General features: G+C 67.6%; 64 protein-coding genes, 1 tRNA gene and 2 pseudogenes (1 of these 67 running past the window's edge). 36 read left to right on the top strand and 31 right to left on the bottom strand.

Going from position 1 to position 53,615, the window contains the following annotated elements:
* From UUA_RS09060 to UUA_RS08990, 16 genes are all read right to left on the bottom strand, one after another.
* On the bottom strand, positions 1-267 hold the 5' portion of the coding sequence (locus UUA_RS09060; protein ID WP_008436144.1) for a head-tail joining protein. It extends 54 nt beyond the left edge of the window; the window shows 267 of its 321 coding nt (coding positions 1-267); the start codon lies at positions 265-267; the stop codon falls past the left edge of the window.
* A gap of 9 nt (positions 268-276) precedes the next feature.
* Positions 277-639: a DUF2190 family protein gene (locus UUA_RS09055; protein WP_008436142.1), complete on the bottom strand. Its 363-nt coding sequence runs from the start codon at positions 637-639 to the stop codon at positions 277-279.
* Positions 640-705: 66 nt separating this feature from the next.
* Positions 706-3,051 (bottom strand): ClpP-like prohead protease/major capsid protein fusion protein, encoded by a 2,346-nt coding sequence (locus UUA_RS18540; RefSeq protein WP_162098686.1) that lies wholly within the window; start codon positions 3,049-3,051, stop codon positions 706-708.
* Positions 3,044-4,855 (bottom strand): phage portal protein, encoded by a 1,812-nt coding sequence (locus UUA_RS09045; RefSeq protein ID WP_008436138.1) that lies wholly within the window; start codon positions 4,853-4,855, stop codon positions 3,044-3,046. Before UUA_RS09045 ends, UUA_RS18540 begins: the two co-directional genes overlap by 8 nt.
* A gap of 20 nt (positions 4,856-4,875) precedes the next feature.
* Positions 4,876-5,136 (bottom strand): hypothetical protein, encoded by a 261-nt coding sequence (locus UUA_RS09040; protein ID WP_008436136.1) that lies wholly within the window; start codon positions 5,134-5,136, stop codon positions 4,876-4,878.
* A gap of 65 nt (positions 5,137-5,201) precedes the next feature.
* A complete protein-coding gene (locus UUA_RS09035; RefSeq protein ID WP_008436135.1) occupies positions 5,202-5,486 on the bottom strand; it encodes a helix-turn-helix domain-containing protein in 285 nt (94 codons plus the stop codon).
* On the bottom strand, positions 5,479-7,464 hold the full coding sequence (locus UUA_RS09030) for a phage terminase large subunit family protein (RefSeq protein WP_008436134.1): 1,986 nt from the start codon (positions 7,462-7,464) through the stop codon (positions 5,479-5,481). Before UUA_RS09030 ends, UUA_RS09035 begins: the two co-directional genes overlap by 8 nt.
* Entirely contained in the window at positions 7,464-8,030 is a 567-nt protein-coding gene (locus UUA_RS09025; RefSeq protein WP_008436133.1) for a hypothetical protein, read from the bottom strand. Before UUA_RS09025 ends, UUA_RS09030 begins: the two co-directional genes overlap by 1 nt.
* A 468-nt stretch (positions 8,031-8,498) precedes the next feature.
* Positions 8,499-9,893: a virulence-associated E family protein gene (locus tag UUA_RS09020; RefSeq protein WP_162098685.1), complete on the bottom strand. Its 1,395-nt coding sequence runs from the start codon at positions 9,891-9,893 to the stop codon at positions 8,499-8,501.
* Positions 9,886-10,053 (bottom strand): hypothetical protein, encoded by a 168-nt coding sequence (locus UUA_RS19600; protein WP_162098684.1) that lies wholly within the window; start codon positions 10,051-10,053, stop codon positions 9,886-9,888. The genes UUA_RS09020 and UUA_RS19600 overlap by 8 nt, the downstream gene beginning before the upstream one ends.
* A 59-nt stretch (positions 10,054-10,112) precedes the next feature.
* Positions 10,113-11,153 (bottom strand): CHC2 zinc finger domain-containing protein, encoded by a 1,041-nt coding sequence (locus tag UUA_RS09015; protein ID WP_008436128.1) that lies wholly within the window; start codon positions 11,151-11,153, stop codon positions 10,113-10,115.
* Entirely contained in the window at positions 11,150-11,479 is a 330-nt protein-coding gene (locus UUA_RS09010; RefSeq protein WP_008436127.1) for a hypothetical protein, read from the bottom strand. The genes UUA_RS09015 and UUA_RS09010 overlap by 4 nt, the downstream gene beginning before the upstream one ends.
* Positions 11,476-11,670, bottom strand: coding sequence for a hypothetical protein (locus UUA_RS09005; RefSeq protein WP_008436126.1), 195 nt, complete (start codon positions 11,668-11,670; stop codon positions 11,476-11,478). The genes UUA_RS09010 and UUA_RS09005 overlap by 4 nt, the downstream gene beginning before the upstream one ends.
* Positions 11,649-11,867 carry a TraR/DksA C4-type zinc finger protein gene (locus UUA_RS09000; protein WP_008436125.1) on the bottom strand — a complete coding sequence of 73 codons (219 nt, stop codon included), beginning with the start codon at positions 11,865-11,867 and terminating at the stop codon, positions 11,649-11,651. Before UUA_RS09000 ends, UUA_RS09005 begins: the two co-directional genes overlap by 22 nt.
* A gap of 2 nt (positions 11,868-11,869) precedes the next feature.
* The gene (locus tag UUA_RS08995; protein ID WP_008436124.1) at positions 11,870-12,250 is read right to left on the bottom strand and encodes a hypothetical protein; all 381 of its coding nucleotides are present in this window, start codon (positions 12,248-12,250) and stop codon (positions 11,870-11,872) included.
* A 104-nt stretch (positions 12,251-12,354) separates the two neighbouring features.
* On the bottom strand, positions 12,355-12,588 hold the full coding sequence (locus UUA_RS08990) for a transcriptional regulator (RefSeq protein ID WP_008436123.1): 234 nt from the start codon (positions 12,586-12,588) through the stop codon (positions 12,355-12,357).
* 108 nt (positions 12,589-12,696) lie between these two features.
* Here UUA_RS08990 and UUA_RS08985 point away from each other — a divergent pair, with 108 nt between their 5' ends.
* The 21 genes from UUA_RS08985 to UUA_RS08890 all read left to right on the top strand — a co-directional run bounded on the left by UUA_RS08985 (position 12,697) and on the right by UUA_RS08890 (position 22,829).
* Positions 12,697-13,074: a helix-turn-helix domain-containing protein gene (locus tag UUA_RS08985; RefSeq protein ID WP_008436122.1), complete on the top strand. Its 378-nt coding sequence runs from the start codon at positions 12,697-12,699 to the stop codon at positions 13,072-13,074.
* A gap of 66 nt (positions 13,075-13,140) precedes the next feature.
* Positions 13,141-13,332, top strand: a complete 192-nt coding sequence (locus UUA_RS08980; RefSeq protein ID WP_008436120.1) for a hypothetical protein — start codon at positions 13,141-13,143, stop codon at positions 13,330-13,332.
* A 474-nt stretch (positions 13,333-13,806) separates the two neighbouring features.
* Positions 13,807-14,076 (top strand): hypothetical protein, encoded by a 270-nt coding sequence (locus UUA_RS08975; protein WP_008436116.1) that lies wholly within the window; start codon positions 13,807-13,809, stop codon positions 14,074-14,076.
* The gene (locus UUA_RS08970; RefSeq protein WP_008436114.1) at positions 14,076-14,288 is read left to right on the top strand and encodes a hypothetical protein; all 213 of its coding nucleotides are present in this window, start codon (positions 14,076-14,078) and stop codon (positions 14,286-14,288) included. The genes UUA_RS08975 and UUA_RS08970 overlap by 1 nt, the downstream gene beginning before the upstream one ends.
* Positions 14,285-14,455 (top strand): hypothetical protein, encoded by a 171-nt coding sequence (locus tag UUA_RS19325; RefSeq protein WP_155943254.1) that lies wholly within the window; start codon positions 14,285-14,287, stop codon positions 14,453-14,455. Before UUA_RS08970 ends, UUA_RS19325 begins: the two co-directional genes overlap by 4 nt.
* On the top strand, positions 14,452-14,646 hold the full coding sequence (locus UUA_RS08965) for a hypothetical protein (protein ID WP_008436113.1): 195 nt from the start codon (positions 14,452-14,454) through the stop codon (positions 14,644-14,646). The genes UUA_RS19325 and UUA_RS08965 overlap by 4 nt, the downstream gene beginning before the upstream one ends.
* Positions 14,643-14,885, top strand: coding sequence for a hypothetical protein (locus tag UUA_RS08960; RefSeq protein WP_008436112.1), 243 nt, complete (start codon positions 14,643-14,645; stop codon positions 14,883-14,885). The genes UUA_RS08965 and UUA_RS08960 overlap by 4 nt, the downstream gene beginning before the upstream one ends.
* A complete protein-coding gene (locus UUA_RS08955) occupies positions 14,882-15,061 on the top strand; it encodes a hypothetical protein (RefSeq protein WP_039953745.1) in 180 nt (59 codons plus the stop codon). Before UUA_RS08960 ends, UUA_RS08955 begins: the two co-directional genes overlap by 4 nt.
* Positions 15,058-15,498 (top strand): Lcl C-terminal domain-containing protein, encoded by a 441-nt coding sequence (locus UUA_RS18535; protein WP_008436111.1) that lies wholly within the window; start codon positions 15,058-15,060, stop codon positions 15,496-15,498. Before UUA_RS08955 ends, UUA_RS18535 begins: the two co-directional genes overlap by 4 nt.
* A gap of 172 nt (positions 15,499-15,670) precedes the next feature.
* Positions 15,671-16,021, top strand: a complete 351-nt coding sequence (locus UUA_RS08945; protein ID WP_008436110.1) for a hypothetical protein — start codon at positions 15,671-15,673, stop codon at positions 16,019-16,021.
* A gap of 184 nt (positions 16,022-16,205) precedes the next feature.
* Positions 16,206-17,045, top strand: coding sequence for a DUF2303 family protein (locus UUA_RS08940; RefSeq protein ID WP_008436109.1), 840 nt, complete (start codon positions 16,206-16,208; stop codon positions 17,043-17,045).
* 57 nt (positions 17,046-17,102) lie between these two features.
* Positions 17,103-17,354 (top strand): hypothetical protein, encoded by a 252-nt coding sequence (locus UUA_RS08935; RefSeq protein WP_008436108.1) that lies wholly within the window; start codon positions 17,103-17,105, stop codon positions 17,352-17,354.
* A gap of 10 nt (positions 17,355-17,364) precedes the next feature.
* Positions 17,365-17,697 (top strand): GTP 3',8-cyclase MoaA family protein, encoded by a 333-nt coding sequence (locus tag UUA_RS08930; protein WP_008436107.1) that lies wholly within the window; start codon positions 17,365-17,367, stop codon positions 17,695-17,697.
* The gene (locus tag UUA_RS08925; protein WP_008436106.1) at positions 17,694-17,981 is read left to right on the top strand and encodes a hypothetical protein; all 288 of its coding nucleotides are present in this window, start codon (positions 17,694-17,696) and stop codon (positions 17,979-17,981) included. Before UUA_RS08930 ends, UUA_RS08925 begins: the two co-directional genes overlap by 4 nt.
* Positions 17,978-18,175, top strand: a complete 198-nt coding sequence (locus UUA_RS08920) for a hypothetical protein (RefSeq protein WP_008436104.1) — start codon at positions 17,978-17,980, stop codon at positions 18,173-18,175. Before UUA_RS08925 ends, UUA_RS08920 begins: the two co-directional genes overlap by 4 nt.
* Positions 18,172-18,420 (top strand): hypothetical protein, encoded by a 249-nt coding sequence (locus tag UUA_RS08915; protein ID WP_008436103.1) that lies wholly within the window; start codon positions 18,172-18,174, stop codon positions 18,418-18,420. The genes UUA_RS08920 and UUA_RS08915 overlap by 4 nt, the downstream gene beginning before the upstream one ends.
* Entirely contained in the window at positions 18,417-18,920 is a 504-nt protein-coding gene (locus tag UUA_RS08910) for an Lcl C-terminal domain-containing protein (RefSeq protein ID WP_008436102.1), read from the top strand. The genes UUA_RS08915 and UUA_RS08910 overlap by 4 nt, the downstream gene beginning before the upstream one ends.
* Before the next feature lie 26 nt (positions 18,921-18,946).
* Entirely contained in the window at positions 18,947-19,378 is a 432-nt protein-coding gene (locus tag UUA_RS08905; protein ID WP_008436101.1) for a four helix bundle protein, read from the top strand.
* Positions 19,375-20,751 carry a reverse transcriptase domain-containing protein gene (locus tag UUA_RS08900; protein WP_155943253.1) on the top strand — a complete coding sequence of 459 codons (1,377 nt, stop codon included), beginning with the start codon at positions 19,375-19,377 and terminating at the stop codon, positions 20,749-20,751. Before UUA_RS08905 ends, UUA_RS08900 begins: the two co-directional genes overlap by 4 nt.
* The gene (locus UUA_RS08895) at positions 20,744-21,076 is read left to right on the top strand and encodes a hypothetical protein (RefSeq protein ID WP_008436099.1); all 333 of its coding nucleotides are present in this window, start codon (positions 20,744-20,746) and stop codon (positions 21,074-21,076) included. The genes UUA_RS08900 and UUA_RS08895 overlap by 8 nt, the downstream gene beginning before the upstream one ends.
* Positions 21,069-22,829: a DNA cytosine methyltransferase gene (locus UUA_RS08890; protein ID WP_008436098.1), complete on the top strand. Its 1,761-nt coding sequence runs from the start codon at positions 21,069-21,071 to the stop codon at positions 22,827-22,829. The genes UUA_RS08895 and UUA_RS08890 overlap by 8 nt, the downstream gene beginning before the upstream one ends.
* A gap of 14 nt (positions 22,830-22,843) precedes the next feature.
* On the opposite strand, the gene UUA_RS08885 is transcribed toward UUA_RS08890, so the two are convergent.
* Entirely contained in the window at positions 22,844-23,068 is a 225-nt protein-coding gene (locus tag UUA_RS08885) for a hypothetical protein (RefSeq protein ID WP_008436097.1), read from the bottom strand.
* On the opposite strand from UUA_RS08885, the gene UUA_RS18825 reads away from it, so the two are divergent.
* Together UUA_RS18825 and UUA_RS08875 are read left to right on the top strand one after the other, a co-directional pair.
* Complete coding sequence (locus tag UUA_RS18825) at positions 23,067-23,693, top strand: hypothetical protein (protein WP_008436095.1); 627 nt, start codon at positions 23,067-23,069, stop codon at positions 23,691-23,693. The two genes, UUA_RS08885 and UUA_RS18825, sit on opposite strands and share 2 nt — an antisense overlap.
* Positions 23,690-23,944, top strand: coding sequence for a helix-turn-helix transcriptional regulator (locus UUA_RS08875; RefSeq protein ID WP_008436094.1), 255 nt, complete (start codon positions 23,690-23,692; stop codon positions 23,942-23,944). Before UUA_RS18825 ends, UUA_RS08875 begins: the two co-directional genes overlap by 4 nt.
* Here UUA_RS08875 and UUA_RS08870 read toward each other — a convergent pair.
* The 4 genes from UUA_RS08870 to tpiA all read right to left on the bottom strand — a co-directional run bounded on the left by UUA_RS08870 (position 23,928) and on the right by tpiA (position 26,388).
* Positions 23,928-24,899 carry a tyrosine-type recombinase/integrase gene (locus UUA_RS08870; RefSeq protein WP_008436093.1) on the bottom strand — a complete coding sequence of 324 codons (972 nt, stop codon included), beginning with the start codon at positions 24,897-24,899 and terminating at the stop codon, positions 23,928-23,930. The genes UUA_RS08875 and UUA_RS08870 overlap by 17 nt on opposite strands.
* Before the next feature lie 156 nt (positions 24,900-25,055).
* A tRNA-Leu gene (locus UUA_RS08865) sits at positions 25,056-25,140 on the bottom strand.
* Between the two features lie 11 nt (positions 25,141-25,151).
* Positions 25,152-25,613, bottom strand: a complete 462-nt coding sequence (secG, locus tag UUA_RS08860; RefSeq protein ID WP_008436092.1) for a preprotein translocase subunit SecG — start codon at positions 25,611-25,613, stop codon at positions 25,152-25,154.
* A gap of 7 nt (positions 25,614-25,620) precedes the next feature.
* Positions 25,621-26,388: a triose-phosphate isomerase gene (tpiA, locus tag UUA_RS08855; protein ID WP_008436091.1), complete on the bottom strand. Its 768-nt coding sequence runs from the start codon at positions 26,386-26,388 to the stop codon at positions 25,621-25,623.
* Between the two features lie 125 nt (positions 26,389-26,513).
* Between tpiA and UUA_RS08850 the strand changes: the two genes are divergently transcribed.
* Positions 26,514-27,323 (top strand): SDR family NAD(P)-dependent oxidoreductase, encoded by an 810-nt coding sequence (locus tag UUA_RS08850; protein WP_008436090.1) that lies wholly within the window; start codon positions 26,514-26,516, stop codon positions 27,321-27,323.
* Between the two features lie 58 nt (positions 27,324-27,381).
* Positions 27,382-28,056: a DUF6445 family protein gene (locus UUA_RS08845; protein ID WP_008436088.1), complete on the top strand. Its 675-nt coding sequence runs from the start codon at positions 27,382-27,384 to the stop codon at positions 28,054-28,056.
* Between the two features lie 39 nt (positions 28,057-28,095).
* Here UUA_RS08845 and UUA_RS08840 read toward each other — a convergent pair whose 3' ends face one another.
* The 4 genes from UUA_RS08840 to orn all read right to left on the bottom strand — a co-directional run bounded on the left by UUA_RS08840 (position 28,096) and on the right by orn (position 32,040).
* The gene (locus UUA_RS08840; protein ID WP_008436086.1) at positions 28,096-29,031 is read right to left on the bottom strand and encodes an isopenicillin N synthase family dioxygenase; all 936 of its coding nucleotides are present in this window, start codon (positions 29,029-29,031) and stop codon (positions 28,096-28,098) included.
* 98 nt (positions 29,032-29,129) lie between these two features.
* Positions 29,130-30,482: a phosphoglucosamine mutase gene (glmM, locus tag UUA_RS08835; protein ID WP_008436084.1), complete on the bottom strand. Its 1,353-nt coding sequence runs from the start codon at positions 30,480-30,482 to the stop codon at positions 29,130-29,132.
* A gap of 44 nt (positions 30,483-30,526) precedes the next feature.
* Complete coding sequence (gene folP / locus UUA_RS08830; RefSeq protein ID WP_008436082.1) at positions 30,527-31,441, bottom strand: dihydropteroate synthase; 915 nt, start codon at positions 31,439-31,441, stop codon at positions 30,527-30,529.
* Between the two features lie 32 nt (positions 31,442-31,473).
* A complete protein-coding gene (gene orn, locus UUA_RS08825) occupies positions 31,474-32,040 on the bottom strand; it encodes an oligoribonuclease (RefSeq protein ID WP_008436081.1) in 567 nt (188 codons plus the stop codon).
* A 71-nt stretch (positions 32,041-32,111) separates the two neighbouring features.
* Here orn and sbcB point away from each other — a divergent pair, with 71 nt between their 5' ends.
* Together sbcB and UUA_RS08815 are read left to right on the top strand one after the other, a co-directional pair.
* On the top strand, positions 32,112-33,566 hold the full coding sequence (gene sbcB / locus UUA_RS08820) for an exodeoxyribonuclease I (protein WP_008436079.1): 1,455 nt from the start codon (positions 32,112-32,114) through the stop codon (positions 33,564-33,566).
* An 81-nt stretch (positions 33,567-33,647) separates the two neighbouring features.
* Entirely contained in the window at positions 33,648-34,334 is a 687-nt protein-coding gene (locus UUA_RS08815) for a DUF2461 domain-containing protein (protein WP_008436078.1), read from the top strand.
* Here UUA_RS08815 and UUA_RS08810 read toward each other — a convergent pair.
* Positions 34,331-35,656, bottom strand: coding sequence for an MFS transporter (locus UUA_RS08810; protein ID WP_008436077.1), 1,326 nt, complete (start codon positions 35,654-35,656; stop codon positions 34,331-34,333). The genes UUA_RS08815 and UUA_RS08810 overlap by 4 nt on opposite strands.
* A 259-nt stretch (positions 35,657-35,915) precedes the next feature.
* On the opposite strand from UUA_RS08810, the gene aqpZ reads away from it, so the two are divergent.
* Complete coding sequence (gene aqpZ / locus UUA_RS08805; RefSeq protein ID WP_008436074.1) at positions 35,916-36,647, top strand: aquaporin Z; 732 nt, start codon at positions 35,916-35,918, stop codon at positions 36,645-36,647.
* Positions 36,648-36,693: 46 nt separating this feature from the next.
* Here aqpZ and UUA_RS19980 read toward each other — a convergent pair.
* Positions 36,694-37,025 (bottom strand): annotated as a pseudogene (locus tag UUA_RS19980) (VOC family protein).
* A gap of 306 nt (positions 37,026-37,331) precedes the next feature.
* Here UUA_RS19980 and UUA_RS08795 point away from each other — a divergent pair.
* On the top strand, positions 37,332-38,189 hold the full coding sequence (locus UUA_RS08795; RefSeq protein ID WP_039953742.1) for a hypothetical protein: 858 nt from the start codon (positions 37,332-37,334) through the stop codon (positions 38,187-38,189).
* A gap of 5 nt (positions 38,190-38,194) precedes the next feature.
* Complete coding sequence (locus UUA_RS08790) at positions 38,195-39,451, top strand: DUF4785 domain-containing protein (protein WP_235605847.1); 1,257 nt, start codon at positions 38,195-38,197, stop codon at positions 39,449-39,451.
* 75 nt (positions 39,452-39,526) lie between these two features.
* Here UUA_RS08790 and epmA read toward each other — a convergent pair whose 3' ends face one another.
* Genes epmA through rnk form a run of 3 tightly spaced genes read right to left on the bottom strand, consistent with a single transcriptional unit; the run spans position 39,527 to position 43,335 of the window.
* A complete protein-coding gene (epmA, locus tag UUA_RS08785) occupies positions 39,527-40,483 on the bottom strand; it encodes an EF-P lysine aminoacylase EpmA (protein WP_008436068.1) in 957 nt (318 codons plus the stop codon).
* Positions 40,483-42,873, bottom strand: coding sequence for an NAD-dependent DNA ligase LigA (ligA, locus tag UUA_RS08780; protein ID WP_008436051.1), 2,391 nt, complete (start codon positions 42,871-42,873; stop codon positions 40,483-40,485). The genes epmA and ligA overlap by 1 nt, the downstream gene beginning before the upstream one ends.
* 54 nt (positions 42,874-42,927) lie before the next feature.
* Positions 42,928-43,335, bottom strand: coding sequence for a nucleoside diphosphate kinase regulator (gene rnk / locus UUA_RS08775; RefSeq protein WP_008436049.1), 408 nt, complete (start codon positions 43,333-43,335; stop codon positions 42,928-42,930).
* A gap of 258 nt (positions 43,336-43,593) precedes the next feature.
* On the opposite strand from rnk, the gene UUA_RS08770 reads away from it, so the two are divergent.
* From UUA_RS08770 to UUA_RS08755, 4 genes are all read left to right on the top strand, one after another.
* Entirely contained in the window at positions 43,594-45,006 is a 1,413-nt protein-coding gene (locus tag UUA_RS08770) for an MFS transporter (protein ID WP_008436048.1), read from the top strand.
* Between the two features lie 54 nt (positions 45,007-45,060).
* Complete coding sequence (locus tag UUA_RS08765; protein ID WP_008436046.1) at positions 45,061-46,266, top strand: cation:proton antiporter; 1,206 nt, start codon at positions 45,061-45,063, stop codon at positions 46,264-46,266.
* 86 nt (positions 46,267-46,352) lie between these two features.
* Positions 46,353-47,768 carry a bifunctional enoyl-CoA hydratase/phosphate acetyltransferase gene (locus UUA_RS08760; protein ID WP_008436045.1) on the top strand — a complete coding sequence of 472 codons (1,416 nt, stop codon included), beginning with the start codon at positions 46,353-46,355 and terminating at the stop codon, positions 47,766-47,768.
* Complete coding sequence (locus tag UUA_RS08755; protein WP_008436043.1) at positions 47,765-48,958, top strand: acetate/propionate family kinase; 1,194 nt, start codon at positions 47,765-47,767, stop codon at positions 48,956-48,958. Before UUA_RS08760 ends, UUA_RS08755 begins: the two co-directional genes overlap by 4 nt.
* 119 nt (positions 48,959-49,077) lie before the next feature.
* Here the strand turns inward: UUA_RS08755 and UUA_RS08750 are convergent, their stop codons facing one another.
* The gene (locus tag UUA_RS08750) at positions 49,078-51,480 is read right to left on the bottom strand and encodes a phosphoketolase family protein (protein ID WP_008436042.1); all 2,403 of its coding nucleotides are present in this window, start codon (positions 51,478-51,480) and stop codon (positions 49,078-49,080) included.
* A gap of 158 nt (positions 51,481-51,638) precedes the next feature.
* On the opposite strand from UUA_RS08750, the gene UUA_RS08745 reads away from it, so the two are divergent.
* Together UUA_RS08745 and UUA_RS08740 are read left to right on the top strand one after the other, a co-directional pair.
* On the top strand, positions 51,639-52,925 hold the full coding sequence (locus UUA_RS08745) for an NRAMP family divalent metal transporter (protein WP_008436040.1): 1,287 nt from the start codon (positions 51,639-51,641) through the stop codon (positions 52,923-52,925).
* Positions 52,926-53,260: 335 nt separating this feature from the next.
* A pseudogene (locus UUA_RS08740) lies at positions 53,261-53,615 on the top strand (glutamine--fructose-6-phosphate transaminase (isomerizing)); the annotation flags it as partial.

Genomic DNA, 53,615 nt, shown 5'->3' with positions numbered 1-53,615 from the left:
GATGACCTGCCAGCTGCTGACGACGGCGCCGGTGTCGGGGTCGGTGAAGTTGACCAGGTCGCCCTGCTCCGGCCGCGCCACGTCGGCACACAGCACGGAGACGGACGGCCGGTAGGCCACCGTTTGCCCGTACTCGCCCAGCTCGGCGGTGTTGCGGTCGAGCACGGCCAGCAGCGGGATGCTGCCGCCTGCCGCCGGCACGTACGTGGCCGGATCGCCCATGGTGGCGATCAGGTCACGGTGCATACCGGCGAAGGCGGCGCGCATCGACACGGCTTAGACCTTGCTACCCATGCCGGTGTCGATCAGCACACGGGCGGTGAGGTCGGCGCTGGCAGCGTCGACTTCCACGACCACGCCGCAACCGAACACGTCGCCGGTCACGCCGGCGCCGACGATGACGGCCTTGTCGGCTACCGACCAGGTGACCTTGGTACCGGCCGGCATGGCGGTGCCGGCTTTCTTGGGCAGGGTGAAGACGCCATCGCCGAGGATGCTGCCGGTGGCGCCGATGGCGATGTTTGTGGCGGCGACGGCGATGTAGCTGCCCACGACGACGATGTCGTTGACGGCGATCGCGGCACCGCTGGCGTTGGTGTAGTTGAGGGCGTCGCCCGGCTTGATGTAACGCGTGGTCATGGCACTGCTCCGAAGCTGAGAAAAGGTGCTGCAGTGGCGCGGGCGACCCGCGCCACCACTGGACGATTACGCGCCCGCGTTCTTGATCGCGCCGCGCCAGCCGACCGCGCCGGCGCCGTAGCGGTGGGCGGCCTTCCACGCGATGCCGTCGGTGCGGAAGTTGAGTTCCTGTTCCAGCGTCGGGGTCTGCACGCCGTCCATGAACGCGACCTCGAACACCGGCTCGGTGGCGGCGTCGGCCAGGGCGTACCAGCCGGTACCGGACAGGCGCGGGGTGTCGATGATGTCCTTGAACACGTCGCGCACGATGTTCGGGCGCTGTAGCTTGTTGCTGGCGTCCGGGTCGAACTCGGAGCGGTTGGTGACGCGCGCGGCGCCGCCCAGCGACAGCGGGCCAAGCCAGATGGCCGGCATGATGTCGAGGAAGTCATTGCCGCCCGGGTCCATCTGGTTGGCCATCTGCACGCGGGCGGCATCGAAGCTGGCCACGCCGGGGGCCGCCGCGGTGCCGGCGATGTTGCCGTGATTGGCATGGAACAGCGGCAGCATGTCGCTCATGACCGGGCCGGCGCCACCGTTCATGGCGAACAGGGCGTAGACGTCTTTTTCGATGGTGCGGCCGGCCGCCTGGCCAAGGGCGCCGGCCACGCGCACCAGCGCACCGAGGTCGTCGTTGATGAGCACTTCCGGGGTGATCTCCAGGATGCGGCCCTTGCGCTTGCCGGTGATCGTTTCCTTGGCGCCGTCGCCGAGCACGCCGTTTTCGTACTCGCCATGCTCATTGGTTTCCTTCAAATCACTGAAGGAACTCAGGTGGTAGCGGCCGTGCGGGCGGTAGTCCATCAGGGTGCCGGTGGCGCAGAAGCGCGTCCAGGTGAACGGCGTGGCGTTGTAGCCGCCGATGAGCACCTTGTGCAGCACGTTTTCCAGCAGCACCGGGAAGTCGCTGGTGGTCTGCGCGGCGAGCACGCGGCGGGCCAACTCTTCGCGGCCCATGCTGCGGGTGTTCATGCCGGCCGCCATGGCGCAGTGTTCGGCGATACCCATCAGGGTGGCGCGGGCGAACGGGTTGCCCTGACGCGCGGCGGCGGCTTCCGGGCCGGTGATGACGTTGTGGCGGGCCAGCAGGATCTGCTCGGCGGCGGCGCGCATCTTTTCGCGCTCGCTGGTACCCATCTCGATGTGCATGCCGGAGCCGGCCGGCTCGCTGCCGGCGCCGAGGATAGGCAGCAGCTTGGCGCGCACGCTGTCGGCGGTGGCGGACGGATCGGCCAGCGCTTCGACGTACAACGCGCTGACGCCGTCGCGCTTCATGTACGGCTCCAGCACGGCCTTGATTTCATCGTTGCGGGTGCGCAGCGCGGCATGAACGTCGGCGACGGTGGATGCGGCAACACCGCCACCACCTTCGCCGCCGTCGGCGCCGAGCTTGTTGCGGAAGCCCGCGGCAAACAGCTTGCGAAGTTTCATATCGGTATCTCCGTTGTCGGCCGTGGTGGCCGTGGTAAGTGCGGCCATGAGGGCCTGTTGACCGCTGGCGGATGCCAGTGCCTGTTCGAGGGTCTTGGCGTCGAAGCCGGCCGGCATGCGCATGCGCGGCTTGGCCTGTTCGGGCAGCGCCACCGGATGCCGCGCAGCAGCGGCGATGGCGAGCTGTCGGACGTGGTCGGGGGCACCGGCCAGCAGGCGGCTGACGCCGGCCGCGCGGGCGTTGGCGTTGTCGTCGGCGGTGGTGTCGCCCTGGTCGGCGGTGGCGTCGATGAGCGCGTCGGCGAAGCCTTCGGCCACGGCCTGCTCGCCGGTGTAGTAGTGGTCGACGCCGTCGCTGAGCAGGGCCAGCATGTCGGCGTTCGGCTTGCCGGTCTTGTTGGCGTAGGCGCCAGCCATGGCGCTGGCGTAGGTGTCCAGCACGTCGGCCATGATGCGCATGTCCTGGGCGTTGCCCTGCGCCATGCCCCACGGCGCGTGGATCATCAGCAGGCTGGTGGCCGGCATCTGGATTTCATCGCCGGACATGGCGATCAGCGAGGCGGACGACATGGCGACGCCGTCAACCGTGACCACTTTCTTGGCGCTGTGCCGCTTGAGCGCGTTGTAGATGGCGATGCCATCGCTCACGCTGCCGCCGTAGCTGTTGATGCGCACGTTGATCTGGGTGACGCCGGCATCCAGCGCCTGCAGCTGCTGCACCACGCTGAGCGCGGTGACGGATTCGCCCCACCAGCTGTCGCCGATGTCGCCGTACACCAGCAGCTCGTATTCGGTGGTGCTGGCCGCCAGCGGCCGCAGCACCATCAGCGGGCGAATGGCCGGCAGGTTGCCGCCATCGGCCGGCGCGGCGAACGCGGCGAAGCGCGGCCCGCCGGCGGCGATGGACGCGAGCATGGCGACGGCGAGCATGGATTTACGCATGGGTGGCTGCCTCGGTGGTGACGCGCGGGCCGGCCCCGGCCGCAGGTGCATCTGCGGCCGGGGCATCACTGCCACTGCTCTGCGCGGGGTTATCGGGGGTGACCGCACCGTCTTCCGGTGCAGTCAAGGTGATGGGCCGGCGCACAGGCTCCTTGCTCCACGCCTTGCGCACATCCGCACCGGCTGCAGGTATGCCCGCGGCCTCGCGGAAGAAATCCTCATCCTCGACCTGCGGCGTGATGACGCCGGAGCGCACACCGATGCCGTACGAGTCGACGGCCTTGCGGAAATCGTTGGTGCCGGTATCGGCATTGCCGTCGGCGCTATCACCGCCATCCGCTGGCGGCGGGTTGCTCGAAGCGCCCGTGGGGGCTTGCTGGGTCTTGACTCCGGCGGCGGCCAGGTCGGCCTGCCACTTCGCCTGGCTGCGGATGACGTCGGCCGGGTTGCGGCCCTGGCGACGCACGATCTCGGCGCCGCTGATGTAGCAGCGGTCTTCCTGCGCCTGCCAGCCGGTGACTTCCTTCACCGGATCAATCCACGGCATGACCGGCGGCATGTAGATGGCGTGGCTGAGCTGGGCGAAGGTGACGCCCTTGACCGGCTTGATGAGCCCACCGGCCAGGCACGCGGCGACGTAGCGCGTGTAGACCTCGCTAGTGAACTGGTCGATGAAGGCCTGCTGCAGCAGCGCGTACGCGCCCCACTGTTCGACTAGTTCCTGCCGCTGGGCGGAATAGGTGCCGTTGTAGTTCTTGCTGGCGCTGCTCTTGCTGACGTCGGCGCCGGACGATATGGCGGCCAGCTGCCCGTCGCGCCAGTTGACGGCGTTGGGGTTGGGCCGGTTGCTGTCGATCATGCTGACGTCTTCGCCCGGCAGTAGATCGTCGAAGACCATGCCGGGGGCGAAGTGCATCTGGCGCGGCGCGCTGGGCTTGTCTACGTCGTAGCTCTGCGCGTCGCCCTTCTTGATGACGGCGGCCATGGACGCGGCGATGCGCGCGGCGATGCGCTCGCTTTCCTCGTAGTCTTTCAGGTCATCCAGACGCGACAGCACGCTCGCGAACATGCTGACGCCGCGGCGCTGGCCGAGGCGGTCGACTAGCTTGATGTGGCCGACGGCGCTGGTGGGCAGGCGCTTGAGCGTGGGCAGCGCGACGAAGGGATCGCCCGGGTGCTGTTTGTAGACCCAGTAGCCTTGCGGCCGGCCCCAGGCATCAATCTCGATACCCTGGCTGATGTTGCGCTGCGGATCGTTGTAGTCGATCGGCAGCAGGTCCGGCTCGAGCAGCTCCAGCGAAAACGGCACGGTGGTGTTGTGGCTGAGCTTGGCAACGGAGCCTTCCAGGTACTGCCACAGGCCCTCGCCGTCGCGGAACCACGTGCGCGCCATGAGCTGCTCGGCGCGCGCGCGGTTCAGCTCGCCGGTGACTTCGGGCTGGCGGCTCCACAGTTCCCAGCCTTCGCTGAGTTGCTGGGCGAGCGCCGGGATGATTTCGCCGTTGGCGTCGCGCGGCTGCGGCTCGACGCCGATGCCGTTGGCGCCGACCACGTTGCGCACCAGGATGTTGAGGATGCCGCGGCTCAGGTCGTGGTTGCGGTCGAGGTTGCGCGCAAGGTCGCGCAGCTCGCGATGCGCCAGGCCGGCGACGGTGTTGCCGCTGCCGAAGTCGCGCTGGCGCTTGCGCAGGCGGGAATGGTTCACCGCCTCATACGCGTTGTTGTAGGCCTGGACGCGCAGCCGCGATTGCGCGCGGGAGGCGGCCCAGCCCGGCGACACAGCCAGAATGGCGCGGTCGAACATGCCGGATTTCTTCGGCCCGCTCATCCGCGGTACCACTGGTAATCGAACTCGCCGCCTTCCGGCGCCTGCGGCTGGCCGGTGAGGTTGGCCAGGCTGACGCCGACCGGGCCGCAGCCGCGGTTTTCGGCGTTGACTTTGCGTTCCCACTCGCGCCGGCCGGTCTGCACCATCGACAGGTCCGCGCGGGTGAGCTGGCGGTCACCCCACTTGTAAACCTGCCCGCCGAGGATGGCGGTCTCGGCGGCGAGGTAGCGGGCAAGCATGTCGGTGGCGGTGGACATGCGGCCAGAATCGCCGCCTTGTTGTGCCACGTTTACCGGACGGATGGCACACCCGCGCGGATGGATCAGGCCTGGCTGAGCAGCCGGTAGTAGGTGCGGCGGCTGATGTTGAAGTCGCGCAGGATCTGCTTGAGCGGCATGCCGCCGTTGCGCGCTGCGATGATTTCGGACACGTCGCGGCGCACGTAAGGCTGCGGGATATACAGCTCATCACCGCCGTATTGCTGCTGCAGGTGGCGCACGATGGGCTCGACGTAGGTGACGGCGGTGTCGAACGAAATGCCCTTGGCCTCCTTGAGCGCCAGGGACAGTTCATCGACCAGTTCTTGCGCGGGTACGAAATCAGTCACGGCGGGATAGCCAGTCGGGGGAGGCGAAGGGGTTGGCGCCGGCAGGTGGGGTTCCACGTGCAACAACAGCAGCGGACGTCTGGACGGCTGTTTGCTCGGTGGTCGATGTTGCTTCCGGCCGAGGCTGCGCGGCGATGGCCAGCGGCGCGCGCGTAGTGAACAGGTCGTCGTTAGCGGGTTCGAGCTTGGCTTCCATGGCTGCCCAGTCCGCCTCGCGCTTGACGTGGATGCGGATGCTGGGGCTGAGCGCGGCGGCGTAGGCGTAGACCAACGTGTCCAACGCTTCGTTGCGGGCGCCTTTTTTCTTGAGCCACCGCTTGGCGGCCAGGTCGAACCGTTCGGCGGTGAGCATCGCGTAGTAGTCGTCCGGCAAGTCTTTCGGGAAGTGGATGAGGCGGCTTTCTTCGTCGCGATCGGTGTCGCCGAGCAGACGCTGCATGAGCGTGCTTTTGGCGGAGTTCACGCCGATGATCCACAGGTTGACGCCCTTTCGCTGGGTGCGGCCTTTGGTGTCGACCTCTTGCTTGCTGGCCCGGCCGATGATGGGTTTGGTGGCATCCTTGCTGCCCTTGATCGCCATGACGCCCTGCGACTGGCGTGGCCGCACGGCGTTGTAGACCTCCTGTGTCCAGTTGCCGGAGTCGACCGCCGCCGCGCTGATGTGCAGGGTGATGCCGGCGGCGTTGGCCACGGGCTGGGCGAGGAAGTCCCACAGGATGTCCCAATCCTCTTTGCGCGTGGGGTCGGCGGGCAGCTCGACGTAGTCGACGATCCAGGCCTGTTCGTTCCGGCCCCAGGCGACGATCTGCACGGCGAAGCGGTTGACCTGCACGTCGACCCCGGCGGTGACGATGAAGCCGCCGCGCGGGATGGTGCGCCGCACCCACTTGCCGGCGCGCAGCTGCAGGTCGTTGGCCTCGACCTTCTGGCTGGCACCTTCGTAGGCCTCGCCGAGGATCGTGTTGACGAACACGACTTCCTTGGCGGAATCCTTGCGCGCTTCGGCGCGCATGTCGGCGATCTCGCGCCAGGTGTAACCGAGGCCGATGGCGGCCATGGCCGACCAGATGTGAAAGCTGCGATGGCTGGCGCTGCGTTCCGGGAATAGTGCGATCCATTCGCCAGCCTCGAGCATGCGCGTCTTGTGATGCTCGTCGATGAGCCGTCCGCAAGCAACGCAGAGGTACTGCCCGTCGTCGGTGACCTGGTCAATCATCAGCACTTGCTTGCGCGCGCAGTGCGGGCACGGCACGTAGTAACGGCTCTGGTCGCCGGCGTCGTAGGCCGCGCTGATGGCACAGGCATCTTTAATCGTCGCCGAGCTGATGCGCAGGACTTTCCGGCGCACGTAGGACGATGTGCGGCGCAAGGCCTGTTGTTCGGCGCCGCCCTGGTCGTCGAGGTCGGTGGGGTACTTCGACAGCTCATCCAGGATCAGGTACATGATCGGCATCGACGCGAGCGACGCCGAGCTGTTGGCCCCGCTGAGCACCAGCACGCCGCCGGGGAACTTCTTCATCAGCGTGGTGTTGCCGCTGTCGCGGCTGCGCGCGGGCGGGATGCGTTCCTGCAGCACCGGCATGAGGTTGATGGCCGGGGTGAGGCGCTGCTCGCTGAACTTGCGTGCGGTGTCGATGGTGGGCAAGACGTACATCACCGACGCCGGGGCGTGCTCGATGATGTAGCCCAGCCAGTTGATGCCGACTTCGGTGCCGCCGACCTGCGTGGATTTCTTGATCGTGATCTCGCGCACCGTGGATTCCCGGTGCAGGCAATCCATGATTTCGCGCAAAAACGGCATGCGGCTGGTGTACCAGTCGCCCGCCTCGCTGCTGCCTTCCTTCGGCAGCTTGCGGTATTTGTCTGCCCAGGCGCTCAGCGTGATGGGCTCGGGGATGGTCCAGCCGCGGCGCCAGCTGTCCAGCACGGCATCGGTGCCGGAGGCCAGGTCGACGTCGATGGTGTCGAGGTCGAGCATCAGGCGGCTTTCTCCAGCGCGTCCGCCAGCCCCGGCAAGGCGCCCACCATCGCCACGCGGATCTTGCGGGCGTGTTCGGTCAGCAACGCATGCACGCGCGCCACGTCTGACTCGGCGGCCAGCTGCGAGGCCAGACGATCGGCCAGTGCGTCGAGCGATTCCATCGCCTGCCGCGACAGCCCGAAGATCGCCGCAGCCACTTCCTCTTTTCGGACCAGCTGGCCCGTCTTCTCGGCGAGCTCCAGCTCGGCGATGCGGGCCTTCGCAATACGCTCGCGCCGTGCGGCTTCCTTGTACGTCTGGAGCCCGCCACCACCTGGCCGCTGTGCGCCCGGCGCAGCCGCTGTTCGCGCGTCCGTGGCGGCGCCAGCCTCTTCCCCTGCCCCAGGCCGGCGATCACCACCACGGGCCGGATCGCGTGTAGATTCGATCAGGCGGTCGGTGGCCTCGACATTGACCTTGCCGCCAGGCGTCAGCACCAGCCGGCCCTGCCGTTTGAGCTTGGTGACGTAGGCCGGCGATACGCCGCGAGCCGTTGCATACTCGGACTGACTCAGTTCCTTCACGCCGGCACCCCACTGAACCGCGCGACTGAACCGGGCAAGGGTGCACTGAACCAAAGTTCAAACCCTGCAACTAGCGGCAGATTGCGCGCCATATGACCCGTATCGGCCGAGCCCCGGGAGTACCTTTTAACATTTGGTTCAGGTTCGCGTTCAGGTTCGGGCAGGCCATCGAAAACCGCATCACACGGCCATTTGCCCGACCTGCCCGACCTCAATGTATGGAGGTTGGGCAGCGGGAACCCGCGTCGTTGCTTGTGTTGCCCGACCTGCCCAACCTGCCCAACCTGTTTACGCACATATAGAAAATGAACCGGGCAAGCCAGTTGCACGTCTATACACGCGAGACACGCGAAAAGGTTGGGTAGGTTGGGCAACGCCATAGGGCGTGCCGCCTCGGAGGTTGGGCAGAGGTTGGGCAGAGGTTGGGCAGGTTGGGCAATCATGGGCGGACTGCCGCGCCATCGGGCGTTAGAACGGCACATCGGCATCTCCCCCACTCCCCGCCTGCGGCAGCGGCAGCCACCGACGCTCGCGGTAGCCGTTGACCATGACGCGGGCGTGCTCCCATCGGAGTCGCCGCATGATCGCCGCCACGCGCATCTGCTCGGGCTTGCCGTGCTTGCCCACGTCGATGCTGAGCGCCCAGCTGAGCAGGTCGGCGGTAGTCGCCCAGGGCACAGGCCGGCCATCACCCGCTGGCGCGATGCGCTGGGGGTAAGCGCTGTCCATCATCTTGCCGGCCAACCAGCGCTGAATGATGCCCTGCCAGCTGTCCTCGGCGAACCGGTCTTCCTGCTGCTCCACTGCATCGGACGGAAGCTGCCACCAGGGGTAGCCTTGCCGGAATAGCTCCACCGCTTCGGCCCACAACTGATCGCGCTGCGCCGTGATGCCGGCAATGTCGACATGATCGACCACCACCGGCAGGAAGCGCCGGCCGCCGCTGGCGTCGCGCAGGTACTCGTGTTCGTTGGTCGTGCCGACGAACACACACTCGCGCCGGAACGATCGCGCCACGCGCCCGTAGCTGGGTCGGTACGTGTCGAACCGCGACGTGATGGCCTGCTTGACCTTGGTCACGTCGGCCTTGGTGAAGCTGTCCATCTCGCCAATCTCGACACACCAGCGCCCGCGCAGGGACTGATAGAAGTCCTTGCCGCTGGGCGATTCCATCGACTCGGCATACCACTCGGCGCCGAACAGCTCACGCACCGCCGACGTCTTGCCGCGGCCCTGTTCGCCCTCCAGCACCAGCATGAAGTCGACCTGCGCGCCGTTGTGCCGCACCTTCGGATCCACCCACAGGATGCGAGCCACCGCGCTCACCAGAAAGCAGCGCGCGGCCTGGCGCGTATATGGCGTGTCCACCGTCGAGAACAGCGTGGGGAACATCGCGTCGATACGCGCCACGCCATCCCATTTCAGCGCGGTCAGATACTCGCGCACCGGGTGCACCTTGCTGCGCCGGGCCATCGCCTCGACGCAATCCATCACCATGTCGCGCTTCACGCTCAGCGTGTAGCGCATCGGGCTACCCAGCCAGCCGGCCAGCTCGGTGCCGTCCTGGTCGGTGAATTCGTCGCGCTCACCACCCGCCCATACCGGGTCGCGGGTAAGCCGCACGATGTTGTTGAATTCGTCTAGGCTGAATAGCCCCTCGAGCGCCGGGTCGTGCTCCATCACCAGCAGCGTGTTGTGCGTGGTGGATTCCGGCTTGCCCGTCTGCGTGCGCGTCAGGTCATTCGACCAATCGCCCGGTGCACTGTGCCCACCGCCACCGGATCCACCACGACCACGCCCGCCACCACCGCGTTTCTGCTGGCGCTGCCCGATCGGCACTACGACTTTTTGCGGGTCAGTCATGCCGTTCAACCCGCACGATGGCATCACGCAACCACATGCAACTCGCGTCATGCACCGCGGCCTGCGCGAACGAACTGTTCGGCGAAATCAAGCAGCCGGTGAAGCACTCCGGGTCATCCGACTCGCACGGCCAGATGTCGATCCGGTCGCCGCCGCGCATCACCGCGATACACCCCACCGGCGGGTATTCACTCGGCCCGGCCCACGCTACAGGCTCACTCATGCCATCACCCGCCGCGTCTCCGCCATTTCCACCGCCTTCACCCGCGACTTCGCCCACAGCGCAATCTGTTTGGCCGTCCAGCCGTCCGCTACCGCATCGGCAATATCCCAGCCCTTCGGCATGCCATTGGTGTCGATGACCCGTAAGCTGCGCACACCGGCGGCATAGGCCAGCTGCGCCACGCCCTCGTGCAGCAGGCCGCTTCCGTCGATATAGCCGAGCATCGCGCCCACGCCATCCAGCGCATCCGGCCACAGCACCACGTCGCGCCCTTCCAGCGGGCTGAAATCCGCGTGTTTCACGCCGTGGCTACCGCCCATCCATGTCGTCACGGCATACATGGGCAGTGCGCCAGCACCGACCGTCGCGCACTTTTCGCCCTCCACCATCAGCACCGGCGCGTCCGGCTTCGCCGCCAGTGCGTCCAGGCCGAACAGCGGTCGCGGGTCGGGGAACGGCTGCAGGCACCAGCGCGCTTCACCGCGCGGGCCGATGCACCAGGTGACCGCCGGCGTGATCTTGCCGTCCGGCATGTCCACCCGCAGCACGTAGCCCAGCAACGCGCCGTCCGGGTCGCGGTAGGCATCGGCGCGCGTGGGCGCCAGGCCTTCCCACCAGCGGCCCCGCTTGAGGTTCCACACCGTGCCCTTCACGCCGGGAATCCAGCGCGGTGCATCGTCCGGCACCGGGCAGATCGGTATCCACAACTCATCGCGCGGGCGGTCCAGCCGCCGCGGTGCGCTCTGCACCGCGCGTTTCGCCGCCGCGCCCATGTCGTGCCCGCCCAGCTGGTGGCACGCGGTGATGAAATCCACGTCGTCCATCGCCATCACGAAGCCGATCGCGTCGTAGTGCGCGCCGCAGCCGAAGCAATGCACGAAGCCTTTCGCGGGCACCACGTTGAACGACGGCGATCGCTCCGAATGGAACGGGCACAAGCCCACCAACTCCTTACCCGACTTCGCCAGCTGCACGCCGTGGCGCTCCACCAGCTCGGCCAGGTCGACGCGCGCGAGGATCTGCTCGACGTTGATCATGCAGCCGTCGCCCTCGCCCAGTTGAGGTCGTGCAGCACATCGACCAGCATCGGCCCATCGCCAAGCGCGCCGCCGCCAAACAACCGGTGACGCGCATAGGTCACCAGCAGATGCGGCTCGCACTCGCGCAACAACACGTCGTCGCCGTACGACCCCACGCGCACCACGGCTACCGTGCCGCACGGCCAGCGGAATACCCGCACGCCCGGTCCTTTCCAAGCGCGCTCGCAGATGACGTCCGCCACGTGTCGCACATCGCGTCCCGGGCGGAACACCCGCGCCGCGGCGCCTACCCCGGCCGGCACCGGCGAAACCCAATGCGTCATCGCGTCACCTTCAATACCAGTTGCGGCTGGCGCGGGCGATTCAGCGCGTCCAGGTTGGCCCGTGCCTGCGCCAATTCCTCGGGCGTGCAGCCCTGCTCCAACACCCGATGCACGGCGGCGATGGCTTCGCGCGCCGTGCGCGACGGCGTTTGCTTGCGATGCGTGCATGTCAGACCGCCCCGCGCGCGCATGACTGCGCCCCACGTTCCACAGCGCGCTGGCAGTCGATGCACAGCTGCGCGCCCATCTGCTGGCGCACCTGGACGATCGGCTCACCGCATTCCGCGTTGGCGCAGTGCGTGCGCCCGGTGGCCTGCATCGGCCGCGCCGCCAATGCGTGCTCTATCTCTTCCTGTTGCCGGCGCTGTGCCACCTCGATCATGTCCATGATCAGCGCCCGCGTTTCGGTGCACTGCCAAGCCCGGCGGCGGCCATCAGCGCCGGCAGCGCGTCGGCGATCTGGGCCAGCTTCGCCATCGCTTCCTGCTGCGTTACGGCGGGGTCACGCAGGTACTTGTCGGCCAGGTAATGCACCGGCGTGATGTCGCCGGTTTTCTCGATATACGTTTCCAGCTCATCCAGCGTCATGCCCCGCGATTTGCCGCCGCTGTCCACCCCGGCTAGTTTCTCGGTGAGCCGCGTCGGTGACAGGTCCATCTTGCCGGCCACATTCACCAGCCCGCGGTTATGCACCTGTCCGGTAAGGTGGTCGCGGAGACAGCGCGACCGTTGCGCCAATCCCGGTTCGAACGTCAAGTTCATCTGCTGCATGTCCCGCCGCCCCTTCCTGGGTTTTTCTTGGGAACACGCGTTCCCAAGAAACACCCTGCACGTCTGAAAAAATGCGGCGCATGAGCACCGCACCGAAAATCCTGTCATCCAGCCATTTGCAGACCTGCCACGGCCAGCCCCGGGAAAACGTCCGGTCGCAGGTCGTGACAAGTCACCTTCCCCACCGTCAACTGCTCGATCGCCAAGCACCGTTCGGCGGGAACACGCCCGCGCGTGCGCCACTCGGAAATCGAGGGCGATTTGATGCCGAGCGCGGCCGCCAATCGGTCCTGACTGCCCAACAGGTCACACGCTTTGTCGAGATGAGGGATATCCATGGTGTGGACAATGTTAGGTCACGCCTAAAACTATTGCAACAGGGCGAGCCTGAATGGATATCAGGGACAATTTAGGCAATGGCTAAGCAACCACCCGACCACGACCCGATGGATTTCGCCACGCGCTTGAAAGAGGCGATGACGGACGCCGGGCACAACACCGGATACGGCGCCGGATCTGAGCTGTCGCGTCGGTTCAAGGTAAGCGTGCCTAGCGCCACCGCCTGGTTGAACGGCGCCAACCTGCCCGAGCCGCCGCGTGCCCGCGCGCTGGCCAAGTTCTATGGCGTCCGATTCGAGTGGCTCTATTTCGGCGAAGGCCCGAAGCGCGGCGTGGCCGACAGCCCAGCCGGCTACGGCGCCGGCATCACACTCTCAGCCGATGAGCAAACCATGCTGCGTGGCTACCGTGCAGCCGACGATGCCTTGCGCGCCATCGTAGACACCGCCCTTGGCGTCAAGCCTGTCCCCCGGAAAAAACGCTAGTCGCGAGCTGATTTGTACGTTTCACGATCGCTGGCATGATGATGTCTCTACAGGGGACGGAACATCATGCGCATGGACAACACGACTATCACCACCACGACGGCCAGCGAAATTGCTACCGAGCCCGTGGCCGGTGACCCGCACAAGCACCTGCTATCCGCGCACGAACTCCGCGTGATCCTGCATTACCGCGCCGCGTCGGATGAAGCGCGGGACAGCGTCCGCCGCATGCTCGCAACGCATTCAATGACTGATTGATCGGGCAGTCCCCGAGGGCTTTCGCGGCTCGCCTCGCACCCATACGACACGGCGGTTGCAGTGCGCGCATTCCGGCTGCCCGATAGGCAACAGACCGAGACAATGCGGGCACCGTTTCGCGCGTCGCTGTGCCTCGTCCGGGCCAATCGCAACGATCAGCCAACCGACAGGCCCAAGGATCGCGCCCCAAACCGCACCGGCAAGCAAGCGGTGCTTCGACAAGCCGACCAGGGCGCCGATCAAGGCGCCCACGCCGATGCTGGCCGTAAACCACAACGTCACGTCATCCATATCGCTCCCCTTGCACGTTGATCCCAGTGTGCAATATGCCGCCGCAAAATCGAAGCCGCGCGCCATGCGCCTCGGGCTCGCCTTACGGTCAGCCTGAAAAGAATTAGGTCCGACCTATTGCAATAGATTTAGGCTTGACCTAAAGTCACCTCCCGAGCCGATCACACGGCACAGGAGGGCACCATGATCGAACGCGTCGTTTCCCACCCCGCCGGCCGCTTCACGCGCTGCCGGCAGTGCGGCGCCGAGCCGCGCCACATCCGCACCAGCGGTCGCAGTAGTCGCGAGCCGGTGTTGTTCACCGTCATCAGCCACCGCCACAGCCTGAACTGCGGCTGCGGCGCGCGCACCGCCAAGCACGACACCATCACCGCCGCCGAAGCCGAGTGGGGCATGGACTATGCCCAACTGGCCCTGCCGCTGCGCGTCTCGCGGCGCCGGAAGGTAGCGTGATGGGCGCCGCCCGCAAAGCCAGCCGGCGCGAAATCTACCGCTCCGTGATCGCCCATGCCGGTCACGAGTGCGAGGACTGCATGCGCCTCGCGCAGTTCGCCGACGACAACGAAATCAACCCATCCGGTATCGCCGCCGGCCTGCGCAAATTCGCCGCCTACCACAGCGAGAACGCCTTCGCCGCCGCACGCCAGCTGCAGATGACGCCATGAACAACATGACCTTCAGCGCCATGCGCCGCCTCGCCGAAGATGCGGAGATCGCCGCGGTGCTCGCCACCATCCCCACGCCCGACAAGCTGGAACTGGAGCCCATCACCGACACGCCCGCGGTACCGCAGAGCCGGGTAACGCTGAACGCCGTCGAGGCGCTGTCATGACCGTCATCATCGCCCAGGCCAAACACGAAGCCGGCGGTTGGCGCGGGCTGATCGTCGCCGCCGATGGCTCGATACTCACCCGCACCGTCAACCTCTACCCCGACAGCGACAAGGCGATCACGAGTGCCGAGCGGTTGTGGGCATTCAAGCAGCAGCAGAAGGCACCGATGTCGCCGGATGGTGCGGCATGAGCGTCCACACCTTCCGCCAGCGCTCCGCCCTACAACGCGCCCAGGCGCGCTGGCGCCCACGCGCCAACCACCTGCGCCTGGTGCAGATCACTCCGGCCACGCCCACCTGGCTGGATCACCTTTGCACCCGCTTGTGGCGCATCCACGACGGCCGCTGGTTGTGGGTGATCGCCGCCGTGATCGTCGGCGCGTACGACCTTCACCTGGTCGCCCAACTACTCGGCTGGTGGCACCCATGACCAGCTGGATGCCCGACATCGACGGCAGCCAGGCCTTGCTGGCCGAGCTGCACGGCGACCCGCGTTTCACTGAACCCGATGTGCCGGCACCGCGCTGCGCGGAACGCTGGCGTGACTCCACCGCGTCACTGCTGCGCAACAGCGCCATCGACGCCACCGAACAGGATCCGTCATGACCCACTTCACCAAGATCACCGCCGCCGGCAAACCCGCCCGCGTCAACGCGAAAGCGCATGCCGCCGTCATCGACCAGCGCACCGGCCTGATGTGGACGGCCAAAGACGTCGGCACCGCCACGTTCGCCAACGCGCCGACGCTCATCGACGACCTCAACGCGAAAGCCTTCGCCGGCTTCACCGACTGGCGCCTGCCGACGCTGCAGGAACTGTTCGGCATCGCCGATCACAGCCGCATTTCGCCGGCGATCGACACGGCGGCGTTTCCCTCATGCAAGGGCGGCTGGTACTGGTCCAGCACCGTTTATGCGTCGTCCCCCTCGGACTACGCGTGGCTCGTCTCCTTCTACCTCGGCAGCGCCCACTGCGACCTCCAGGGCAGCGTCGGGCGGGTGCGGGCGGTGCGGTCGGTGTCGTCGCCGGCGTCCGGTCAGTAATCGGCCTTTTGGCCATGTCACCTCCGCCGCTGCGTCGGCCCTCACGCAGCACAGATCAGCGCCCGGCCGTGCAACCCCTGACACGTCCAAGCCGTCTCCCCCGCGGCCCCGCCGGGCGCTGTTCTGTCCCCTCTCGTCCCGCGGCCTTGCCGCACAACACGGAGTACACGCAGTGAGCAAGACCACCGATATCACCGCCCTGTTCAACGACCTCGACGCCGGCGTATTCGTCGAGCGCCTCAGCGCCGCGCTGCGCGACACCGCCCTCGGCGTGGTCACCACCGGCAAGAAAGGCAAGGTCACCATCACGCTCGACATCGAGCGCCAGGGCGACAGCAGCCAGGTGCTGTGCAAGCACCAGATCAAGTACGCCCGCCCGACCGCGAAGGGCAAGGCGATGGAAGAGGCCACCACCAGCACGCCGCTGCATGTCGGTGTGGGCGGCGTGCTGAGCCTGTTCCCCGAAACGCAGACCGAGCTGTTCACGGCCGGCGCGGATGCTGCCACCGGTTCCGCCGCGTAAACCCTACGGCAGTGCGGCCGGGATGAACCGGCGTGCCGAGAGGGTCGACCCTGTTGCGGGTTGCTTATGGCCTACCCGCGCGCGGACAACGCCAGCGACACAGGAACCGCCTCTCGCCTTCCTCACGGATGCAGGTAGCCAGCCCTGCCACTGCCACCCATTCACCACCACCGAGACCCACACCATGGACAGTTCCGCCATTCACTCCATCGGCCAGCTTGCGATCGAAGCCGCGGCCGCCAACCGCATCGACGCCAACACCCCCGCCATCATCCTCACGTCCGACGACGGCGGCCAGAAGCTGATCAGCATCGAACACCTGCAGGAAGGCCGCAGCCGCTACCGCGGCAAGTTCGCCACCCAGAACCTCACCGCCTTCGCCGATTACGTCGTGTCCACGGTGGACGGCAATGCGCCGCGCACCCCGGCCGCCAGCTTCGTCGACCCGGACAACGTCACCGCCACCGCGTACTTCAACCTCGGCGACCACGAACACCCCGGCCACGGCGACAACACGGCCGCGCTCAAGCTCAAGCCCACCGCCGCGTACGCCGCACTTCTGGCCGCTACCAACCAGCGCACGTTGGACCAGCGCACCCTGCACGACTTCATCGAGGATTGGCGCGACAACATCACCGTGCTGATCGACGGCCAGCCGAAAGATAACGCCATCGCCGCCGCCCTGGCCGCCGTGCGCGACATCACCGTCGAACAGGCGCGCAAGGTCCAGCACGTCGAGCGCGACTTCGGCGCCACCCGCAGCGCCATGGAAAGCGTCGACGCCCGCAGCACGCTCACCCTGCCCAGCGGCTTCGAGTTCAAGGCCGTGCCCTACGAGGGCCTGCAGGAGCGCACGTTCCGCCTGCGCCTGGGCGTCAACACCGGCGGCGACAAGCTCAGCCTCACCCTGCGCATCCAGCAGGCCGAGCAGCTCAGCGAAGACATCGCCCGCGACTTCCTCGCCCGCCTCGAAGCCCGGCTCGGCACGGCCAGCTCGCTGACTCTCGGCACCTTCACCCCGTAACCACCACCGGCGCCGCTTCGGCGGCGTCGGCTAATCCAACCCGCGTAGGACAACACCATGATCAAGCTCGGCAACAAAGTCCGCTGCATCGTCAGCGGTTTCGAAGGCATCACCGTGGCCCGCGTCGAATACCTCAACGGCTGCGTGCAGTACTGCGTTGTGCCGCCCGTACGCGACAACAAGAAAGAGGACGGCGTTTATTTCGACCATCAGCAGTTGGAAGTGATCGAGGGCGGCATCGAAGTCAGCGCGCACAACACCGGCGGCCCACAGCGCGACACGCCTTCCAGCACATACCGCGGCTGCTGAGATCGCCAAGATGGCACCCCTCCGCCCCATCGGCCACATCGCCGGCAACCTGCAGATCCTCGCCGTCAGCGCGTGCTATCGCCTGCGCCTGGCATCCGATGGCCAGCGTTACCTGTGCTGGCTCGATGACGACGGTTGCGTGTACCTGGCACTCACCCACCACCCACGCGCCGCCGCCGTGCGGCGCCACTTCCGCGACAACATCGTGCGCCTCTACGGCAAGCCGAAGGGCGCGCCGTTCCCGCTCGCCACCGGCGACATCGTCAACGACCTGCAGGAAGCGCGCACCGCGCAGGCCAGCCGTCACATGCGCGAAGCACAGATGGAGGCCATGTCCGCATGAGCACCCCCGCACCCTTCGCCAACCGCCCCAGCAAGCCGCAGGTGACGCGCCTGCCCGACGGCCGCATCGGCATCTTCATCGGCGGCGCCTACGAGTTCACCGACGACGCGGGGCTCCGCAGCCTGTGCGACCAGGCCGCCGAACTGCTGCCCGCGCCGACGGCCCGGGAGGACTACGAGCAAGCCGAGCGCGACTTCCTCGCCGTGCTCAACCGCGAACTGGAAAGCGTCGACGCCGGCGGCTGCGCTCCGCCCGTCATCGCCATGCGCCAGGCCGACGCATGAGCAAGCAGCCCAACGCCACCACGCTCGAAGCGCGCCGCCAGGCCGAAGCCCTGCAACGCGTCACCGGCGAGTGGTTCTGCCAAAGCGGCGCCCACTACACCAAGGCCGAACAGGTCCGCTGGCGCGGCCGGCGCATCTGCGTGCCTTGCCGCGACCGCCTGGTCGCCCTCACCAAAAAGCAGCGTGCCCGATGACCACCCACACACCCGAACAGATCCAGCGCCGACTGACCTTGCTGGGCAAGGCCGCCACCGACGCCACCACCAGCCTCACCCAGCTGAATGTCGCACTCATCAATGCCCGCGCCGCCCGCGCCGACCTCGGTGTGCTGCACGAACTCGAGGCGGCCAGCGCCGCCATCACCCGCGCCACGCAGCGCACCGAAATCCAGCGCCGGCGTCTGCTGCGCAAAGCCAACCGACAGGGAGTAACCCCGTGAATCCAGTCACCGTCATCCACATCGACACCGTGCACATGCATGTGCCGTCGCCTGGTGTTTTGTTGAGTAGCGTCGAACAGTTCGCGAGCGCCCGTTGTGCCGGCCATGCAACGCCAATCGAAGCGCCTGCAGGCACCATCATCGACCAGTCCACCGGCCTCATGTGGTCCAAAGCCACCACCGCGAAAGGCAAGACGTGGGCCGAAGCCAAGGCGGCGGCCGAAGCCGTGCGCCTGGGCGGCTACACCGACTGGCGCCTGCCTACCCGCGCCGAACTGCTCACGCTGGTCGACGACACCCGCAGCAACCCCGCCATCGACACCACCCAGTTCGACTGCGAAAGCGACTGGTACTGGACGTCCACGCCGCTAGCGTCGTCCCCCTCGGTCTGCGCGTGGGGCGTCGACTTCAGCAGCGGCGGCGCCGACTACGACCGCCAGCCCGACGACGGGCGGGTGCGGGCGGTGCGGTCGGTGTCGTCGCCGGCGTCCGGTCAGTAATCGGCCTTTTGGCTGAGTAACCCACCATGTCCTTTTCCCTCCCGCCCATCGTGAAACTCGCCGAACGCCTGCTTGTGGATATCGAGCAGGCCGTGCGGCGGTTCGCGCGCTTCCACAAGTACAGCTTCGGCGCCGATCTGCGCGCCCTGGCCATGAAAGTGGCACGCCTCGCGCACCGCGCTTGGCGCGATCGAGCACGTCAGGCGGAATGGGTCGGGCAACTGGTGTGGGCGGTGGACGATCTCAAGCTGTCCATGCAACTCGGCAGCCGCATCCGCGCCTTCGCCAGCTTCCGCCAGTTCGAACAGCTCGCCCGACTCGCCGCCGACCTTGGCCGGCAGACGGGCGGCTGGCATCGCCAGTTGCATCCCAATGTCCAGAATGGCCCGCATCGAATCGCCGGCCAGCGTGACCAGATACTGAGTTCCCGTGCCACCCCAGCCGGGGTCAAGCCATGACGAAACCGTGCCAACCCACCATGGGCCGTGCGGAAGGGTCGCAAGCGCGCGGGATAGCGTCGTCCCCCTCGGACTACGCGTGGAACGTCAACTTCAACAACGGCAACGCCAACTACAACCACCAGAACAACAACGGGCGGGTGCGGGCGGTGCGGTCGGTGTCGTCGCCGGCGTCCGGTGAGTATCAGGGTGCACCACAAAGCGAGGTCAGCTTCCGCGACCTCCACCGCGCCTGGCAACGCGCCCGGCGCCAGAAGGTGCCCAGCCAGAACCAGCTGCAGTTCGAGTCGCAGTGGATCGACGGCCTACTCGACCTGCAACAGCAGATCAACGCCGGCCAGTGGCAGCCCCGCGCCACCACCTGTTTCATCGCGACCAAACCCAAGGCGCGGCAGATCCACGCGCCCGACTTCGCCGACCGCATCGTGCACCACTGGTTGGTGCCGCAGCTCGAAGCCATCTTTGAACCGGGCTTCATCGACCACAGCTACGCCAACCGCACCGGCAAAGGCACCCATGCGGCTGTCACCGCGCTGCGCACCATGGTGCGCCAGGTGCATAGCGGCCAAGGCGGCGGCTGGTACCTGCAGCTCGACATCCGCAACTTCTTCAACAGCGTGCACCGCCCCACCCTCTACCGCATGCTCAAGCAGCGCATGCAGCGCCGCGGCGTGTCGCTCACCGTCCAGCGGGTCACCCATGCCCTGCTGCGCCAGTCCGTCGAACACCAGGGCGTGGTGCACCGCTCCACAGCCGCCGAGCGCGCCCGCGTACCAGCCCACAAGCGGCTGGAGAACGCCGCCCCGGGCTGCGGCCTTCCCGTCGGCAACCTGTCGTCGCAGTTCTTCGCCAACGTCTACCTCGACGCGCTCGACCAGTTCGTTAAACACACCCTGCGCGCGCCGCGCTACCTGCGCTACGTCGATGACTTCGTGCTCGTTCACCACAGCCGCGAGCAACTGCAGCAGTGGCTGGGCCAGATCACCACGTTCCTGCGCGACACACTCAAGCTGGAACTGAAAGCCGATATCCGTCTGCGCCCGCTCACCGACGGCATCGACTTCCTCGGCTACGTCACCTACCCCACGCACACCCGCGTGCGCCGCCGCGTCGTGCAGCACGCCGGCACCGCGCTGGCCACCTGGCACCGCACCCACCACACGCCCACCGGCGTGCGTTGCACCCCGGCCGACTTCCGCCAGCTCAGCTCCACCTGGGCCAGCTACTGCGGCCACTTCGCCCGCGCCGACAGCCACCGCCTGCAGCAGATGTTCCGCGATCGCCATCCCTGCATCGCGCTCACCGATATCAAGCGTCGCTTCGACCACCGCATCGAAGGCCGGCGTATCACCTTGAGGGTTTCCCATGGATGACATCAAGCAACAGGTGGCAATTACCGCGCTCAACAAGATGATGAGCCAGGGGCATTTCAGCATCTGCACTATCGACCAGATCGCCAAGATGCTGGACATCACGCCGGACCCCGAAGCCTATGCCGTGCTGCGTCCGCTTCATTGCATCGACTACGCGACCATGCCGCGCGACCTGTATGCGCGCCTACCTGACCTCATTCAAGCCGCGCTGAGCGGCCAGAAGGTGTTCCAGTTCGAACTGCGTTCGCCGCCGGCCACACAGCTCGTGCTCATCCAGGGCCCCGCGAAACCCAAGCTGCTGCAGAGGCTTTTTCATCATGGCTGATGGCGCGCAGCAATCCGGCTTCAACTTCCCCCGCAAGGCATTGGTGAGCGCGCTTCGCCCAGGCGAAATCGTGGTGGATCTGTTCGCCGGCGGCGGCGGTGCCAGCGAAGCGCTCAAGCAGGCGCTGGGCCGTGACCCCGATCTCGCCTACAACCACGACGAGCTCGCCGTGGGCCTGCATGCGGCAAACCACCCGTTCACCGTCCACAAGCGCGAAGACACCTGGATCGCGGATCCACGCCGCGAAGTCGGGCTGCGCCCGGTCGGCTGGTTCCATGCCTCTCCGGACTGCACACACTTCAGCCAGGCCAAGGGCGGCCAGCCGCGCTCGCGCGCCACGCGATCGCTGAGCTGGGTGGTGCTCAAGTGGGCCGGCTCGCTGGCCCGCACCGGCAACGCGCCGCGCATCATCAGCCTGGAGAACGTCGAGCAGATCCTGTCGTGGGGTCCGCTGATCGCCAAGCGCTGCAAGACCACCGGCCGCGTGATCAAACTGGACGGAAGCGTGGCCGAGCCAGGCGAGCAGGTGAGCGTGTGGCAGCAGGCGCTGGTGCCCGACAAGCGCCACGCCGGCCGCACGTGGGGCCAGTTTGTCGCTGCGCTGCGCGGGCTGGGCTACGTGGTGGAGTGGCGCAAGCTGATCGCCAGCGACTACGGCGCCGGCACCAGCCGCAAGCGCCTGTTCCTGATCGCCCGCCGCGACGGTGACCCCATCGTGTGGCCCGCACCCACGCACGGCAAAGCACCCGGCCTGCTGCCCCTGGTAACCGCCGCCGACTGCATCGACTTCACCATCCCATGCCCGTCTATCTTCACCCGCAAGAAACCGCTAGCCGACGCCACCATGCGCCGCATCGCCAAGGGCGTGAAGCGGTACGTGATCGACGCCGCCGAGCCGTTCATTGTCGGCTGCGGCGGGCGCATGGGGCAGACCGCCGAGCGGCCGGTATCCCAGCCGATGCAGACGATCACCAGCAAGGCCGATGCCTGCCTCGCCACCGCAACCATCGCGCCACTGGTCACCGAGCACGCCAACGCATCCAACCAGCGCACCATGCCCGCCGGCGAGCCGCTGCGCACCATCTGCGCACAGGTGAAGGGCGAACACTTCGCATTGGCTGCCGCGCACCTGATCAAGTTTCGCGGGGACAGCCAAGGCTCAGCTGTCGACCAGCCCATGCCAACCATCACCAGTGGCGCCGGTGCCGCTCGCCCCGCTGGCGCGGCCCACGCCATGGGCGTCATCACCGCGTTCCTCGAACAGGCCAACGGCGGCTACTACAACGGCGACGGCCACGACCTACGCAAGCCAGCGCCGACCATCTGCGGCACCGGCAGTCAGCAGCGTCTGGTGACCGCTGACCTTGCTTCGCTGTCGCCCGAGCACGAAGCCGGCGCGCTGCGCGTGGCGGCATTCCTGGTCAACTACTACGGCAACGGTCAGGCGCTGGATCTGCGCGAACCCGTCGACACCATCACCACCCGCGACCGCCTGGCGCTGGTGACCGTGCTGGTGCAGGGCACGCCCTACGTGATCGTGGACATCGGCCTGCGCATGCTGCGCCGTGAGGAACTGTTCCGCGCCCAGGGCTTCCCGCCCGACTACATCATCGACACCACCGCCGACGGCCGCAAGCTGTCCATCAGCGCCAGCGTCCGCATGGTCGGCAACAGCGTCAGCCCGCCGCCCCTCTGCGCGATCGCCCGCGCCAACCTCGACCCGGTGCAGATGCCGGAACGGATCGCCGCATGATCCGCCAGGCACTGCTAATCAATGACCGATCGCGCCTGATTGTGGCCCGCAGCGAATGCGTCGTCGGCGGAATCGTAGATAGCCCCAGCAGTGATCTTCATCTTCGGCAAGCCCGCAATGGCGACCTCTTCCAGGCTGAATTTGGCACCGTCCGCGCGGACCCAGACGGTTATCACGTATTCGACGCCACGGTGGCGCCCGTCGCGCACCAGCACCCTTATATCCCGGTAATCAGCCATGCGTGAGCTCCCTATTCTGTTCTCCGCGCCGATGGTGCGCGCCATCCTCGAGGGCCGCAAGACGGTGACGCGGCGGATCGCCAAAGGCGTGCATTTCGTCCATGCGGTGGCCGGCGAAGCGCTGAAGAGCGCCGATAGCGCGGGAGGGCGAATCCCTTGCCCATACGGCCAGCCAGGCGATCGGCTGTGGGTGCGTGAGGCATTTGGGTATGAGTTCGACACACCGCTCGGCACAAATGCGCCACCGGATCGTGTGATTTATCGAGCTGACGCAAAGCATGCTGGCAAAGTTGGCTGGTCCCCATCCATCCATATGCCACGTACGGCCAGCCGCATCACGCTGGAAGTGACCGGCGTGCGCGTGGAGCGGTTGCAGGCGATCAGCGAGGACGATGCGATCGCCGAAGGTATCCACACAGTGCAAATAGGCTCCGGCTACCGCGACTCTTACAGCGCAACCCCGGTGACTTGGGCTGATGCTGTCGAGCAGGCGGCGGTGACACACGAAGATCCTCGACTCGCTTTCCGCGACCTGTGGGAGTCAATCAATGGCTCCGGCAGCTGGAACGTCAACCCGTGGGTGTGGGTGGTCGAGTTCAAGCGCGTGGAGGCGCAGAAAGCATGAACACTGAACAGCCGACCGGCCCCGACGCCGTTGCCCTCATCGCCGCGCTGGTTGCCGGCGATCGCTGGTTATCCGCCGATGCCTGCGCCGCCTACCTCGGTGGCATCACGCGCCGCACGTTTCTCGAAACCATCGCCTGCAAGCCGAACTTCCCAAAGGCACTGCCACTGGGCAAGGTCAAGGCCTGGAAAAAATCCGAAGTCGAGCAGTGGGCCGACAACTACCGCCACGCCGCTACGCGAGCCGCTTAGCCAGCTCGCTGGCGCTTTCGTCGTAGTAGATCATCAAGCTTTTCAGGTCGCGATGCCCGATCATCCGCGCCAGCTGCAGCACATCCAGCTTCTTCGACAGCCGCCAGATCGCCTCTGCGCGGCTGTCGTGGAAGTGCAGATCAGCCAGCGCGGCACGGTCGCGGATCTTGCGGAACAGTGCATCGCGTGACTGTTCATCCAGGTCGAACACTGGCCCATCGCCCACCGGCAGCAATCGCAGTATCTCCACAGCCATCGGCGACAGCGCCACCTCCCGCGCGTCGCCGTTCTTCGTACGCGGAAGCCGCACGTAGCGCGCTTCCAGCTCCACGTCCCGCCAGTGCAGGCCCAGCATCTCTCCGGCCCGCATCGCGGTCTCCAAACCCAGTAGGAACGCCAAGCCGACCCGCTGCGTCGCCGTCTCCGCGGCAAGTTGGTCGCCCAGTCCGAACGCCAGCCGAAGTCGCTCGACCTCGTTGGCGGTAATCCGCCGCTTGCGGCTGGCCGGCGCCGTCGGCCTGGTTACATCCTTCATCGGGTTATCGCGCAGCCAGCCGAAGTCGCGCCGGCAGCTCTCGAACACCGACCGCATCAGCTTCATTTCGCGCAGCACCGAGGCAGGGGACACCGATTTCAGGCGGTCATCCCGCCAGCTCGCGATGTCGGCGCCCAGGATCAGTGCAAGGCGCTTGTCAGCCAGCTTGTGCCGGCCCATGGCGGTCAGCCGGCGGACCTCCCATGTCTCGCCCTTGTGCAACGGCGCCACCTCGTCAGCGTACCGTTCCAGGGCTTGGCCGAACGTCTTGTCCGGCAGCCTGTCGCCGGCCAGCTCGGCCTGCTGCTCCAGCGCCCAGGCCGACGCCTGCGCCTTCGTGTCATGGATCTTCGATGCCCGAACCCCACGAACGAACACCTGCGCCCGCCACCGCTTGCCGATCCTGCTGATACTGGCCATAAACTCCCCACGCTGCGTAATTCGTGGGGAAACAGACTAGGGCAATGCGTCATGACTTGTCGAATCATGCCCAAAAGAAAAGCCCCTGAAACCGCACAACCGTGCGACTTCAAGGGCCATTTGTACCGCAGGCGTATCCACCCGCTTTTACTGTATTGGTGCCCAAGAGGGGACTCGAACCCCTACGACTTGCGTCGCTACCACCTCAAGGTAGTGCGTCTACCAGTTCCGCCACCTGGGCAGGTGTGTTGCTCAGTGCTTCGCCGGCGGCTCGGTGGCTGCCGGTACCTCGCCCTGACTCTTGGGCGGGGCAGGAGTTGCCGCCGGCTGTGCGGCCGGAACGGCATTGTTGGTTGCCGCGGGAACCGCCGACGGCACTTCCGTGCCAGCTGCCGGCTTGGCCGGCGTCGTCTTGCCGGCGGCAGGCTTGTCGGCGAGTGACCCCATCACACCCAGGTCTTGCGTGTTGGTGTGCGGCGCACCGTTGCCGTGCAGGTAGATGCCCATGCCGAGGCTGAGCAGAAAAAACAGGCCAGCCAGAACGCCGGTGGCACGGGTCAGGAACGTGGACGAGCCGCGCGCGCCAAACACCGTGGCCGAAGCGCCGCCGCCGAAACCCGAGCCGGCATCCGCACCGGCACCGTTCTGCAGCAGGATCAGCACGATCATCGCCGCGGCGATCAGGATGTAGAACACGCTGAAAATGACGAACATAAGGTTTCTATTGAGCCTGTGGCGCCTGATGCGCCGCAGCGCAGATTCCAAGGAAATCCGATGCAGCCAGGGAGGCCCCGCCGATCAGTCCTCCATCCACGTCCGCCTGCGCGAACAATTCCGCGGCATTGGCCGCCTTGACGCTGCCGCCGTAAATCAGTCGGGTCAGACGGGCAATCATAACATCTTCTTTTTCCAGTTGGCTACGAATGAAGGCGTGCACCTGCTGCGCCTGTTGCGGGCTGGCGGTACATCCGGTGCCGATCGCCCACACGGGTTCATAGGCGATTACCGCAGTGTCGAAGCTGGCCACGCCGTTGAGTGCCAGCACCGCCTGCAGTTGCCGCGTGATGACCGCCTCGGTTTCGCTGGCCTCGCGCTGCGCCAGGGTTTCGCCCACGCAAAGGATCGGCGTCAGGCCGCCGGCGCGGGCCGCGGCGAACTTGCGCGCCACCAGCTCGTCGCTCTCGCCGTGGTACTGGCGCCGCTCGGAATGGCCGACCAGCACCCATTGCACGCCGACGTCCGCCAGCATGGCGGCGGAGACTTCGCCGGTATACGCACCCTGCCCTTCGTGCTCGCTGACGTCCTGCGCGCCGATACCCACGCGGGAGCCGGCGTGCTGCCTTGCCAGTTCAGCCACATAGGGAAACGGCGGAAGCACCACCACGTCGATGCCGTCGGGCGCGCAGGCGGCAATGTCGTCCACCAGCGGCTTGGCCATCGAACGGCTGCAATGCATTTTCCAGTTGCCGGCGATGAGTTTCTTGCGCATGGGCTGCTTCCGCTGCGGTCAAACGGCAAGCTTACCGAGGGTCCCCGGGATCGGCAAATCGGCGGACCACTGGCGCCGATTCGCCGGTGTGGTCAAGAATGACGGCCCACCCGAAGGAACCGCGCATGACTGTCGCTCGCCCGCTCAGCCTGATCACCGGCGCTTCCTCCGGCATCGGCGCCGCGTTTGCCCGGCAACTCGCCGCACTCGGCCATCAGCTGGTGCTGACCGCGCGCCGCGTCGACCGGCTGGAGACCCTCGCTGCCGAGCTTCGCGAGCGGCATGCGATCCAGGTCACCGTGCTGCCGCATGACCTGGCCGATCCAGCTGCGCCACGGACGCTGTGCGATGAACTCGACCAGCGTGGCCTGCCGGTGGACTGGCTGGTCAACAATGCCGGCTACGGTGTGCCCGGTACCTTCGTCGCGAATGACTGGGCCACCCATGCAGATTTCCTGCAGGTGCTGCTAACCGCGCCGACCGAACTGGCCTGGCGGTTGCTGCCCGGCATGCGCCAGCGTGGCCACGGCCGCATCATCAATGTCGCCTCGCTGGCCGGACACGTACCCGGCCCGGCCGGCCACACTTTGTATGCAGCCAGCAAGGCTTACCTGATCAAACTCTCGCAGTCGCTGGCGCTGGAGAACCACGCGGCCGGAGTGCACGTGTGCGCGCTGTGCCCGGGTTTCACCTGGTCGGAATTCCACGACGTCACCGGTACCCGCGACAAGATGAACCGGCTACCCGGCTTCATGTGGCTGAGTGCGGAAGACGTGGTGCGCCAGGGCATCGCGGCGGTCGAGCGCGGCGACGCCGTGTATATCCCGGGCAGGGTCAACCGCGCCATCAAGACGCTGGTGCAGCTGCTGCCGGACCGGCTGGCCCTGCGGCTTTCGGCGCGCGAATCGAAGCGCTACCGGAACACCCAGGTCTAGGCGCACCGCAAAAAACCTCCCGCCACCAGCCACGACCTCGCCACGGCCACCGATTCCCATGTCCTTGTTTCCGACCCAGATGCGCCCATTGCCCTACCGCAAGCCGGTCGAGGGTCGCGACTACTGGGTGGCAGACGACGTGCTGCCGAATGTCGGCGACGTGCGCGCGCGTTGCCTGGCCCGGTCCGACTGGGAAATGGGTTATCCGTACACCGGCGAAGTCTGGCCGGGAATGCGCGCCATGCCTGCGTTGCTGGATGAGGAACTGGCGGCGCTGGAAGCAAGGGTATGCCAGCTCACCGGCACGAAGAAGCTGTGGGTCGAGCAGGCCGAAGCGGGAACCCGACTCAGCCACAACTGCGTGCAGGTGGTCGGCGCGGTGGAGGGAGCGGTCAAGCCGCACACCGATTCATCGAATCTGTGCCGTTACGCCGCCGTGCTGTACCTCAACCCCGACGTGCCCGAACACTGCGGCACCAGCTTCTTCCGCCAGCGCATGCCCGGCGGCCAGCTCGGCGGCAACATCGTGCTGCCGCCGCACCGCAACCTGGCCGAGGCGCTGGGCAACCGCTTCGTGCAGCCCAACGCCTTCGTCGAGGACGTGCGCGTGGGGCACCGCTGCAACCGCCTGCTGGTCTACAAGGCCAACCTGATTCACAGCGCCAGCGCGTACTGGGGTCTGGACGGGATCGACAGCAAGCGCATGACCGCGGTGTTCTTCTGGATGGCCTGACTGCCGGCCCAGTCTCGCCCGCCCCTCCTGTATCCCGGCTCAGATCAGCTTGATCTCGCGCAAGCGTTCCAGCAGGTATTCGTGCGAGGTGATCGAGCTGTCGTAGCGGCGCGGGTTGTCCGCCGTGATGCATGAATCGAGCGGGTCCAGCACCACGTCCGGATTCGGGTGCAGGAAGAACGGCACCGAATAGCGCGGCTTGCGCGCGTTCTCATTCTTCGGGTTGACCACGCGATGCGTGGTGGACGGGAACACGTGGTTGGAGAGCCGCTGCAGCATGTCGCCGATGTTCACCACGATGGCGTCGCCCTCGGTGGTGATCGGCAGCCACTCGCCCTCGCGGGTGAGCACTTCCAGCCCTTCGGCGCTGGCGCCGACCAGCAGGGTGATGAAGTTGATGTCCTCGTGCGCGCCAGCGCGTACGTTCGGCACGTTCTCGTCGGTGATCGGCGGGTAGTGGATCGGCCGCAGGATCGAGTTGCCGACGTCGGTCTTGTCCTCGAAGAAATTCTCCGGCTCGCCGATGTGCAGGGCCAACGCGCGCAGCACGCGGGTGCCTAGCTGGTCCAGCGCCTGGTACAGGCCGTAGCCGTATTGCCTGAAGTCGGGCACCTCGACGGGCCAGAGGTTCGGCGGCATCACGTCGGCGAATGTCGAGTCGCGCGGGATCTCGCGGCCGATGTGCCAGAACTCCTTGAGGTCGGCGTGCTGGCTGTCCTTGGCGGTCTCCACCTTGAACGGGGTGTAGCCGCGCGCACCGCCGGCACCAGCGACGTGGTACCTCATCTTGGTTTCGGTGGGCAGTGCGAAGAAGCGCCGGAACGCGTCGTACGAGCCGTCGATCAGCTCGCGCGCGATGCCGTGGCCGCTGATGCAGCAGAAACCGAATTCGCGGTAGGCCGCGCCGATCTCGGCGACGAAGGCATCGCGGTCGGTGTCATAGCGGCGGATGTCGAGGGTGGGAACTTTCTTCATGGCTGTAGTCACCAAGTTGGCGTGCGGTCGGTCGATCCGCCACCGCGGGAGGCGGGGCACGTCGGGCCAATCCATGGCGACCCGGTACAACTACAGGTTCACGAGCGTTCGGCGGCGGATTTTACCGTTCCGGCGAGCTGTTCCGCCAACTGCTGCACTTCCGCCGGGTCAGCGCCCTCGATGGTGACGCGCACCAGCGGCTCGGTGCCGGAGGCCCTCAGCACCACCCGGCCGCGGCCGCGCAGCACCTGTTCCACTTCGGCCAGGGCCTGTTGCACCTGGTCGCTGGCCAGCGCTTCGCGGGCGCCGGCGGCGCGCACGTTCAGCATCACCTGCGGCATCTTCTGCAGGCCCTGCCGCGCGGTGGCCAGATCCTCGCCGGATCGCGCCAGCGCTTCGAACACGGCCAGCGCGGCGATGATCCCGTCGCCGGTGGTGGCGCGGTCCAGGCACAGGATGTGGCCGGAAGTTTCGCCGCCGAGCACGCCGCCCTGCTCCTTCAACTGCTGCAGCACGTAGCGGTCACCCACGTTGGCACGCAGCAGCGGTACGCCGAGTCCGGTCAGCGCCAGTTGCAGGCCATAGTTGCTCATCAGGGTACCGACCACCGGCCCGTGGAGTTTCCCCTGCCCATGCCAGCTGCGCGCCAGCAGGTAGAGGATGTCGTCGCCATCGGCGAGCACGCCGTTCCGGTCGACCAGCTGCACGCGGTCGCCGTCGCCATCGAACGCAATGCCGATGTCGGCGCCATGCGCCAACACCGCCTGTTGCAGCGCCTGCGGATGGGTCGAGCCGACCTCGCGGTTGATGTTGAAGCCGTCCGGCCGGTCGCCGATGGCAATCACCTCGGCGCCCAGTTCGCTGAACACCTTGGGCGCCACCTGATAGGTCGCGCCGTGGGCGCAGTCCACTACCAGCCGCCACCCGTGCAGGCTGAAATCCTCAGCCACGGTGGACTTGCAGTACTCCGCGTAACGGGCCACCGCGTCGTCGATCCGGCGCGCCTTGCCGAGCCGCTCCGACGCCACCGTGGCGAACGCGGCGTCGACCTCCTGCTCGATTGCCAGCTCGACCTCGTCGGACAGCTTCTCCCCGTCGGCGGAGAAGAACTTGATGCCGTTGTCGTGGTGCGGGTTGTGCGAGGCGCTGATCACGATGCCGGTCTGTGCGCGCATCGAGCGGGTCAAGTAGGCCACCGCCGGGGTCGGCATCGGTCCGAGCAGGCCCACGTCGGCACCGGCCGCGACCAGGCCCGCCTCCAGCGCGGCCTCGAACATGTAGCCGGAGATGCGGGTGTCCTTGCCGATCAGCACCTTCGGCCGCTTGCTGCCGTCACGCGCCAGCACGCTGCCGACGGCGCGCCCCAGCTTGAGCATGAAATCCGCGCTGATCGGCCACTGCCCGACCAGCCCGCGGATACCGTCGGTGCCGAAATACTTGCGTTGGGTCATGGGCTGCCTGATGGGGTGGTCGATGGGGAAAGGGAAACGGCAGCTCAGTCGTCGTCCGGCCAGCGCGGCATGGCGGGTTTGTCGGCACGCCGCGGCACGGCATCGACCGCATGCACCGCCTGCCACACCGCCAGCGCGTCGACGGTTGCGGCCACGTCATGCACCCGCACCATGCGCGCACCGCGCTGAACGGCTACCAGCGCGGCTGCCACGGAACCGGCGGTGCGCTCGGCAGGCACCGCCCTGCCGGTCATCTCGCCGATCATCGTCTTGCGCGACAGCCCGATGTACGCACCGCTGCCGAGATCGGCGAAACGTTCCAGCGCGCACAGCAGCGCCAGGTTGTGCTGCAGCGTCTTGCCGAAGCCGAAGCCCGGGTCGACCATCACCTTGCGCCGGTCGATGCCGGCCAGCTCGCAGGCGAACAGCCGATCGGTGAGGAAGCGGTGAACCTCACCCACCACGTCGTCGTAATGCGGCTCGGCCTGCATGCTGCGCGGCTCGCCCTGCATGTGCATCAGGCACACCGGGACGCCCAGCTCGGCCGCCGCGGCCATCGCGCCGTCGCGGCGCAGCGCGTACACGTCATTGATCATGCCGGCACCGGCGGCTACCGCCGCGCGCATCACCTCGGGCTTGGAGGTGTCGATCGCGATCGGCAGCGTGGTGCGCGCAATCAGCTGCTCGATCACCGGCAGCACCCGGCGCAGTTCTTCCTCGACCGGCACGTCGGCCGAGCCGGGACGGGTCGATTCGCCGCCGACGTCGATCATGTCGGCGCCCTGCTCCGCCAGCGCCAGGCCATGCGCCACGGCCGCTTCCAAGCTGTCGTGCATGCCGCCGTCGGAAAACGAATCGGGGGTGACGTTGAGGATGCCGACCACCCGCGCGCGGTCGAGCCTCAACAGGCGCCCGGCGCAATCCAGCACCGGCGCCAACAAATCGTTCGACATGCTCATGACCTCGTCAATATCCGGAAGCGGTGCCGCGCTCAGGCTTCGACCTGGCCGCCCAACTCGCCCATGTAGCGGCGATAATGGCGCAGCTCGGCGATCGAGTCGCGGATATCCGACAGCGCCGTATGGGCCGATTCCTTGCCGACGCTCTTGGCGATCTCCGGCGCCCAGCGTCGGGCCAGCTCCTTGAGCGTGGAGACGTCCAGGTTGCGGTAGTGGAAATAGCGCTCCAGCCGCGGCATCTGCCGATGCAGGAAGCGACGGTCCTGGCAGATCGAGTTGCCGCACATCGGCGACTTGCCCGGCGGCACCCACGTGCGCAGGAAATCCACCGTAGCCTGCTCGGCCATCGCGTGATCGGTTTCCGAGATCAGCACCTGCCGCCACAGGCCCGACTTGTGGTGCTGGTTGCAGTTCCAGTTGTCCATCGACTCCAGCCGGTCGATTTCGTGGCGTATCGCGAAGGCCGGCCCTTCGGCCAGCACGTTCAGCTCCTTGTCGGTGACGATCGTGGCGATCTCCAGGATGGAGTCGTTGTCGGTGTCGAGGCCGGTCATCTCCAGATCGATCCAGATCAGGTTGTCTTCGTGCGCTTGGCTCATGGGCTCTCCTTGTGGGAGGAAGTTTATCAGCCCCATGCCGGCGCAGCTTTCGGCCATGCGATCATGGCCCGATGCAGACCTTTTTCTGGCATGACTACGAGACCTCCGGCGCCGACCCGCGGCGCGACCGCCCGCTGCAGTTCGCCGGCATCCGCACCACGCCGGAGCTGGAGATCGTCGGCGAGCCGGTGATGTTCTACGGCCAGCCGTCGCGGGAGATGCCGCCGCATCCCGACGCCTGCCTGATTACCGGCATCACGCCGCAACAGGCCGAACGCGAAGGGCTCGGCGAGGCGGAGTTCGCCGCCCGCGTGCATGAACAGCTGGCGGCGCCAGGCACCTGCGGCGTGGGCTACAACTCGCTGCGCTTTGACGACGAATTCACCCGACAGATGCTGTACCGCAATTTCCACGAGCCGTACGGCCGCGAGTGGGAGAACGGCAATTCGCGCTGGGACCTGATCGACCTGGTGCGCATGTGCCAGGCGCTGCGGCCCGAAGGCATCGTCTGGCCGACCCGCGAGGACGGCTCACCCAGCTTCAAGCTGGAGCACCTGGCCAGCGCGAACGGGCTAACCCAGGAGCGCGCCCATGATGCGCTGTCGGACGTTCGTGCGCTGATCGAGCTGGCCCGGCTGATCCGCGTGCGCCAGCCACGGCTGTGGGACTGGTACTACGCCCTGCGCCGCAAGCAGAAGGTGTTCGAGCTGCTCGACGTGGTGAACATGACGCCGCTGGTGCACGTTTCCTCGCGCTATCCGGCCAGTCGCCACTGCCTGGCGGTGATCGCGCCGCTGGCGGCGCACCCGAGCCGGCCCGGCGAGGTGATCGTGTACGACCTGGCCACCGATCCCGCCGCCTGGCTGGCGCTGGACGAAGACGAGATCGCCGATCGCATCTTCACCGCGCGCGCCGACCTGCCCGAGGACGTCGAGCGCATCCCCCTGCGCACCGTGCGCGCCAATCGCGCCCCGGCGCTGGCGCCGCTGTCGGTGCTGCAAGGGGTGGACCTGGATCGCCTGCAGCTGGACCTGGCCCGTTGCCAGGCCCATCACGACGTGCTGCACGCCGTCGACGGGCTCGCCGAGAAGCTGCGCCGCGTGTTCCAGCGTGCAGCCGAACTACCGCCGCCGGAAGATCCCGAACTGGCCCTGTACGGCGGCGGCTTCCTGCCCGATGCCGACAAGCGCCTGCTGGCGCAGGTACGCGCCACGCCACCGCGCGAGCTGGGCACGCGCAGCTTTCCGTTCCGCGACCCGCGCTATCCGGAGTTGCTGTTCCGCTACCGCGCGCGCAACTGGCCGGAAACGCTGGACGCGGAGGAATACGCGCGCTGGGAGAACTTCCGCCGCGCACGCCTGACTACCCGCACGCCGCTGACCGGGCTCACCCTCGACGACTATTTCGCCCGTCTCGCCGAACTGCGCCACGCCCCGCAGGCGCAGGACAAGCTGCCCCTGCTTGACCAGCTGCAGGCCTGGGGCGAACAGCTCGCCGCCAGCATCGACGGTATTCCCCCCACGTAGGGCGGGCACTGCCCGCCTCTCCAGCACCCGAAAAAATCCGGCGGGCACTGCCCGCGCTACCGAGTCCTTCGACAACCCGCCATGCCCCAACGCTATTTCACCCCCGCCACCTTCCGCTTCCTGCGCGCCGTCGAGCGCAACAACAACCGCGACTGGTTCCACGCGCACAAGGACGACTACGAGCGCCACGTGCGCGAGCCGTTCCTGCAGCTGATCGCCGACCTGCAGGCGCCGCTGGCGAAGATCAGCCCGCACTACCGCGCCGATCCGCGCAAGAACGGCGGCTCGCTGTACCGCATCTACCGCGACACGCGCTACTCCAACAACAAGCTGCCGTACAAGTCGTGGCAGGGTTCGCGCTTCTTCCACCAGCGCCGGCACGAGATTCAGGCGCCCGGTTTCTACCTGCACATCGAGCCCGGCGAGTGCTTCGCCGGCGGCGGCATGTGGCACCCCGAACCCGATGCGCTGAAACACATCCGCGAGTTCCTGGTCGACAACCCGGCCGCGTGGAAGCGCGCCACGCAGAGCAAGGCGTTCCGCGAGCATTTGAAATTGGGCGGCGAATCGCTGGTGCGCCCGCCGCGCGGCTACGACCCCGCCCACGAGCTGATCGAGGATCTCAAGCGCAAGGACTTCATCGCCACCACCGCGTTCGATGAAGCGCTGGCGTGCTCGGAGGAACTGCTGCCGTGGACGGTGGCCACGTTCAAGCGCGTCGCGCCGCTGGTCGACTACCTCTGCGCGGCACAGGAGCTGGAGTTCTAGGCAGGAGCCAGCACGCGCCGCCGCGCGGCCAGCAGCCATGCCGCAACGGCGATCCCGATCATGGCGGTGAACGCAACGTAGTGCGCCGGCGCGAGTACGCCGAACGGCTTCAGCAGCCAGCCGATCAGCAGCGGCGTGAGCCCGCCGAACAGTGCATAGGCGATGTTGTACGAGAACGACAGGCCGGAAAAACGCACCGGCGGCGGGAACGCCGCCACCATCAGCGCCGGCACCACGCCGACCACGCCCACGGCGAAGCCCGCCAGCGCATACAACGCGACGAAGTGCGCGGCACCGGCCTGCAGGTCGATGTACAGCGCGTAACCGCACGCGAACAACCCGATCGCGCCGGCCAGCAGCGCATGCGCATGGCCGATGCGATCGGCCAGCCAGCCGTAAAAGAGGCAACCCAGCGCCAGCGCGAACGAAGCCACGCTGTTGCCGAGGAACGCACGCGCCGGCGCCACATGGAACACCGACTGCGCCAGCGTCGGCGTCATCAGGATCAGCACCACGATCGCCGCGGTGAGCATCCAGGTCACCAGCATCGACAGCAGCACGCCGGGCAGGTGCCGTTCGAACACCAGCCGCAGCGGCAAGCCCGAAGCCAGCTCCTTGCGCGCATGCATCGCCTCGAACACCGGCGTCTCGCTGAGCCAGCGACGCAGCCACACCGCGACGAAGCCGAACACGCCGCCGGCCAGGAATGGCAGCCGCCAGCCATGCTCGAGCACCTCGGCCGGAGTCATGCGGCTGTTGATCGCCGCGGCTGCCAGCGAGCCGATCAGGATGCCCGCGGTGAGCCCTGAGGTGAGGCTGGCGCAGGCCAAGCCGATCCGCTTCGGTGGCACATGTTCGGCCACGAACACCCACGCACCTGGCACCTCGCCACCCACCGCGATGCCCTGCACCACCCGCAGCAAAAGCAGCAAAAGCGGCGCCAGCATGCCGATCTGGGCGTACACCGGCAACAAGCCGATGGCCAGGGTCGGTACCGCCATCAGGAATACGCTGAGCGTGAACATCCGCTTGCGCCCCAGCTTGTCGCCGTAGTGCGCCATCACGATGCCACCCAGTGGCCGCGCCAGGTAACCCACGGCGAAGATGCCGAACACCTGCAGCTGGGCCAGCCACGGTGTGGTGTCGGGCGGAAAAAACAGGTGGCTCAGCGGGATCGCGAAGAACACGAACACCACGAAGTCGTAGAACTCCAGCGCGCCGCCCAGTGCGGACAGCAGCAGGGTGCGGGCGTCGCGGCGGTCCAGCGGGCGCGCTGCCGTGCCGGTCGCCTCCGGTATGGCCAGTGTCGTGGCTTCGCTCATGGGAACCGTGGCCGATGCGGAGGGTTCGGCAACATAGCGCACAGCGTGGCACTACGCGACGCCATGCGCATCCCCTATGCTCGCGCTGCCCGGCGGGATGCCTGGCCACGCGGGCGAGCCAGCCATCCTGCGGGCAGCTGCCCGGCGCCGTTTTCCGGGGAGAGGAAACGCCGTTCCATCTGGCCGTGGGCCAGTGATCCAGACCGCGCCGCACCATCGCGGCGCTCGCGTCCATTCATGCAATCGGGAGGAGTCTTCGATGAACCTGGGCAAACGCATGGCCGCCGAATTGTTCGGCACGTTCTGGCTGGTACTGGGCGGTTGCGGCAGCGCCGTGCTGGCCGCGGGATTTCCGGAACTGGGCATCGGCTTCGCCGGCGTGGCGCTGGCCTTCGGCCTCACCCTGCTGACGATGTGCTACGCCATCGGCCACATCTCCGGCTGCCACATCAACCCGGCCGTGACCTGCGGTCTCGCCGCCGGCGGCCGCTTTCCGTTGAAGGATGTGATCCCCTACATCGTCGCCCAGGTGATCGGCGGCCTCGTGGCCGGCGCGGTGCTGTACGTGATCGCCTCGGGCAAGGCGGGCTTCGATCCCGTCGGTGGCGGCTTCGCCTCGAACGGCTTCGGCGCGCATTCGCCGGGCGGCTATTCGATGACTGCAGCCGCGGTATGCGAGATCGTGATGACCGGCTTCTTCATCTTCATCATCATGGGTGCCACCCACCGGAGCGCGCCGGTAGGCTTCGCCGGCATCGCGATCGGCCTCGCGCTGACCCTGATCCACCTGGTCAGCATCCCGGTCACCAACACCTCGGTGAACCCGGCGCGCTCGACTGGCGTGGCCTTCTTCCAGGGCGGCTGGGCGGTGGAACAGCTGTGGTTCTTCTGGGTGATACCGATCATCGGCGGCATCATCGGCGGGCTGATCTACCGCTATCTGTGGAGCGACCGCCCCGCGCAGCCCGACATCAGGGGCGACCGGGCCTGAGCAAGGCCCGCACGCCACGCGGCCAGCCCGCGTGGCGTGATCTCGTCTACGCCTCATAAAGCTCGATCGGCAAGCCATCGGGGTCGGCAAAGAAAACGCAGCGGCGACCGGTGCACTCGTCCACCCGCATCGGCTCGCAAACGACGCCGAGCGCCGTCAGCGCGATCGCCGCCGCCTCCCCGTCAGCCACGACGAAGGCGAGGTGGCGCAGGAAGAACGCGGTGGCGCACCAGGGAAGGAAAACGGCTCCAGTTGCGCACCGGGGCTGACTTCCAGGTCGCACTTCCAGGAATCGCGCGCCTCGCGGTAGGCCGCGCGCGGCGCACCGTGTTGTCGCGCTCGAAGCGCGCTGCTCGGCGGCGGCGTTGAGCTCGTGATAGCCGGTTAGTACGGCCCGAGGTACAGCCTGCCTCGCCTGTGCATTCCGGCCATGACCAGCGCGCAACCTTGGCAGTGGTGCCCGCCACTGCCATTGTGCGGTTGCGTCAAGACGCAGTCGTATGGCGCTGCTAGAGTCCATACCGTGCTGCACGGTCCGGGGGGATCGGACGGCACATTCCGACGATGCCTCGCTGGCATCACCCGTAGTCGACCTGCCTGCAGCACAGGTGGCTTGGCGCACCTGTGGCTGCATGCGGCCGGCTCTACCCGCGGCGCTTCGCCGCTTCAAGGGGAGAGACCCAAGTGCGACGCACGACGACGATATTGTCAATGCTCCTGGCCTGCGCCACCGCGCAGGCCGCCACCACCGGGGTAGCGCTGGTGCACGGCACCGGCAGCCAGACCGACGCCTACAACGACTACTGGCAGGCCGCCATGGTCGAAGGCGTGCGCAACGGCCTGACCGACCGCAGCAACCTGCTGGTGGTCAACTGCGATTTCAACCAGTACATGTGGGACAGCCGCGCCGCCGGCTGCCTGGCCGGCCAGCTCACCAGCTTCATCCAGAACCGACAAATTGACCGCCTGATCGTCATCACCCACTCCAACGGCGGCAACGTGATGCGCTGGATCCTGTCCAACCCGACCTGGGATGCACGCTACCCGGCCATCATCAGCCGCATCGCCAAGGTCGACGCGCTCGCCCCGTCCAGCGCCGGCACGCCGCTGGCTGATGCGGTGATCGCAGGCAACGTGTTCGAGTCCGCGCTGGGCTGGCTGCTCGGCTACAAGACCGACGCGGTGCGCCAGCAGCAGGTCGGCTGGATGGCCGTCTACAACCAGCAATACTTGCTCGGCACCAGCGGGCGGCCGGCGCTGCCGGTGCCCTTCCGTGCGGTGGTCGGCACCGACGTGGTGTCCGGCTTCTGGAGCAGCCAGGCTTACTGCGGTGGCTATTCGCAAAGCGTGGGGCTGGAGCTCACCCAGAACTGGCTGAACAGCTGCTCGGACGGCTTCATCGAGTGCTCCAGCGCGTCCGCCGCCGGCACGGTGTGGTTCCGCGACACGCAGCAGACCGGCGGCTCCGTGCTGAACCACAACCAGAGCCGGCGCGCCTGCTTTGGCCTCGAATCCATTCTCGCCAACGACGTCAGGGGATGATCGCCATGAAGCCAAGCATTCTTCTCACAACGCCCTTGCTGGCGATCTGTCTGGCCGCGCCGGCGATGGCCGGCAGCCAGGTGCTGCTGCCGCCGCAGCAGGGCGACCTGGTGCCCACCGTGCTGCAGGCACGCACCGCCACGCCGCGTCCCGCGCAGCCGATCACGGCGACGCCCGAACTGCGTGTGGAACTCGCCCCGCTCCACGTGAGCTGGCCGTTGCCGCACGACGCCGCACTCGAGTCGCAGCCAGCGCCGTTCGCACGCGACAGCCGTGAATACTGGCGCGACGTCTCGGCCAGCGAACTCAGGTTCGGCCTGTCACTGCCGTTGAGCGCACCCGGCGCAATCATCCGGCTCAGCCCCGGCAACGCGGCGGTCGGCAAGCTGGATCCGGCCGGCGTGCAACTGCAGCTGGGCCGGCAATCGTTGAACGCGAATGCCGCCAGCCGGCAGCTGGCCGATGCCGCCGCGCTGCATGCGGCCGGCATGGACGTGCCGGCGGCGTCACTGGTGATGCAGCTCCGGCCCGAACTCGGCAGCGGCGTCGCCACCTTGCGCGTGCCGGCGGCCAACGGCCGTTACGTGGTGCACGTATACGAACCGCAGAGTCCATTCACCGCCACCGCGAAGGCCGATCGTGGCGACCTGTTGCAGGGCCAGAGCGTGCACGTGCGGGTGGCGCTGCAGGATCAGGACCGCGAGCTGCCGCTCAGTTCGGTCGGTGGCCTGCTGCGGGCGCCGGACGGCAGCAGCACGTCGCTGACCTTCCGTCGCCAGGCCGATGGCAGCTTCGCCGCCGACGTCAGTCCACGCGGCATCCAGGGCACGCCCGGGCTATGGGAAGTGCACGGCTTCACCGTGGGCAGGGACAGCGCCGGCCACGAGATCCGCCGCGACACCACCACCGTGTTCGCCGCGGCCGCGCCGGTGGCCCGCCTCAGCGGGCTGGCCAGCACCGCCCGCGCGACGGACCACGGCATCGACATCGCGTTTGGCGTGACGGCCCGCGCCGACAGCCGCTATGCGGTTTCCGCCGTGCTGTACGGACGTGCTGACGACGGCTCGATGGTGCCGGCGGCATTCGCGCAATCAGCGGCGTGGCTGCCGGCCGGCGATGGCCAGCTCACCCTGCACTACGATCCGGTCAGCCTGCAGGGCATTGGCGCGCCGTACGAACTGCACGACCTGCTCCTGCAGGATCAGCCAGCGGTGGGCCTGCTGGAGCGTCGCGCGCTGGCGATGCGCTTCATCGCGCCATAGCCACCTTCGGAAGATCGTCGGCAATCATGCCGCGGCCCCTCTCGACCACGGGGCCGCGGATTTCTGGCAGCCACATCAGGCTTCGGAAAACGCGAACGCCAGCACGTCGGCGATCGCGTCGGTATCGGCCAGGCACATCAGCAGCCGCTCCACGCCCAGCGCCACGCCGGCGCAGTCGGGCAGCGCGTCGAGCACGCCGAGCAGGCGCTCGTCCAGTGGAACTTCGTGCAGGCCGCGCTGCCGGCGGCGCGCGTTGTCGCGCTCGAAACGCATGCGCTGCTCGGCGGCATCGTTCAACTCGTGGTAGCCGTTGGCCAGTTCGTAGCGGCCCAGGTACAGCTCGAAACGCTCGGCCAGCGGCGGTTCGTCGGGGCGGACTTTCGCCAGGGCGCACTGGCTGGCCGGGTAGTCGTGGATCACCGTGATGCGGTCACGCGGAAACGCTGGTTGCAGCTTGTGCGTGATCAGCAGGTCGAGCCAGTCGTCGTGACCCAGGCCCGCCGGATCGATGCCGGACTCGGCCAGCGGCGCGCGCAGCGTGTCGATGGCGGCATGCGCCGGATCGATGCCCAGCTCGTCGAGGAACAGCTGGCGGTAGCTCGTCACCACCAGCTCGGCGCGCCGCTCCACCATCGCCAGCGCCGCCTCGACCAACGCGACGGTTTCCTGCATCAGCCGGCGATGGTCCCAGCCCACCCGGTACCACTCCAGCATGGTGAATTCGGGGTTGTGCCGGCCGCCCGCCTCGCCGTTGCGGAACACCCGGCCCAGCTCGTAGCAGTCGCCGATGCCGGCGGCGAGCAGCCGCTTCAGCGGGTACTCCGGCGAGGTGCGCAGCCAGCGCTCGCGCGCGCCGGCGTCGACATGGCCGCTGAACATCGTGCTGAAGCTCTCGATGTTCGGCTCGGTATTGCCGGCGGCGGAGAGAATCGGCGTTTCCACTTCCAGCACGCCGCGCTCGGCGAAGAACGCGCGCAGCAGCGCGTACAGTCGTGCGCGCAGTTGCAGGGCGGCCCGCGGGGCGAGACCCATCAGCCCGCCTCGTGCTGGCCGAGCAGGGCCAGCAGCTGCGCCTCGTCCCACACCGGCACGCCCAGCTCCTGCGCCTTGTCCAGCTTGGAGCCGGCCGCTTCACCGGCGACCACCACGCTGGTCTTCTTCGACACCGAGCCGGACACCTTGGCGCCCAGCGACTCGAGTCGATCCTTCGCTTCGTCGCGGCTGAGCGAGGCCAGCGTGCCGGTGAGCACGAAGGTTTGTCCCTCCAGCGGTGCGGCCGTCGCCTTGGCCGTATGCGGGATCGCCTTGAGCAGGCGCTGCATCGCCGCCTCGCCCTCGCGCAGCCCGGCCAGTGCGGCCGGGTCGGCAAGGTGTTTTTCCAGACTGGCCGCGGCTGCCTGCGGCACACCGGCGGTGATCCAGTGCGCCGGTCCGCCGGCCAGCAACTGGTCGAGCGTGGGGAAGTGTTGCGCCAGCAGCGCGCAGCTCTTCGGGCCGAGCTTGTTGATGTTGGCCATGCCCAGCAACACGCCGAGATTCAGACGATCGCGCAGCAGCGGCGACGGCGCGCCCTCGTCACTGAACGTGATGCCGGCGTCGAGCAGCGCGTCGACCACCTGCTCGTTGCCCGCCTGTGCGAAGAAGCCGGCGATCGAGGTGGCCACTTCGCTGCCGATGTCCGGCAGCACGCGCAGCACCGCCGCCGGCATGCTGCGCACGAACTCCAGCCGGCCCAGCCACCCCGCCAGCGTCTTCGCCGTGCTCTCGCCGATGTGCATGATGCCCAGCGCGTACAGGAAGCGCGCCAGCGTGGTGTGCTTGCTGGCCTCGATCCCGGCCACCAGGTTTTCCGCCCACTTGGTCGCTATCTTGCCGGCCTTGACCGTTTCCGGCGTAGTCCCATCACGCTCGTCGATGCGGCGCTTCATCTCGACGAAATCGTCCACACTCAGGCCGTACAGGTCGGCCGGCGAGTGCACGATGTCCAGCTCCACCAGCGCCTCGGCGAAGCGTTCGCCCAGGCCTTCGATATCCATGGCGCGGCGCGAGGCGAAGTGGATCAGTGCCTCCTTGCGCTGCGCGGCGCAGATCAGCCCGCCGGAGCAGCGATACGCCGCCTCGCCCTCCTCGCGCAGCAGCTCGGAACCGCACACCGGGCAGCGTGCGGGCATGTGCCAGGGATGCGTATGCGGCGGCCGCAGCTCAGTCATCACGCGCACCACTTCCGGGATCACGTCGCCGGCGCGACGCACGATCACCGTGTCGCCCACGCGCACGTCCAGCCGCGCCACCTGGTCGGCGTTGTGCAGGGTGGCGTTGGTGACGGTGACGCCAGCCACCTGCACCGGTGCCAGCCGCGCCACCGGGGTGGCCGCGCCGGTGCGGCCGATCTGGATCTCGATCGCCTCGACCGTGGTGGTTTGCTCCTGCGCGGGGAACTTGTGTGCGAGCGCCCAGCGTGGCGCGCGCGAGACGAAGCCCATCTTGCGCTGGCCGGCGTAGTCATCCAGCTTGTAGACCACGCCGTCGATGTCATACGGCAGGCTGTCGCGCTTGCCGCCGATGCGGTGGTAGTAGGCGATCAGCCCGTCGAAGCCGCGCGCGGTGTCCACTTCCGGCGATACCGGGAAGCCCCACTCGCGCAGCTGGCGCAGCGTGGCCGAATGGGTCGGCGGCAGCTCGCCGCCCTCGACCTCGCCCACCGCGTAGGCGAAGAAGCTCAGCCGCCGTTTCGCGGTGACCGCCGGGTCGAGCTGGCGCAGCGAACCGGCCGCGCCGTTGCGCGGGTTCGCCAGCGGCTTCTCGCCGTGCTTGCGGGCGTATTCGTTGAACGCCTCGAAATCCTTGTGCAGCATGATCACTTCGCCGCGCACTTCCAGCACGTCGGGCCAGCCCTTGCCGCGCAGCTTCAAGGGAATGGCGCGCACCGTGCGCAGGTTCGCGGTCACGTCCTCGCCGGTCTCGCCGTCGCCGCGGGTGGCGCCCTGCACGAATACGCCGTGCTCGTAGCGCAGGCTGATCGCCAGGCCGTCGAGTTTGGGTTCCACCGAGAAAACGGGGTCGCTCCGTTTCGTGGTCTGCTCGATGCGCCGCTCGAACTCCGCCACCTCACGGAAGCGGTCGCGATCGCTGTCACCGTCCTGCTCGAACGCGTTGCCCAGTGACAGCATCGGGATCGCATGGCGCACCTCGGCAAAGCCACCGCTGGCACGCGCGCCGACCTTGCGCGTCGGCGAATCGGCCGTGGCCAGCACGGGGTATTCGGCCTCCAGCGCCTCCAGCTCGCGCATCAGCCGGTCGTACTCGGCGTCGGTGATGTCCGGGTCGTCGAGCACGTGATAGCGGTAGTTGGCCTGCTCGATCTGCGCCCGCAGCGCGGCGGCGCGGGCGATAGTCTCGGCCGGGGCCGGGTGTGCGGTCATGCGGGTCTCCATCGGATCTCCCCGCAGTTTAACGACACCGGCGCGCGATGCGACTCAGCGGTGGAAGTGCCCCGCCGCTTCCGGCTGGTAGGCGATCTCCAGCACCTTCAGGCGGCGCTTGCGGCCGTCCGGCGTGGGCCAGTCGATCTGTTGGCCCTGCGCCAGCCCGAGCAGTGCGCTGCCCACCGGCGCCAGGATCGACACCGTGCCGGGCGTACCCGCAGCCGCCGGATACACCAGGGTCAGGGTCAGCTTTTCGCCATTGCTCTCGTCCTCGAAGGTGACGGTAGAGTTCATCGTCACGATGTGGTCCGGCATCGCCGCCGGCTCGACCACGTCGGCACGATCCAGTTCCGCGCGCAGCGCATCGAGCTTGTCGGCCTCGACGGGCGGCAGGCGCTCCAGCAACGCTTCGATGCGTTCCATGTCGATGCGGGAAACAGTGATCGGTGGCTTGCTCATGACTTTTCCTGATACTCGCGGCTCCTGCCGCACAAAAGCACACGCCGGAACGAAGCCGCCCCGGCGCGTGTGGTTGTTAGTGGCCGTTATGCCTATCTGGGCATGACTGGCAGATGAAACAAGGTCCACTGTGCTGATACCGCCAGAGAAAATCAAGCTTTCATAGCAGTTACCATGCGGAAAATGCCTCCCCAAACCGCTGCGGACACTCACGCCGTCGCCTCTGACGCCCCCGTGCCAACGACGGATACGGCTGATTTGCGTGATATTTCCACGCGGGAGCGCTTCCGTGGCCTGCTGTGGCTGGTGGCCGCCGCATTCTTCATGCAGGCGCTGGATTCCACCGTGGTCAACACCGCGGTGCCGGCGATGGCCGAAGCGCTCGGGGTGACCCCGCTGGGCATGCGCACCGCGCTGACCAGCTACGTGCTGACCCTGGCGATCCTGATCCCGGCCAGTCCGTGGCTGTGCGACCGCTTAGGCACGCGGCGCGTGTTCGGTGCCGCAATCGTGGTGTTCGGCCTGGGTTCGCTGTTGTGCGGCATCGCACAGACGCTGCCGCAGCTGGTCGCCGCGCGCGTGGTGCAGGGTGTCGGCGGCGCCGCGCTGATGCCGGTGGGGCGCTACGTGCTGGTGCGCAGCATCGACAAGCGCGAGTTCGTGCGGGCAATGAGCACGGTGGCCACATTCGGCCTGCTCGGCTCGGTGCTGGGGCCGCTGCTGGGCGGCGCGATCGTGGAGTTCACCTCGTGGCGGCTGATCTTCCTGATCAACGTGCCGGTGGCGCTTGCCGGCGTGTGGATGAACAAGCGCGACATGCCCGATTATCGGCTCGACCGCGCCAACCGCTTCGACCTGCCCGGCTTCCTGCTGTTCGGTGCCGCCTCGGCCTTGCTGCTCACCGCCTCGGAGCTGGCCGGCAGCACCCCGGTACCGTGGCTGTGGATGGGTCTGTGCGCCCTGCTCGCCGTGCTGCTCGGCGCAGTTTACGTATGGCACAGCCGGCATACCGAACATCCGGTGGCGGACCTGACCCTGTTGAAGGTGCGCAGCGTGTGGGTGTCGCTGGCCGGCGGCCTGTTCACCCGGCTCGGCATCTCCGGCATGTTCCTGCTGCTGGTACTGTTCCTGCAGGTCGGCTGCGGCTGGTCGCCGCTGATGGCTGGTCTGATGATGGTGCCGCAGGCGCTTGGCTCGATCATCGCGAAGTGGGCAGTGAACCGCGCGCTGGTGCGCTACGGCTACCGCCGCCTGCTGCTGGGCAACACGCTGATCGTGGCCGTGCTGCTGGCGGCGTTCGCCCTGCTCGGCCCGGGCTCGCCGGTGTGGGTGATCGCGCTGCTGACCTTCGCCTACGGTGGCTTCGCCGGCCTGCAGTACACCACCATGAATACGCTGATCTACGCCGACCTGGACATCCGGCATGCCTCGATGGCCTCGTCAATGGCCTCGACCGTGCAGTACCTGGCGATGAGCTTCGGCATCGCGCTGTCTACCTTGCTGATGCAGGCGATGCTGCAGGGCCATGCCCACGAGGACTACGTGATGGCGTTCCGCTGGACGATGGTCATGCTCGCGGCGATCACCGCAGCGGCCAGCAGCGTGTTCAGCCGGCTGCGGCACGACCGTCCGCCGTCCGGTGCCGCCGCGCGCACTAGCGGCGCTGCCTGACGCGGAGCCTGCATGTAGCATGCAGTCTTTGTCGAAAGCCCGGGCACGCGCCGCATGCACCACGCCAGCGAGATCCTGTTCACCCTGTTCGTCGTGTTCGTCGCTGCCCAGATCGGCGGCGAGATCGCGCAACGGCTGAAGCTGCCCGGCGTGGTCGGCGAGATCGCTGCCGGCTGCGCGATCGGCCCTTCGCTGCTGGGTTGGATCACGCCCGAACAGATCGCCACCGGCACCCCGCTCGACGTGCTGGCCGAGCTCGGCGTGATCCTGCTGCTGTTCGCGGTGGGCCTGGAAACGCGGCTGGAGGACCTGAAGAAGGTCGGCAAGGTGGCGTTTACGGTCGGCGTGGTCGGGGTGCTGGTGCCGTTCGGCATGGGCAGCGTATGGGCCCACGGCAACGGTCTCGACTGGGACCGCTCGCTGTTCGTCGCGGCCGCGTTCGTGGCCACCTCGGCCGGCATCACCGCGCGCGTGCTGCAGGAACTCAATGCACTTCAGCGCATCGAGAGCAAGGTGATCCTCGGTGCCGCGGTGATCGACGACGTACTGGCCATGCTGCTGCTCGGCGTGGTGGTGTCGCTGCAGGGGGGCGGCAACATCGACGCCGCGCACCTGCTGGCGGTGCTGGCCGGTGCGGTCGGCTTCATCGCGGTGATCGGCTGGGGCGGCACGCGGGTGATGCGCTGGAACTCCAGCTGGCTGGACAAGCCACTGGGCCCGCATTCGCCGCTGATGATCGTGCTGGCGTTGTGCCTGGGGCTGGCCTGGCTGTCCACCCGCTTCGGCCTGGCCGCGATCATCGGCGCGTTCCTGGCCGGCATGATCGCCTCGGAAACGCGCCAGCAGCACACCCTGGAAAAGCAGACCCAGCCGCTGCTGGCCCTGCTCACCCCGTTCTTCTTCGTGGTCACCGGCAGCAAGGTCGACCTGCACGAGCTGGCCAGTGCAGAGGCATTGTGGATGCTGGCCGTGGTCACCGCGATCGCGATCGTCTCCAAGCTGGTCGGCGGCTGGCTCGGCTCGCTCTCGCTGGGCACGCGCAGCGCCACCATCATCGGCTTCGGCATGGTGCCGCGCGGCGAAGTCGGCATCGTGGTCGCCACCCTGGGGCTGGCCGCCGGCGTGTTCGACAACCGCGTCTACGCGATCATCGTGGCGATGTCGCTGCTCACCGCGATGGTGACGCCGCCGGTGCTGGCGTGGCTGCTGAAACGCAGCGCCGGCACCGGCCCGGTCGAGGTTCCCGACGTGCGCGGCTGAATGCCGCTTCGACGCACCGGGGGCGACGGCGCTACGCTGTCCGCACCGGCGCCGCCGGACCTGCCGACACCGACCGGAACCGAAGCATGGACCAGACCACGCCCGACACCGCCGCGCCGCTGATCCGCAACCGCACTTTCGACGAGATCGCCCTAGGCGACAGCGCGACGGTCGAGCGCGTGCTGACCGCCGCCGACGTGCAGCTGCTGGCGACCCTGTATGGCGACGACGATCCGCAGCGGCTGGATCCGGCATGCGCCGCCTCGCCCGCCTTCCACGACATGATCGGCCACGGCATGTGGGGCGTGGCGCTGATTGCCACCGCGCTGGGCACGCGCCTGCCGGGCGCCGGCAGCGCCTGCCTGGAACAGTCGCTGCGTTTCCACGCGCCGGTGCGCATCGGCGACACGCTGGCGGTGCAGGTGCAGGCGATCGCGCGGGATGCCGCCACCCGGCAGATCCGCTTCGCCTGCCGCGGCGTCAACCAGCACGGCGTGCTGACGATCGACGGCACGGTGGAGGTGATCGCGGCCGCCGAACACATCGAGTACGCCGCTACCCGCCTGCCGGCAGTGCGCCTGCCAGACGGCGATGGCCGCCCGCTGATTGCTCGCGCGCTGGCACTGGGTGCGATCCGCGTGGCGGTGGTCCATCCCTGCGACGAAACCAGCCTCGGCGCCGCGCTGGACGCACGCGCGGCCGGCCTGATCGAACCGGTGCTGGTGGCGCCGCAGGCAAAACTCGCGGAGGTGGCGCGCAAGGCCGGGCTCGATCTTGATGGCATCGCCACCGAGGATGTGCCGCACAGCCACGCCGCCGCCGCGCGTGCGGTCGAGCTGGCCGCCGGCGGCCGCGTCGATGCACTGATGAAGGGCAGCCTGCACACCGACGAGCTGATGGCCGCCGTGGTGGCTTCCGCGACCGGCCTGCGCACGGCGCGACGCATCTCGCATTGCTACCTGATGCACAGCCCGGCGTACCCGCGCCCGTTCATCATCACCGACGGTGCGGTCAACATCGCGCCCACGCTGGAGGAAAAGGCCGACATCGTGCGCAACGCGATCGACCTGGCGCACATCCTCGGCGTGACCACGCCGCGGGTGGCGATCCTTGCCGCGGTGGAGACGGTCAACCCGCGCATGCAGACCACGCTCGACGCCGCCGCGCTATGCAAGATGGCCGACCGCGGCCAGATCACCGGTGCGGTGCTGGACGGGCCACTGGCGTTCGACAACGCGATCTCCGCCGCGGCTGCGCGGATCAAGGGCATCGAATCGGAGGTGGCCGGCCTGGCCGACATCCTGCTGGTGCCCGACCTGGAAAGCGGCAACATGCTGGCCAAGCAGCTGGAATACCTGGGCGGCGCCAGCAGCGCAGCGTTGGTGATGGGTGCGCGCGTGCCGATCGTGCTGACCAGTCGCGCCGACTCGCGCGAATCGCGCATCGCCTCATGCGCGCTCGCCGCGCTGGTGGCCCACCGTTACCGGCTCAGCCCGCCATGAACGACAGCAACGCAGGCTCACTCATCCTGGTGCTGAACTGCGGTTCGTCCAGCATCAAGTTCGCGCTGTTCGATGCGGGCGCGACGCCGCTGGCGCGCACGCCGGCGTGGGGCGGCAAGGTCGAAAGCATCACCGGCGATACCCCGGTGTTCAGCGAAAGCGGCGCCGCGGCCGAGACGCTGACGCTGGACTGCGAGCACCCCTACCATGCCGCGCTGACCTACCTGCGCCAGCGCATCGTGGCGCGCCTGCACGGCCGCCGCATCGTGGCGATCGCGCACCGCGTGGTGCACGGCGGCAGCAAGTACTTCGAGCCGGTGCGGGTCGATGCCGCGGTGCTGGCCGACCTGAAAAGCTATATCCCGCTGGCGCCGCTGCATCAGCCGTTCGCGCTGGAGGCGATCAGCGCACTGCTGACCGAACTGCCGCAACTGCCGCAGGTGGCCTGCTTCGACACCGCCTTCCACCAGAGCATGCCGACGGTCGAGAAGATGTTGCCGCTGCCGCGCTCGGCGTGGGAGCAGGGCCTGCGCCGCTACGGTTTCCACGGCCTGTCCTACGCGTACCAGTCGCAGGTGTTGGGCGAGCACTACGGCGACGGCGCGCGCGGTCGCACCATCGTGGCGCACCTGGGCAGCGGCGCCAGCCTGTGCGCCATGCGCAACCTGCGAAGCGTCGCCACCACCATGGGTTTCTCGGCGCTGGACGGGCTGATGATGGGCACGCGCTGTGGCGCGCTGGACCCCGGCGCGGTGATCTACCTGATGGAGATCGGCAAGCTGTCGCTCGAACGGGTGGGCCGCATGCTGTACCACGAGTCCGGCCTGTTCGGCGTTTCCGGGGTGTCCTCCGACCCGCGCGAGCTGCTGCCGCGCGAGGACGAACCACCAGTGCGCGAGGCGCTGGCGCTGTACGTGCGCAGCATCGTGCGCGAGGTGGGCGCGCTGGCGGCTACGCTGGACGGACTGGACATGCTGGCCTTCACCGCCGGCATCGGCGAGCACCAGGCGGTGATCCGCGAACGCATCTGCGCCGGGCTGGGTTTTCTCGGCGTGGCGATCGACCCGGCCGCGAATGCCGCCCACGCGCCGGTCATCTCCAGCACCGCCAGCCGGGTAAAGGTGGTGGTGGAAGCCACCAATGAGGAATGGGTGGCCGCGACGGCCGCCGCTGCGCTCGTTCACGCCTGACCGGCACTTCGACTCGAATTTTCCGCCTGCTTTTTGTAGGAGTCCGCTGACGGGCGATGCTGTTGCCCTGATGCTCCGGATGAAGATCCAAAACAACAGCATCGCCCGCCAGCGGGCTCCTACAAGAGCATGCCGGCGTCCTCGGCACCCCACACCCAGTTGCGGATTTCCGGCAGGTCCTCGCCGTTGTCGTCGATGTACTGCTTGTGCTCGAGCAGCTTGTCCAGCAGCTTCTGCTTGAGGTAGATGCCCCGCTCGCCCGCCTGTGGCACGCGGTTGATCACGTCGATCACCAGGTGGTAGCGGTCCAGCGCGTTCAGCACGGTCATGTCGAACGCGGTGGTGATGGTGCCCTCCTCCTTGTAGCCGTGCACGTGCAGGTTGTCGTGGTTGGTACGCCGGTAGGTGAGCCGGTGGATCAGGCTCGGGTAGCCGTGGTAGGCGAAGATCACCGGCTTGTCGCGGGTGAACAGCTGGTCGAAATCGTCGTCGTCCAGGCCGTGCGGATGCTCGCTGGGTGACTGCAGCTTCATCAGGTCGACCACGTTGACCACGCGCAGCTTCAGCTCCGGCAGGTAGCGGCGCAGGATCGACACCGCCGCCAGCGTCTCCAGCGTGGGCACGTCGCCGGCGCAGGCCATCACCACGTCGGGCTCGCCGTGCTGGTCGCTGCTGGCCCACGGCCACAGGCCGATGCCCAGGGTGCAGTGCCGCTGCGCCGCGTCCATCGCCAGCCATTGCGGCGCCGGGTGCTTGCCGGCCACCACCACGTTGACGTAGTGCCGGCTGCGCAGGCAGTGGTCGATCACCGACAGCAGGCAGTTCGCGTCCGGCGGCAGGTAGACCCGCACGATCTCCGCCTTCTTGTTGACCACGTGGTCGATGAAGCCGGGGTCCTGATGGGTGAAGCCGTTGTGGTCCTGCCGCCACACGTGCGAGGCGAGCAGATAGTTCAGCGAGGCCAGCGGGCGTCGCCATGGAATCGCTGCGGTCATCTTCAGCCACTTGGCGTGCTGGTTGAACATCGAATCGACGATGTGGATGAACGCCTCATAGCAGTTGAACAGGCCGTGCCGCCCGGTCAGCAGGTAGCCTTCCAGCCAGCCTTCGCACTGGTGCTCGCTGAGCATCTCGACCACCCGGCCCTGCGCGGCGAGAAACTCGTCGTTCGGCTTCAGCGCGGCCTCCCACTGGCGGTTGGTGGCCTCGAATACGGCGCCGAGGCCGTTGGATACCGTCTCGTCCGGGCCGAACACGCGAAAGTTGCGCGACGACTCGTTCATCCGGATCACGTCGCGCAGGAACGGCCCAAGCGCGCGCGTATCGCCGCTGCCGCGCACACCCGGCTGCGGCACCGCGAGCGCGTAGTCGCGGAAGTCCGGCAGGCGCAGGTCGCGCAACAGCAGGCCGCCGTTGGTGTGCGGGTTCGCGCTCATCCGGCGCGTGCCAGCTGGCGCCAGCGCGGCGATCTCCGGCCGCAGCCGGCCGTGCGCGTCGAACAGCTCGTCCGGCCGGTAGCTGCGCAGCCACGCCTCGAGCTGCTGCAGGTGCTCCGGCGGGCTGCTGGCGGAGATCGACAGCGGCACCTGGTGCGAGCGGAAGGTACCCTCGTTCGGCTTGCCGTCCACCAACTTCGGCCCGGTCCAACCCTTGGGCGAGTCGAGCACGATCATCGGCCAGCGCGGCCGCGCGGTGACGCCATGTTCGCGCGCATCGCGCTGAATCTGCCGGATCTGCGCCACCACCGCATCCAGCGCCGCCGCCATCGCCTGGTGCATCGCCGCCGGTTCGCTGCCCGACACGAAATACGGCGTCCAGCCGTAGCCGCGCAGCAATGACTCCAGCTCGTCGCGGCCGATCCGCGCCAGCACCGTGGGGTTGGCGATCTTGTAGCCGTTCAGATGCAGGATCGGCAGCACCGCACCATCGCCCACCGGGTCGAGGAACTTGTTCGCATGCCAGGCCGTGGCCAGCGGCCCGGTTTCCGCCTCGCCATCACCGACCACGCAGGCCGCGATCAGCCCCGGGTTGTCGAACACCGCGCCAAATGCGTGGCTCAGCGAGTAGCCGAGTTCGCCGCCTTCATGCAGCGAGCCGGGGCATTCCGGCGAGGCGTGGCTGGGAATGCCGCCCGGAAAGGAAAACTGCTTGAACAAGCGCTGCAGCCCCGCCTCGTCCTGGCTGATGTCCGGGTACACCTCGCTGTAGGTGCCGTCCAGGTACGCGCCCGCCACCACCGCGGGGCCGCCGTGACCGGGGCCGGAGATGTAGAACATGTCCAGGTCGTACTGCCGGATCACCCGGTTCAGGTGCGCGTAGATGAAGTTCTGCCCAGGCGTGGTGCCCCAGTGGCCAAGCAACATGTGCTTGATGTGCGCCAGGGCCAGCGGTTCCTTCAGCAGCGGATTGGCGCGCAGGTAGATCTGCCCGACCGAGAGGTAATTCGCGGCGCGCCACCAGGCGTCGATGCCACGCAACTGGTCGTGGTCGAGCGGCGGGCGGGTGGCGGCATCGGTAGTCATGGTGGGGCATCCCGTGAATGCGGTTCAGCGCATTGTGTACACCCCGGCCCGTGAATTTCGCTGCGACACCTCGTCACACGCGGGGCCCGGGATTGCCGCATCATCTAGATGGATGCCTGCCATGGCCCCGGACGGGGTCACCCAGCGGAAACAGCAGCATGGCCACCCACGAGAACACCGAAGACGGCGGTCGGGAAGCCCCGCCCTGGAAAGATCTCGGCGCCGGCCTGATCACCGGTGCCGCCGATGACGACCCCAGCGGCATCGCCACCTATTCGCAGGTAGGTGCGGCGTTCGGCTACGGCATGCTGTGGTGCGTATTCCTGACCATGCCGCTGATGATCGCGATCCAGGCGATCAGCGCCGGCATCGGCCGCGTCACCGGCCACGGCCTGATGGACGGCATGCGCCTGCACTACCCGCGCAAGCTGGTGTATGCGCTGCTGGCGCTGATCTTCATCGCCAACGTGATCAACCTGGCGGCCGACATCGGCGCCATGGGCGCGGCGCTGCAGCTGCTGATCGGCGGCCCGGCCCTGCTCTACGCCGCGCTCTTCGCCGTGCTGTCGCTGCTGTTGCAGGTGTTCATTCCGTTCACTCGCTACGCACCGATCCTCAAGGTGCTCACCCTCAGCCTGTTCGCCTACGTGGCCACCGTACTGGTAATCGACGTGCCCTGGCGCGCGGTGCTGAAGAGCATCGTGCTGCCGCCGATCAGCTGGAGCGCCGCCTACGCCGTGGGCCTGGTCGCCCTGCTCGGCACCACCATCAGCCCTTATCTGTTTTGCTGGCAGGCCTCCGAGGAAGTGGAGGAGATCGAGACGAGCAAACGACGCAAGCCACTGCAGGACGCGCCGCAACAGGCGCCAAGCGCCCTGCGCCGGATCGGCATCGACACCACGGTGGGGATGATCTTCTCCAATCTGATAGCGTTCTTCATCATCCTCACCGCCGCCGTGGTGCTGCACGCTCACGGCAAGACCGACATCCAGTCCTCGGCCCAGGCCGCCGAAGCGCTGCGGCCGCTGGCCGGCGAGCTGGCGTTCGCGCTGTTCGCTGCCGGCATCATCGGCACCGGCCTGCTGGCCGTGCCGGTGCTGGCCGGTGCCACCGCCTACGCCGCCGCCGGCGCGTTCGGCCAGCGCAGCGGGCTCGAACACAAGCCGCACGAGGCCAGGTTCTTCTATGGCGTGCTGATCGGCTCCGCCCTGCTCGGCATCGCGCTCAACCTCACCCCGCTCGACCCGATCAAGGCGCTGTACTGGAGCGCGGTGGTCAACGGCGTCGCCGCCGTGCCGCTGATGGTCGCGATGATGCTGATGGGCTCCAGCAACAAGGTCATGGGCGAATTCACCATGCCGTGGCCGCTGAAACTGTTCGGCTGGCTGGCCACGGCGGCAATGGCAGGGGCCGTGGCGGTGATGTTCGCCACCTGGGGAAAGTAGACCCCGCAGAGCGCCCGCTCACCACTCGTACACATCGGCAGCGGTATCACGGCTGCCTGCGATGGACGGCCAAATGCATGCCGCCCTGCGCCGCTCAGGGCTGGGAAGCGCAACCGGAAGTATGCGCATCCATGCCGTCAGGGCCCGGCTGCAAGGCGACATGCAGTGCGAAGTCCCGCTAACCGCATCGGCTTCACGGACCGGCCGAACCATTCGGCGACGCAGCGGTCAGTGAGTCGAGCGGCCCGCCAAAGCCTGCGTCCATGCCGGCCACGCGCGACCGCCCGCCCGTGGCAAAGCCGCGGCTCCGTCCTCCACCCAAGGAAACTGCCCCGATGTGCGGAATTGTTGCTGCCGTAGCCCAGCGCGACGTCGCCCCGCTGCTGATCGCCGGCCTGAAGGCGCTCGAATACCGCGGCTACGACTCCTCCGGCGTGGCCGTGCTGGACGGCGGCGAAATCCAGCGCGTGCGCGCCAAGGGCAAGGTGCGCGAGATGGAGGCGCTGTACCTGGCCGACCCGCTGCCCGGCGGCACCGGCATCGCGCACACCCGCTGGGCCACCCACGGCGTGCCGAACGAGGCCAACGCGCACCCGCACATCGCCGGGCGGGTGTCGATCGTGCACAACGGCATCATCGAGAACCACGCCCGCCTGCGCGCCGAGCTGGAGGCCGCCGGCCACGTGTTCA

The organism is Rhodanobacter thiooxydans LCS2 (assembly GCF_000264375.1).
Lineage (GTDB): Bacteria > Pseudomonadota > Gammaproteobacteria > Xanthomonadales > Rhodanobacteraceae > Rhodanobacter > Rhodanobacter thiooxydans.
The sequence above is the reverse complement of the archived record's forward strand: the minus strand, read 5'-3'. Positions and strand labels throughout refer to the sequence as shown.

Excerpts from the sequence above, each read along its gene's own strand:
- UUA_RS08760 (WP_008436045.1), top strand. The coding sequence starts at position 46,353 with ATGGACCAGACCACGCCCGACACCGCCGCGCCGCTGATCCGCAACCGC.
- sbcB (WP_008436079.1), top strand. The coding sequence starts at position 32,112 with ATGCAGACCTTTTTCTGGCATGACTACGAGACCTCCGGCGCCGACCCG.
- UUA_RS09045 (WP_008436138.1), bottom strand. The coding sequence starts at position 4,855 with ATGTTCGACCGCGCCATTCTGGCTGTGTCGCCGGGCTGGGCCGCCTCC.
- epmA (WP_008436068.1), bottom strand. The coding sequence starts at position 40,483 with ATGGGTCTCGCCCCGCGGGCCGCCCTGCAACTGCGCGCACGACTGTAC.
- UUA_RS18540 (WP_162098686.1), bottom strand. The coding sequence starts at position 3,051 with ATGCGTAAATCCATGCTCGCCGTCGCCATGCTCGCGTCCATCGCCGCC.
- UUA_RS08745 (WP_008436040.1), top strand. The coding sequence starts at position 51,639 with ATGGCCACCCACGAGAACACCGAAGACGGCGGTCGGGAAGCCCCGCCC.
- UUA_RS08750 (WP_008436042.1), bottom strand. The coding sequence starts at position 51,480 with ATGACTACCGATGCCGCCACCCGCCCGCCGCTCGACCACGACCAGTTG.
- UUA_RS18535 (WP_008436111.1), top strand. The coding sequence starts at position 15,058 with ATGACCCACTTCACCAAGATCACCGCCGCCGGCAAACCCGCCCGCGTC.
- UUA_RS09015 (WP_008436128.1), bottom strand. The coding sequence starts at position 11,153 with ATGATCAACGTCGAGCAGATCCTCGCGCGCGTCGACCTGGCCGAGCTG.
- UUA_RS08755 (WP_008436043.1), top strand. The coding sequence starts at position 47,765 with ATGAACGACAGCAACGCAGGCTCACTCATCCTGGTGCTGAACTGCGGT.
- UUA_RS09040 (WP_008436136.1), bottom strand. The coding sequence starts at position 5,136 with ATGTCCACCGCCACCGACATGCTTGCCCGCTACCTCGCCGCCGAGACC.
- UUA_RS08930 (WP_008436107.1), top strand. The coding sequence starts at position 17,365 with ATGGCACCCCTCCGCCCCATCGGCCACATCGCCGGCAACCTGCAGATC.
- UUA_RS08915 (WP_008436103.1), top strand. The coding sequence starts at position 18,172 with ATGACCACCCACACACCCGAACAGATCCAGCGCCGACTGACCTTGCTG.
- UUA_RS09020 (WP_162098685.1), bottom strand. The coding sequence starts at position 9,893 with ATGACTGACCCGCAAAAAGTCGTAGTGCCGATCGGGCAGCGCCAGCAG.
- tpiA (WP_008436091.1), bottom strand. The coding sequence starts at position 26,388 with ATGCGCAAGAAACTCATCGCCGGCAACTGGAAAATGCATTGCAGCCGT.
- UUA_RS08980 (WP_008436120.1), top strand. The coding sequence starts at position 13,141 with ATGCGCATGGACAACACGACTATCACCACCACGACGGCCAGCGAAATT.
- UUA_RS09000 (WP_008436125.1), bottom strand. The coding sequence starts at position 11,867 with ATGGACATGATCGAGGTGGCACAGCGCCGGCAACAGGAAGAGATAGAG.
- UUA_RS08960 (WP_008436112.1), top strand. The coding sequence starts at position 14,643 with ATGAGCGTCCACACCTTCCGCCAGCGCTCCGCCCTACAACGCGCCCAG.
- UUA_RS08890 (WP_008436098.1), top strand. The coding sequence starts at position 21,069 with ATGGCTGATGGCGCGCAGCAATCCGGCTTCAACTTCCCCCGCAAGGCA.
- secG (WP_008436092.1), bottom strand. The coding sequence starts at position 25,613 with ATGTTCGTCATTTTCAGCGTGTTCTACATCCTGATCGCCGCGGCGATG.
- UUA_RS19325 (WP_155943254.1), top strand. The coding sequence starts at position 14,285 with ATGAACAACATGACCTTCAGCGCCATGCGCCGCCTCGCCGAAGATGCG.
- UUA_RS08935 (WP_008436108.1), top strand. The coding sequence starts at position 17,103 with ATGATCAAGCTCGGCAACAAAGTCCGCTGCATCGTCAGCGGTTTCGAA.
- UUA_RS08895 (WP_008436099.1), top strand. The coding sequence starts at position 20,744 with ATGGATGACATCAAGCAACAGGTGGCAATTACCGCGCTCAACAAGATG.
- UUA_RS09005 (WP_008436126.1), bottom strand. The coding sequence starts at position 11,670 with ATGCGCGCGCGGGGCGGTCTGACATGCACGCATCGCAAGCAAACGCCG.
- UUA_RS08810 (WP_008436077.1), bottom strand. The coding sequence starts at position 35,656 with ATGAGCGAAGCCACGACACTGGCCATACCGGAGGCGACCGGCACGGCA.
- UUA_RS09010 (WP_008436127.1), bottom strand. The coding sequence starts at position 11,479 with ATGACGCATTGGGTTTCGCCGGTGCCGGCCGGGGTAGGCGCCGCGGCG.
- UUA_RS08955 (WP_039953745.1), top strand. The coding sequence starts at position 14,882 with ATGACCAGCTGGATGCCCGACATCGACGGCAGCCAGGCCTTGCTGGCC.
- UUA_RS08920 (WP_008436104.1), top strand. The coding sequence starts at position 17,978 with ATGAGCAAGCAGCCCAACGCCACCACGCTCGAAGCGCGCCGCCAGGCC.
- aqpZ (WP_008436074.1), top strand. The coding sequence starts at position 35,916 with ATGAACCTGGGCAAACGCATGGCCGCCGAATTGTTCGGCACGTTCTGG.
- ligA (WP_008436051.1), bottom strand. The coding sequence starts at position 42,873 with ATGACCGCACACCCGGCCCCGGCCGAGACTATCGCCCGCGCCGCCGCG.
- UUA_RS08765 (WP_008436046.1), top strand. The coding sequence starts at position 45,061 with ATGCACCACGCCAGCGAGATCCTGTTCACCCTGTTCGTCGTGTTCGTC.
- UUA_RS18825 (WP_008436095.1), top strand. The coding sequence starts at position 23,067 with ATGCGTGAGCTCCCTATTCTGTTCTCCGCGCCGATGGTGCGCGCCATC.
- UUA_RS08790 (WP_235605847.1), top strand. The coding sequence starts at position 38,195 with ATGAAGCCAAGCATTCTTCTCACAACGCCCTTGCTGGCGATCTGTCTG.
- UUA_RS08815 (WP_008436078.1), top strand. The coding sequence starts at position 33,648 with ATGCCCCAACGCTATTTCACCCCCGCCACCTTCCGCTTCCTGCGCGCC.
- UUA_RS08925 (WP_008436106.1), top strand. The coding sequence starts at position 17,694 with ATGAGCACCCCCGCACCCTTCGCCAACCGCCCCAGCAAGCCGCAGGTG.
- UUA_RS08850 (WP_008436090.1), top strand. The coding sequence starts at position 26,514 with ATGACTGTCGCTCGCCCGCTCAGCCTGATCACCGGCGCTTCCTCCGGC.
- folP (WP_008436082.1), bottom strand. The coding sequence starts at position 31,441 with ATGAGCATGTCGAACGATTTGTTGGCGCCGGTGCTGGATTGCGCCGGG.
- UUA_RS08845 (WP_008436088.1), top strand. The coding sequence starts at position 27,382 with ATGTCCTTGTTTCCGACCCAGATGCGCCCATTGCCCTACCGCAAGCCG.
- UUA_RS08840 (WP_008436086.1), bottom strand. The coding sequence starts at position 29,031 with ATGAAGAAAGTTCCCACCCTCGACATCCGCCGCTATGACACCGACCGC.
- UUA_RS08975 (WP_008436116.1), top strand. The coding sequence starts at position 13,807 with ATGATCGAACGCGTCGTTTCCCACCCCGCCGGCCGCTTCACGCGCTGC.
- orn (WP_008436081.1), bottom strand. The coding sequence starts at position 32,040 with ATGAGCCAAGCGCACGAAGACAACCTGATCTGGATCGATCTGGAGATG.
- UUA_RS09055 (WP_008436142.1), bottom strand. The coding sequence starts at position 639 with ATGACCACGCGTTACATCAAGCCGGGCGACGCCCTCAACTACACCAAC.
- UUA_RS08995 (WP_008436124.1), bottom strand. The coding sequence starts at position 12,250 with ATGCAGCAGATGAACTTGACGTTCGAACCGGGATTGGCGCAACGGTCG.
- glmM (WP_008436084.1), bottom strand. The coding sequence starts at position 30,482 with ATGACCCAACGCAAGTATTTCGGCACCGACGGTATCCGCGGGCTGGTC.
- UUA_RS09030 (WP_008436134.1), bottom strand. The coding sequence starts at position 7,464 with ATGCTCGACCTCGACACCATCGACGTCGACCTGGCCTCCGGCACCGAT.
- UUA_RS08875 (WP_008436094.1), top strand. The coding sequence starts at position 23,690 with ATGAACACTGAACAGCCGACCGGCCCCGACGCCGTTGCCCTCATCGCC.
- UUA_RS08905 (WP_008436101.1), top strand. The coding sequence starts at position 18,947 with ATGTCCTTTTCCCTCCCGCCCATCGTGAAACTCGCCGAACGCCTGCTT.
- UUA_RS08885 (WP_008436097.1), bottom strand. The coding sequence starts at position 23,068 with ATGGCTGATTACCGGGATATAAGGGTGCTGGTGCGCGACGGGCGCCAC.
- UUA_RS08970 (WP_008436114.1), top strand. The coding sequence starts at position 14,076 with ATGGGCGCCGCCCGCAAAGCCAGCCGGCGCGAAATCTACCGCTCCGTG.
- UUA_RS19600 (WP_162098684.1), bottom strand. The coding sequence starts at position 10,053 with ATGCGCGGCGGCGACCGGATCGACATCTGGCCGTGCGAGTCGGATGAC.
- rnk (WP_008436049.1), bottom strand. The coding sequence starts at position 43,335 with ATGAGCAAGCCACCGATCACTGTTTCCCGCATCGACATGGAACGCATC.
- UUA_RS08940 (WP_008436109.1), top strand. The coding sequence starts at position 16,206 with ATGGACAGTTCCGCCATTCACTCCATCGGCCAGCTTGCGATCGAAGCC.
- UUA_RS08965 (WP_008436113.1), top strand. The coding sequence starts at position 14,452 with ATGACCGTCATCATCGCCCAGGCCAAACACGAAGCCGGCGGTTGGCGC.
- UUA_RS08990 (WP_008436123.1), bottom strand. The coding sequence starts at position 12,588 with ATGGATATCCCTCATCTCGACAAAGCGTGTGACCTGTTGGGCAGTCAG.
- UUA_RS08985 (WP_008436122.1), top strand. The coding sequence starts at position 12,697 with ATGGATTTCGCCACGCGCTTGAAAGAGGCGATGACGGACGCCGGGCAC.
- UUA_RS08900 (WP_155943253.1), top strand. The coding sequence starts at position 19,375 with ATGACGAAACCGTGCCAACCCACCATGGGCCGTGCGGAAGGGTCGCAA.
- UUA_RS08870 (WP_008436093.1), bottom strand. The coding sequence starts at position 24,899 with ATGGCCAGTATCAGCAGGATCGGCAAGCGGTGGCGGGCGCAGGTGTTC.